This window comes from Bacteroides sp. (genome assembly GCA_036351255.1).
In the GTDB taxonomy this organism is placed as follows: domain Bacteria; phylum Bacteroidota; class Bacteroidia; order Bacteroidales; family UBA7960; genus UBA7960.
The window spans coordinates 1-44,082 of the sequence record JAZBOS010000077.1 but is presented as its reverse complement, the minus strand read 5'-3'; the positions used below and the strand labels follow the sequence as shown (position 1 = coordinate 44,082).

Sequence of the window (44,082 nt, the reverse complement as noted above, 5' to 3'; positions counted from 1 at the left end):
TTTTAGGTTCTGTAGTTTTCATTGATCCGATTTTTACTTGCATAAAATGCCGGGCCTGATGGTTTCAGGATAATTCCTGTAACGATTCCCTGCCACAGGCCCAGACTATAAACTACCGGACCGAAACAGCCGATAAAGGCCGTGCCGGAAGGGTCAGCATCCCAAACGGGACCTGAACCCTATCTCAAATATACTAAATTTTAGCGGAAAACAATTTGGTTACTTCAGATTTAACAGTAGCGAAAGGACGAGTATTTGTTAATGCTCTTTCCTTGATGTTCCTTACTCTGCTTTCAGTCATTTATTTCAGATTTGATTGAAAGGGTCTGGGGAAATCCAAAGCGGGCAGGGTTTGGTGCTCCACCTGAAAAAAATGCGGGTCCCCGATTATTCATCAGAGACCCGAAATCAATTGAAAGACTATTTAAAATTCCTTTTTAAGGCAGTTCTTAGGGCTTACCTCAGGATTACCTTCTCACGGAAAACCCCTTCGTGACTAAAGACCTCCACGAGGTATAAGCCTGCTGGCAAGCCTTCAGTGCTGATCCGCACTGTTTGCCCGGGCTGGGCATCAAGCGCCTGGTCAATCATCTGCCGGCCTGTCAGGTCATAAAGGCGCAGTTGTGCTTTTCCGGAGGCCTGGCCCATCTGCAGCATCAGGTAACCGCTCTGGCTGGGATTGGGAAAAATGCGGAAACCTGGGGTATCCTGATCATCCACAGAAACACTGTAACCCTGGCGCAGGGTAATGATCTCCGAGAAACCACTTCCGCTTATAGAAATACTGGTTTGACGTGGCGTACCCGAGGGATTGGAATCATAATAGAGGTAAATGTTGCGGCTGTAGGAGCCCACGCCAGGGTAAGGATCAACCCAACCCTGGGATGCATTGACACTCCACTGGCTAAGGTTCGACCGAATGGCCACCTTCTGATTGCCGGAATTGTTGCCCACGTCATAGGTGGTCTCCCCGTCAACCATCAGGTAAGACGGTACGTTGACGCTGGCCACGTTGGTAGGAGCCGACACCAGGTCGCCCTCATAAAAGGCCCTCACGTAATAGGTCACTGTGCCGGCTGGGGCTGTCTCATCCAGGTAGGAAAAGATTTCCGGATCAACAACGGTGTCGTGAATCAACCCCTTGCGATACACATGAAACCCAAGCAGTATGGGGTCTCCCTCCCCGGCAGGCGGATCGGGAAGTTCCCAGTTAAGTTCTACGGCATTATCCTCATTTACCAGCGCGATCAGGTTGTTGGGCGGAAACACATCATCGAAGGCAGGCATCAGATCGAAGGAAATGGTTTCCCCGGCTGATGAAATATTAGAAATGTAAATGTCTGCAGGCAGATTGCCTGAGAGAAAAGAAGAGGGGTTGGTATCATCCGAAAATTCTGTCCGTCCGCTTTCCTCGCTGAAATAGGCCTGGAAAATATTGCCGTTGGAGGTGACGCTACCATCGAGACGATAAAGGTAAATTTCATCGGGGGGTCCGCTGGCATTTCCGTTGCCGGCCTCGGGATTGATACGATAAACCAGCAGCCCTTCGCCCGGGATATTGGTTTCGTAATGCCCGCTTCGCTTACGGTACTCCACGATAAAGAATTCGTTATCGGAGTTGATGCTGTTGATACGATAGGCATTGTTTTCCTGCACCAGCAGGGGGTTGAGTGTATAGGTGCCGGGGTCGCTGATGGTGGGAATGTCGCTGATCCATTGCTGTCCGGCATATTTCCATTTCATATAAGCACCCATATGGACAAACCCCGAATGCATCAGATCCCATGGTCCAACCGGGGTAAAGCCATTGTCGCTATAGTGGTAAAGATCGGGGGCGCCCAGGGCATGAAACATTTCGTGACACAAGACATTGACGCTGCTTTGGGTCTGGGGTTGAAAGGTATAATCATACACCCGCTTACCCCTGATGTTAACAACCTGAGACCAAAGCGACCAGCGGTGTGCCCACAGCAGGTCGTTCCATCCGTCCTGCTGGCCCTTAAGGATAAAGGAAACGTTATCTACACGGCCGTCACCATCGCCATCGAGGTTCAGGGTGGTAGGAATCTGTTCCGTCAGGTTCAGCACGGCCGCAACCAGCAATGAATGCTCGCGATAGGTGCGCCCGTTAGGGTTTGAGCCATTTGAGGTAGGAATGTCAGGGTCATAGCCAATGGTGTTGGTTTCGCTGGCAGGCTGATAATACGCACGGGGCTGGGTAGCCTGGTAGGACAGGTTGACCGTCATTTCCGATACGGGAAAATGGTGGCTTTCAATGTCGAGCTGACCATAGGAAACTTCCTGGAAGTAATGCCTGAGGGAGGGCCCTTCAGCCTGGTTGAAATAGTTGTCAAAGGTACTGCGCGGGGTGGTAAACTCTTCTTCATCAGAAAAACGGATATAAATGACCAGGTTCACCATACTGCCAGTGTGGGGCGCCTTGGCAGCCGGATCCACCTGGCTGTAGTAGTCCTCCACTTTCTTGCGGTAAGCATCCGGACTGATGAATAACCTTTTTTGCAAACCCAGGCTGCGCGGATCGTGCTGTCCTACCCTGAGGTCTGAGGCCACGATCTGGTCGTTTACCTTAATGGCATAGTAATAAAAGCCGTCTTTGCCAGAAATAACGGTATAGCCCTGATCATCGTGCAGATAGTTGAAGAACTCGTCGCCACTGGCCAGCAACTCAAGGACAGAGCCATCGGGCTGTACGACCCGCTGAGGAACATTCTCCTGATAGGCTGCAAAGAGCCGGAGAGGCAAAAGAAAAAACAGCAACAAAAGAAGGGCTGCCTGAAAATGCTTTTTACTCATTGTAAGGATGATTGATTTACTGATGTTTAACAAAAATAATGGGTAAATGGTTTAGCAGTGTTTTTTATGTCCTGGTAAATTAGCCGGCCAATTCACATTTATGGTTCCTTAAGAAAGGAAAACCAAGCTTTTGATTAATTTTGCAGCGAAGATAAGAATTTACAGCCTGTTATTCTCAAACAAAATGGAAATTAGAATCGTCAACACCTCTGATAATCCTTTACCGGCCTATGAAACGGCCTTCTCGGCGGGTATGGACCTGCGAGCCTGGCTGAAGGAACCCCTGGTGCTGAAGCCCCTTGCACGTGCCCTGGTGCCTACAGGTTTGTTTATCGAACTGCCGACCGGCCATGAGGCACAGGTGCGTCCACGTAGCGGACTGGCTGCCAAACACGGCATCACGGTGCTTAACACTCCCGGAACCATTGATGCCGATTACAGGGGCGAGATCAAGGTCATTATGGTCAACCTTTCCGGTGAAGATTACACCATCCATCCCGGTGACCGCATTGCCCAAATGATCATTGCGCGCCACGAAAGGGCTGAACTGGTAAGGGTGGAAAAACTCAATGAGACTCTTAGGGGGAGTGGCGGATTCGGGCACACGGGCACCAAATAAATAGTCCCTGACTGCAATCAATGTGGGTGTTCGGCGTTTTATTTCAATAAAACAAGGTCCCCGGCCTGTATACCGGCTTAAACTTACTAATCCAATCTGAATGAAATCATTCCGTTTCCGAAACATAATCCTTTTCGTCATCGTTGGTGTAATTGGGTTTTCTGCCTGTAAAACGGCCAAGGCACCTGTTGAGTCTTCGGGTGCTTATTTGGAGCGGCAGATGATCACGGAAACCGACAAGCTCGAAAGCTCTGCCATTCTGATAGAGGCTACCCGTCAGAAGATTCTGGGCAACTGGCCACAAGCCATTGTGCTTTTTCTGGATGCCATCGAAAAAGACCCTGGCAATGATGCCGCTTATTTTGAACTGGCCAAGGCCCATGCCATGCAGGGAGAATTTGAAGATGCCCTGAAGTTTGCCAAACAGGCAGCAGAGATCGACCCTGATAACCCCTATTACCTTACGGTATTGGCCGATATCTATACCCTTTCAAACCAAGTGGAGGAGTCGCTTGCCATCTACCAGAAACTTACCGATAAATATCCCGAGCGGGTAGATTATCTGATGAGCCTGGCCAATACCTACCTGTATGCCGAACGTCATGATGATGCCATAGCGGTCTATAACCGCATTGAAGAGATTACAGGTTACACCGAGGAGGTATCACTCCAGAAACAAAAGTTGCTTATGGATTTGGGGCGAATGGAGGAAGCCGTTACCGAAGGGGAAAGGCTGGTGGAGCTCTTTCCCGATGAGCCCATGTTTGCCGAGATGCTTAGTGACCTGTATATGCAAACGGGACGGCTGGAGGAAGCTAGGGGCATGTTTGAAGAAATAGTTGCCTCGGACCCGGAAAACCCCATGGGCCACCTGATGATGGCGGACTACTTCCAGGAGAAAGGCGAGCCAGAAAATGCCTTCGAGTCATTGAAAAAGGCTTTCCGCAGCCCCCGTCTTGATACCGAGAACAAGGGCCGTATCATGTATACCTTTTACAACCTCTCGGGAGAAAACCCCGATTACCTGGATCAAGCCCTGGAGTTATGCGAGATCCTCATTGAGCTGCATCCAGAAGAAACTGAGCCATACCTTATTTATGGTGATTTCCTTGCCCGTGAGGAACGCCTGGAAGAAGCCCGCGACAAATTCCTGGAAGGCGCTCTGCGCGACCCTTCCAACCTCAATGTATGGCAGCAAATCATGGTACTCGACAACCAGATGGGCGACTATGAAGCTTTACTTGAACATTCAAACCAAACCCTGGAATACTTTTTTGAACAGCCCCTCCCCTTTTTGTTTAACGGCTTGGCAAATTTGCAGTTGAAAAATTACAAGGATGCTGCCTCATCGCTTGAATATGGCGCCGGCATTGTCCAGAACGATGAAGAATTGAGCATTCAGTTCTATTCCATGCTCGGCGACACGTATTATTACCTAGGGGACTTTGAGCGCAGTGACAGGAGTTATGAGAAAGCGCTGGAGCTGGAACCCAACAACGCCACGGTTCTGAATAATTACGCCTACCATCTCAGCCTTCGCAAGGCCCGCCTTACGGATGCCGAAGCCATGGCTTCTGAGGCCAACCGCCTGCAGCCTGGCACCTCTTCTTATCAGGACACCCTGGGCTGGGTTTTGTATCAGTTGGGGCGCTACCAGGAAGCCGCCGAATGGATAGGCATGGCTGTTCAGGATGCTGAAGAAACCAGTGGCACGGTACTTGAGCATTATGGCGATGTGCTTTTCAGGCTCGGACAAACTGAACAGGCCCTCGAGTACTGGCAAAAAGCCCTGGACGCCGGTGACACCTCGGAGCTGCTTCCAGAGAAAATCAAAGACCTTAAACTCCATGAATAAACGTCTGATTCCAAAGCTCCTGATCCTGGTGCTGCTGCTGGCAGGCATCCATGGCTGCAAGCCGCGGCGCGACATCATCCCTGTTGCTGACGACCTCTTGCGCTCACCCGAAAGGGCTTTAAGAACCCTTCACGCCAACCAGGCTGATTTTGAGTTCTACTCGGCACGCTTTTCGGGAGACGCCCTGTGGGAAGGAAAAAACTACAGCGTTTCCGGAAGCCTCAGAATCCAGAAAGACCAGGCCATCTTTCTTTCGGTGGCTCCTTTCCTGGGTATTGAGTTGGCCAGGGTGCTGATTACCCCCGATACGGTTAAATACATAAACCGCATGCAATCGAATTATTTTATTGGCGATATGCGATTTATCAACAAAATGCTCGGTACCGACCTCGACTTTTATATGCTGCAGGCCATCCTGACAGGAAATGATTTTGAACATTTTTCTGCCGACAACTTCAACGTTACTGACGACAGAAGTATGATCTACCTGCATTCGTCCGGACGCAGGCGGATAAATGAAAGGGACGCACCCCGGATTGAGCATGGCATTTGGATGGAGCCTGTGAATTACAGGGTTCGCAAGTCCATCGTTATTGATCCTGAAACCCAGCGAAGCATTGAGGCAGATTACAACCATTATGAAAATATGGAGGGGCAATGGCTTCCCAACGACTTGGCCATATCGTTTATTGAACCCAAAGGCCAGTCAAAACTTTCCATCCGCCTGAACCGAACGACCCTGAATCAGCCCCAGGAGTTCTCGTTCTCCATTCCCTCCAGGTATACACCCGTAGACTTTTAAAACAGCATATGACGTTACGGTTGAAATACATAATCCCAATCAGGAAGTCCGCAAGCATATTGCTTGCCTTGTGCCTGTTGCTGATACCGGCTATTTCAAAAGGCCAGAACCGGGAAGCCCTGGAACGCGACAAGCAGAACATTGAGCGAGAGATTCGCCTGATCAACGAAATGTTGCAGGAAACAAAAAAAACCGCCGAGGTTAGCATGAACCAACTGGTGATGCTAAACACGCAAATTACCCGGCGTGAAAGCCTTATTCGGGCTATTAACAACGAGATCAGCCAAATCAACCGCCGCATCATCGAACAAAACAATACCATTGAAACCTTAACCCGTGAACTGAAAGAATTGCGCGAGTCGTATGCCAACATGGTGCGTTACGCCTATTTGACCCGCAGTAACTACCAGCGGGTAGCCTTTTTGTTTTCCTCCAGAAACTTCAACCAGGCATACATGCGCCTGCGATACCTGCAGGAATATGCAAAACACCGCCAGCTGCAGGCCGAAAAGATTGTTAAAACCCAGGAAAGCCTGCAGGAGGAAATCGACCGACTGGAAGAACAAAAAAAGGAACAGGAACGCCTGCGTGAAGAGCAACAGAAAACCATGCAGGAACTGAGCCTGGAAAAAAACGAACAGAACCAAACCATCAACCAGCTTCGCCAAAAGGAAAAAGATTTGATGCAGCGCCTGCGTGAACAGGAGCGTGCACGACAGGAGTTGCAACGCAACATTGAACGTATCATTGCCGAGGAACGCCGTCGCTCACAGGAACAGGCAAGGGCGGAAGGTCGTACGGTGACACCCGGAACCTATGCCCTGACCCCTGAAGAGCAGTTGCTTTCGAATAATTTTGCCGGAAACAAGGGCAAATTACCCTGGCCCGTTGAAAGAGGCGTCATCACAAGCACCTTCGGGGAACATCCCCATCCTGTACTCCGGAATATCAAGATCGTGAACAATGGCATCGACATTGCATCAGTTCCCGGAGCCACGGCCAGGGCCATTTTTGAAGGCACGGTTAGCCGGGTAATTACCGTTCCGGGAGCTTTTTATGCCGTGATCATGCGCCATGGGGAATACCTGTCCGTTTATTCCAACCTGAGCCACGTTTCGGTGAAAAGTGGCGATAAGGTGAACATCCGACAGGAGATCGGCACGATAGCTACCGACAGCCGTGAAGGGAAAACCCAGATGCACCTCGAGATCTGGCGCGGTAACGACAAGCTAAACCCTGCCGACTGGATCGCCCGTCAGCGGTAACAGATTATTTTACACATCGGGCAGGGATGCCCGCTTTTTTTATAGATTTGTAAGCAAAAGAAGCAAAAACTTTATCACATGGAAAACTTATTCGTGATTGGCATGCTGGGCACCCAGGAAATATTGCTGATCGTACTGGCAATCGTGCTGATCTTTGGCGGACGCAAGATCCCTGAATTAATGCGCGGACTGGGCAAGGGCATGAAGGAATTTAAGGATGCCCAAAAAGATGAGCCAGAGAAAAACAACAACAAGCCGACTGAATAACCCGAACGGGCTCCCTTGGGATGTTAATCAGGTTCAAACGGGTTAAAACCGCAAGAATCCTGACTGTTTGTTTTTTCATCTTTTGAGCAATTTTTTTTATTATTGCACAGTTTCTTGTATGACCCCCTCCCTTTTTCAGGAGGTGCTCTTTCAAAATTAACCATCATTCCCCAATCAATAAATGACCACAAAATATTTCCTGTTACCTCTGATCTCTCTGTTACTCCCGTTTAGCCTGCAGGCACAGCAAAACGAACCGGAGACTGAAGAACCAGATACGTCTTCGGTTATTGTCATCGCCCCAGATGACCCCATATCTGCCATGCTTGACAGCCTTTCTGCCATCAAGATCTTCCAGAATTTGGAAAACCGGCGCGATACCGGAATGCATCGTCACAATTTCCCGCCGGATTTTATCCCCACTTTTTCCGATTCCATTTACCAGGCGCGGATTAGTCGGATGAACGACAATTCGCCCTTCGAATTCGTTTACAATGCCAGCGTAAAGGCTTATATCGACCTCTATGCCTTGCGCCGTCGTAACCAGACGGAACATATGCTGGGGCTTTCGCAGCTGTATTTTCCCATTTTTGAGGAACAACTCGACCGCTTCAATTTGCCTCTCGAACTCAAGTACCTTGCCGTCATTGAATCGGCATTAAACCCCACCGCCCGCTCGCGTGCAGGCGCCACCGGCCCCTGGCAGTTTATGTATCATACCGGCCGCCTCTATGGACTGCAAGTGAATAACTATGTGGACGAGCGGAGTGATGTGTTGAAGGCCACCATTGCTGCCTGCGAACACTTCCGTGATCTGTATAAAATTTACGAAGACTGGTCGCTGGTGATTGCAGCCTACAATGCAGGCCCCGGCAATGTGAATCGAGCCATCCGCCGCGCCGGCGGGATTAAGGATTTCTGGAAGATAGGCCCTTTTCTGCCGCGCGAAACAAGAAACTATGTGCCGGCATTCATTGCCGTAACCTATGTCATGGAACACGCCGATGAACACAACCTGTATGCCGTGCCCCCGGTTTATTCCTTTCTCGACGTTGACACCATCCACGTGCGCCAGCAATTGAGCCTGCGCACCCTGAGTGAATTGCTCGACATCCCCTTTGAAAACTTGCGTTATCTCAACCCCACATACCGAAAGAACCTGATTCCAAATCAACCCGAAAATCCTTATGTGCTGATTCTTCCGAAGGAGCAGGGCACCCTGTTCCTGGCCAATGAAGAAAGCATATACAACTACCGCTCACCCGAAGAGATCCGCCAGGAAGAACTGGCTGCCCAAATGAAAGAAACCACCTTTCATGTCGTTCGCTCAGGTGAAGTGCTTGGCAGCATTGCGCGACGCTATGGCACCAGCGTAAGGGAAATACAACGCCTCAACAATATGCGGGGCACCCTGATTCGTCCGGGTCAGCGCCTCATCGTACGGGCCCCTGCCGACCGGCCCGTTACCACACCTTCCAGTGCCAATGTTCACGTGGTGAAACGGGGCGAAACCCTTGGCATCATTGCCAGCCGCTACCGCGTGTCGGTCAGCAACCTGATGGAATGGAACAAACTAAACAACAGTAACATTCGGATTGGTCAACAACTTATCGTAAGGCCCCCTGAAGGGAGACGTTCGGCCAGCAACGAAGAAGTCTCCGAAACGGGTTGATGTTATATTCGCAAAATCAAGATTTTGGTATTTTTTTTGCTATTTTTGAAGACCCTCCGCAGGGGTCTTTTGTTTTTTTCACCCTAAACATCCCAATCATGAAGAAACTCCTGTTTTTAACCCTGATCGTACTATTTGCAGCCTGCAGCACCGAACGCCCGCAACAACCCTCAGCTACCGGGAGGGCCGCCGAATTGCTGGTGGTGATGAATAACCGGCAATTTGAAGGACATGCCGGTGAAGCCATTCGGGAAGTTTTTCAGGCACAGGTACCAATGGTCCTTACGGAGGAACACATGTTTGACTTAGTGCAAATACAGGAAGAGAGCTTCGTAAAAATGTTTGAAACACATCGTCACATCTTCATGGCCACCATAAACGATACCATCCCTAAAGCCCGGCTCGAAATTTCAAAAAATGTGTGGTCATACCCACAGGTCGTCATCCGGGTTCAGGCACCCAACGACTCTATCTTCCGAAGGGTTCTTGAAGCCAATGCAAGGACCTTCATCGACCATTATATTGCCGCAGAATACGAGCGTATCGTCAATGCCTTCAACCGCACCCCCAATTATGAAGCAAGAAATGCCGTCCGCGATATGTTCGGTTATGAAATGGCCATTCCCGAGGGATTCTATGTAGCCAAAGAAGGCGAGAACTTCCTTTGGATCCGACGCACCGGTACCCGCGAAGACCTGGATATGGGCCTGCTGATCGCCACCCTGGAATATAAGGACCCTGCCGTTGATTTTGCGCACGAAACCATTCAAATGCGCCGTGACTCGCTGACGTATTTATACATTCCCGGGCAGTTCGAAGGTACCTATATGACCACCTATCCCAAGTTGACGCCGGAATTCAGGGCGGTGAATTTCAACGGTTATTATGCCATGGAGGCCCGCAGCCTCTGGCGCATGGAAAATGACTTTATGGGCGGACCCTTTATCAATTATACCCTGGTCGATGAAGCCAACAACCGCTTGATCATCCTTGATGGTTTTGTGTATGCCCCCGACTTTGAAAAGCGCGACTATCTGCGCCAACTTGAAGCAATGATTTACAGCCTGAAATTCACTGAGAAAGAAGAAAAGGAAGCCCCTGTAGAATCGTAAAACTGCGTCATGCGATTTTATTAATAGGAAAAACCACCTGAACAAAGTGCTATTTGCAGGTGGGTTTTTACGTTTCAGTGACTCCGGAGGGACTCGAACCCCCAACCGACAGAACCGGAATCTGCTATTCTATCCAATTGAACTACGGAGCCCTTTTGCAAATGCAAAGATAAGCAATATTGGTTTATTGCGTTTCAAATTTTGTATGTCCCCGGGGGACGCTTTATAAAATCTCAAAGCAATCCTAAATCCCGGTTTTTCGTTAAGGTTTTTTTGAATGCTTGTTTTGACTTATCTTTACTCATTAAAACAAATCCAGCCATGATCGATTTTACCCAAACGCCTGTCCTTTCAGATGAGGCTATCCAAAGCCAGGTCAACACCATCATGAACAACAACCTGGATCATTATCCTTTAAGAAAAGCTTACGCCTCCATGCTGGGAATGATAGACCTGACCACCCTGGAAGGGGCCGACACCAGCGAGAAGGTGACTCGTCTGTGTGAAAAGGGCCGTTCCTTCGATAGCCTGGGCTATGGTTTGCCTATGGTAGCTGCCATATGCGTCTACCCCACTCTGATCCGGGCAGCACGCAAAGCCCTTGAAGGCTCACGCATCCGGGTGGCGTCGGTGGCTGGCGCTTTCCCCGCCGGGCAATCGCCCCTGCACCTGAAAATTGCTGAGGTGAAATACGCTGTGGAAGAAGGGGCCGATGAGATCGATATGGTCATCTCGCGGGGAAAATTCCTTGAAGGGGAATATACCTTGGTGTTCGATGAGATCGCAGCGATTCGCGAGGCTTGCGGAGATGCTCACCTGAAAGTGATACTGGAAACCGGAGAACTGGTGACCGCCACCAACATACGCCGTGCCAGCGAGATCGCCCTGCAGGCAGGTGCCCACTTTCTGAAGACCTCTACTGGCAAAATGCAACCCGCAGCTACGCCCGAGGCCATGCTGGTAATGCTTGAAGCCATCAGGGACCATTATGATCAGACTGGCAAAATGGTAGGCATTAAACCCGCCGGTGGCATCTCTAATCCCGAAACTGCACTAAAATATTACGCCCTTACCGACCAGATCCTGGGCTCGGAATGGATGAACAAGGACTGGTTCCGGTTTGGTGCCAGCCGGCTTGCAGATTCGCTGGTGGAAGCAGTGAAAAACTTGGATTGAACCAAACAATAAAAAGCGGGCAGGGGTTTTACCAGTCCCTGCCCACTTTTTTCTTTTTAAGTAATCCCAGAATTAGCACTTTCATTTACGCTGTATCAGAGGGTTCTTTTTTCTCTATGCCCCCTGTCTCCAATCGTTTCTGTTTACTTAAGGCTGCAAAGCATCAGCCACAATGCAAATGCCGGCGAACCAGCTTCATGGTTTCCTCACGGTTGCAGCTTATTTTTTCGCGCAGGTTTTCATCCTTAAAGGCTTCGAGACGCTTAGCGGTGCCTTCCAGCAGGCTGGGGGTAAACACCTCATGCCGCAGATAGATATCTGCTTGCTTGCGCAGATACTGGGCAGCCTGCACACAGGAAACCGGAAGCTGGGCCAGTTCATCGGTACGGTGTTTATGTTTATCGTCAAAGATATTGACATCCACATAGGTCTTTTCAGCAAAAGCAAGGGCATCGGGCATTTCAAATCCATGTCGTGCCCCCACACACAAGCCTGCGATCAACAGGTAAATATCGGCAGAGCCATCGGGGCAACGAAATTCGAAGGTCTGTTTGTCGCTGTAATCTCCTGGGTGTTTTGGCTCAAGGGGATTGGCGGTTTTTACCATATCGCTGGCACCCGACCATCCCAGGGGAACCCGGATCAGCGTGGAGCGGTTACGCTCGCCCCAGCAAACATTGGTCGGGGCTTCCTGGTGAGGCACCAGGCGAAAATAAGACGTAGGGATGGTATTGCCAAAAGCCGACAATGAGGGGGCCAGGTCAAGGATGCCTGCAATGACCTTGCGTGCCGCTTCACTGATCTTTCCTTTGTCTAGTGTCACGTTTTTTCCATCCTTCATGGGGCGCATGTGGATGTGCATTCCGCTGCCAGCCTTCCCTGCGGTGATCTTCGGGGCAAAGCTAACCGTGACTCCATAACGGTAAGCAACCTGCCGCAGGATCCACTTGGCGATGATCAACTGATCGGCAGCATCTTCAATATTGGTGGGCAGGAATTCGATCTCATTCTGTTCGTACTCATGCTCATCATCCGAAAAATTGCCTACTTCCGAATGCCCGTATTTGATCTGGGCACCTGTCTGGGCAAGGGCTACCAGGGCATCTGTGCGAAGCTGCTCCCACTTGACAAAGGGTGATGATTCGTGATAACCTTTCTGGTCAGTGGCCTTAAACAAGGGATCGTGCTCGCTGATCACATAATATTCTATCTCGCCCATTACCTCAAGGCTGAAACCGGTCTTTTCAAGCAAGGCTTGATGGGCTTTACGCATAATATTTTCGGGCGCGCTGGCAAGCGGGTTGCCATCCTTGTCAAAATAAGAACACAGGATATCGATGGTTGGAATTTCAGAAAAAGGATTCAGAAATGCGGTCTTAAAACGGGGAACCACATAAAGATCGCTCGAACCGGCTTCCAAAAACGAAAACAAACTGCTGCCATCCACGCGTTCGCCTGCCGACAGGATTCCTTCCAAATGTTGGCGACTCTGAATCACAAAATTCAGCGCCTTCAATCGTCCATCGCCTCCCACATAACGAAAATTTAGCATCTCTATTCCATTATCCACAATATATTGGATGATGTCTTCCTTGGAAAACTCATGGGGAAGTTTACGCAAATGCCTAACCAGGGGATTGGGATTTAAAATATATTGATCTTCGTTCATAAAAATATTGGTTAATGGTATGATGGTTAATATTTTCGGCCAAATTAATGAAAAAAAGGAAGACAGATGGTTGTGCCACCAGCCTTTTTTCGACTCAAATGCCCGATTTTATTATTATTTTTGTTTTAATGAAAGCCACCGGTATATTTTACCCGATAAAAACGCGCTCCGCAAAAACGCAGGGCTTGTTTTTTTTCTTTCTGCTGTTTACTCTCCTGCTTGCCGGCTGCCGCAGCCAGCGTGAGGTAACCCCCGCCTCTGCCATTGAAGCTGACCACGACTTTTACCGGACCTATTCGGAAAAACTGGGTTATTCCCTGGGTGGCTACGAAGACCCTGTGTTAATTCGTGAAGTCAGTTCCTGGCTGGGTACCCCCCACCGCTATGCCGGAACAACCCGCGAAGGTGCCGACTGCTCAGGATTTGTTATGGAAGTGTTTCGCACCGTATACCAAGTCAGTCTCCCCCGCTCCAGCGCCGAAATGGCATCAAAGGCACGCACGGTCAGCAAAGTCAGGTTGCAGGAAGGCGACCTGGTGTTTTTTCGCACCTCTGGAGGGCGCAAAATTTCTCATGTCGGCATTTACCTAAGCACCAACAAATTTATCCACGCCTCCTCATCGCGTGGGGTCATTGTCAGCGACCTCAATGAACCCTATTACCGCCGGACATTTGCCCACGCGGGCCGGGTGAATTAATTTCCATGAAGGAATATCAAAACATGTGACGAAAAGGCACCAGCAACCACTCGAAGAACTGCTGCATAATGGGGCGCCGCATCCAGAAATCATAATTGAAAGGTTCAGAATCTTTCAGTGTCTCATTAAAATGACTCACCATTTGCCGCACCAGGCTTTTATGCTGGCCGGCCAGGCAAATTTCGTGCATATAACGAAAACTTCGGTAATCAAAATTGGAAGAGCCGATCACAAAATTCTCGCGGTCGGCAAGGAATAGCTTGGCATGGAGGTTTTGAGGCAAATAAAAAAAGAACTTCACCCCTTGCTGGGCCAGCTCGCCCAGGTATTTGGAAGTCAACAGGTCAAGGGTTCCTACATCCGATTTTTTAGGGATGATCACGTTGACTTTGATGCCCCGGTTGGCGGCATCCATTAAAGCCTTGCGCAAGCTGCTCCCGGGCAGGAAATAAGGGGTCTCGATGGTGATCTCGCGCCTGGCATTGTTGATAAGTTCCAGGAATTTCTTCTTCACGGGCTGCTGACCCAATGAGGGTACATCACGGATGATCTCAAAATTACCATACTTAATGATCTTGGTAAAGGCTTGCTTATCGTAAAAAAATTTGTTGTAAATCCGGAAACTGTCCTGGATTATTTTTTTGAAACGTGTGGCGATGGGCCCTTTGATGCGAAACATCGACTCGCGCCAGTTGAAAGAATAACCAGTAATGTTGGCCGAGCCAATATAGGTTATGCAGTCGTCGATGACAAGTACCTTGCGGTGATTCCTGCGATGGCCTTTGGTAAAGCCATCCCAGCTCAGGCGCACCTTCTTAAAGAACTTCACCTCGGCCCCTGCATCGATCAACTCCTGAAAGAAAGCCTGGTTTGATGAGGCCGCCCACGAATCGATCAGGATGCGTACCTTAACTCCTTCGCGCCGCTTTTTTAACAGCTTGTCGCGAAACCTAACACCAACAGGGTCACTTCGAAACCGGTAAATCTCAAGCCAGACATACTGAGTAGCTGCCTCTATATCGTTCAGCATGGCAGTAAAATACTGCAGGGGGTCAGCGATCAGTTTGATCTGGATATCATTGGCAGCTGCACTCATACCTTAACACGAAAGAATGGTGCCTCAAATATATCAAATTTGGACCATAAAACGTGTGGAATAGATTATTCGGGGGAGGATTCAGCTTCAAGCTTAGCCGTTGTCTGGTGTTTATGCGAATAAACCCGCTTGAGCCAAGTGGGCAAAATGATTGCACCGATAAAAAGATAGGGATAATAGCTGATGATGCGCCACATAAGGCCCATGGCAGCAATCAGGCCCGACGGGATAAAATCGCCCAGGAAACCACTGAAAACGATTTCAGCCACCCCGCTGCCGCCAGGGGTGGGACTAATCAGCAGGATGACCCACATAATTAGCTGACGACCGTAAATGAGCAACTGATCGCCTTGCCCCACAAAAGCCAGAATAAGCATATTGACCACCAGGAAACGAGCCGTCCAGGAAAAAAGAGTGGCGCCAAAGGCCTTCAGCCAGAAACCGGCTGGTTTGCCCTTCATTTCACGCGAGGTAATGATAATCTCATTGCCCGTCTCACCAGCAGCCGGACGCCAGCGGCGCAGGAAGGGCAGACGGAAAATATACAGCAGCAACCATTTCGTACCCCTGGGATTGATGAAAACTCCGTACAGAATGATGGTGGTCAGCACCAGGATAAACAGATACCCAATGGCAAAAACCCCCTGGGTGCCAAAGCGGGTATTCATGAAAACATATTCCCCACCTGAAGTAAACAAATCCTTCATTCCCACCAACACCATAATGGTGGGAACCATCAGGATGTAAAACAACTCGTCGAGCATGGCGGTCACAAGCACAATGGCCGTGGTGCGGCCCATGCTGACCCCTTCACGGCGAATGATAAACAAGGCGATGGCCGAACCCCCGATAATGGAAGGTGTAACGGCCGAAGCAAACTCCCAGAGCATAATCACTTCAAAACTCTGCCGCCACGACAACTGGCCATCGGTAAGCACCCGGAGCCTGAACATATAAGCTGCATCGCGCACTACCATCATCAGCAGCGCCAGTGCAATATAAGCGTAAGATTGCGGGTTCCAGTTTACTTCCCGGAAGGCTGAAACATCAAAATTGCGCCAAAGCAGATAGCCGGCAACCCCCAAGCCCAGCGCGATCGGAATAAGGATGCGACGGAAATGAAAAAAATCGAGAATTTTTTTATGTTGTTTATCCATTGGGTAGTGGCTGGCGCAATCAGGCAAAGTTAAACAGTAAACCCCGCAAAAGCGCAAAAGTTTAAAGGGGTAATCACAATACACAAAAACGCCATTGTGGCATTCTTTTTTAATTATACTTGTTAACCTGCGCCATTTTGACCGGGTTTTTGCCTGTTTTTCATCAAAAATTGAAACGGAACGGAATTTGAATACGGGAGAAAAACAATTCGTTTTAGAAAAGTATAAACCAAAAATAAGGAGAACCAACCCATGACAATTATCAGATGGAACAACCGCCCCATGTTATCAAACATGTTAGACGAAATGATGGAACGGAATTTTTCAACCGGTTTTGAAAAAAACTGTGGTTGCGTTCCGGCCACCAACATCCTGGAGGACGAAAAGCAGTTTGAAATTCAGCTGGCTGCTCCGGGTATGAAAAAGGAAGATTTCAGGCTAAGCGTTGAAAACAACTTACTTTCGGTCTCTTACGAGCAGAAGGAAGAAGAAAAAGAAGAAGATCATTATCTGCGCCGCGAATTTGGCATGGATAGTTTCACCCGATCCTTTTCCATTCCCAAAACCACCGATGCCGAAAACATCAGCGCGCGCTACGAGCAGGGCATCCTGTATGTCAGCGTTCCCAAGTTAAATCCGGAAAAAGCCAAGCTGAGCCGCAGCATTGAAATTTCCTAAACCCCAAAATATATCTTCATGCGGGGCTGCTTCAAGTGAATGAAGCAGCCCTTTTTTGTAATTCCTTTCCGGAAAAGAAATCGCCCGCCGATAATCTGCAAAAGACCGGGGGCGCGGTTTACTTATCTGCTACATTTCTTTTAAGGAAGGAAAAAGCAAGTCTTTCCAGGGTGTAATTAAGGTTCGCTTAAAGGATACTTTTAGACGTATCATAAACGGGTAATAAACGTTTTAAAACGTTTACGACCCGTTTATGATACGGTTTAAATTTAAAGATAATGTCTTTTCATATAGTTCACGGGGTGTATTAAAAACCCGGCTGACATTCTCTCGGCTTGAAAAGGGATGGTTTACGGCATTTTCAGGGTTTGAGATGAATCCTGACATTCTTATTGCTTTTGCGCATCATTGCAGGGATCAATGCCTGTCCAGTAAAAAGTTTTTGCTAATTTTGGAGCGCTGTCAAAATCAATCCCAAAAACACCATCCTATGCTGAAATCGATTGCTGAATTACACGACATGGCGCGTGCCCATACAAAAAAACGCCTGGTTCTGGCAGCCGCGCACGACGAAAACGCACTGGAGGCCGTGGTTATAGCCGCTCAAAATGGGATCGTCGAAGGCATCCTAGTGGGTGACCAGGCAAAGATCGAATCCATTGTACAAAAAGAAGGCTTTGACCTGGTCGGTTTTCAAATCGTGAATGAAGCCGACAATGAAAAGGCAGCGGCCATTGCGGTGAAAATGGTGCGTGAGAAGCAGGCTGATATCCTGATGAAAGGCAACCTGTCCACAGCAAGTTTGCTGAGGGCTTTACTGAACAAGGAATGGGGGCTCAGGACTGGGGAACACATTTCGCATCTGGCGTTGTTTGAACTGCCCGCCTATCATAAGATTCTTGGCCTCACCGATGCCGCCATGAACATTGCCCCTGACCTGAACGGAAAAATATCGCTGATAAAAAATGCGGTGAATTATATGCGCAAGCTTGGGATCAATCAGCCCAAAGTGGCTGCTCTCAGTGCTGTAGAGACTGTTAATCCTGATATGAAGAGCACCCTGGATGCCAGCATCCTGACAAAGATGGCCGATCGCGGACAAATCAAAAACTGCATCATTGACGGCCCCCTTGCTTTCGATAATGCTATCAGCAAAAAAAGTGCTGCTCACAAGGGCATACAAAGCACTGTGGCGGGCGATGCCGACCTGCTGGTAGCCGACAACATTGATGCCGCCAACGCGCTTTACAAGGCCTTTATTTACTTTGCGGGTGCCCAGTGTGCAGCCGTGATCCTGGGGGCATCTGCACCCATCGTGCTCACCTCAAGAGCTGACTCTGACGAAACAAAACTCAACAGCATTGCCCTGGCTGCGGCTGTTCATTAACACGCATAAATCAACCCAACCATGGACAAAGACCTAATTCTGGCCATTAACCCCGGCTCAACCTCTACCAAAATTGCCGTATTTCGCGGCACAAAGGAGATCTTCCTGAAAAACATCCGCCATGCATGCGATGAGTTGCCAGCTTCAACTGTCATTACCGATCAGTATGAATTCAGGAAAAATATTATCCTGAAGGAACTGGAAGCTGCCGGGATCAAAATTTCCAACATTTCACTGGTCGTGGGGCGCGGAGGGCTTGTGAAACCTATTCCTTCAGGGGTATATGAGACCAATGACGCACTGATCCGCGATTTGAAAGCAGGTGTCCAGGGGCAGCACGCTTCGAACCTGGGCGGACTGATCGCCCATGATATTGCGAAATCACTGCCTTCGGCCAAATCTTATATCGCCGACCCCGTGGTGGTTGACGAGCTGGAACCCATCGCCCGCATTTCCGGGCATCCGCTGCTCGAGAGGGTTTCCGTATTCCATGCCCTGAACCAGAAGGCGATTGCCCGTCAGCATGCCAAATCCATTTCCAAGCATTACGAAGACCTGAACCTGATCATTGCCCACCTGGGTGGAGGGATCAGCGTAGGCGCCCATTACAAGGGCCGTGTGATCGACGTCAACCAAGCCCTGGATGGTGACGGCCCTTTTTCGCCAGAACGCAGCGGCACCCTTCCGGTAGGGGCGCTGGTAAAACTTTGCTTCAGTGGTCAATACACCCTGGAAGAAGTACAAAAGATGATCACCGGCCGGGGGGGATATGTGGCTTACCTGAAAACCAACGATGCCTATGAAGTAGAAAAACGCGCTAAGGCCGGGGATGAAAAAGCCCAGCTGATGCAGGACGCCATGGCCTACCAGGTAGCCAAGGAGATTGGAGCGATGTCAACCGTGCTGAAGGGCGAAGTGGATGCGATTCTGCTTACCGGGGGCATTGCCTATGGGAAACCCTTTGTAGAAAAAGTTTCCGAAAGGGTTAAGCACATTGCCCCGATCTATGTGTATCCGGGTGAGGATGAGATGCGCGCCCTGGCGATGAATGCACTGATGGTCCAAAACGGGGAGATCGAGGCCCGGGTCTACGTCTAAGCCGTCATTCCTTTTTCCATTCCGCTTCTGATTTCCACTGGGTAAAATAGACGATCAGGTCGGCTTCACTCTTCCATTCCGTGAAATAAACGATGATGTCGCCCTCGCTTTTCCATTCGGTATAATACCAGATCCCCGATTTTGGCCGGGCTTCCGATTTCCATTCGGTAATATAGGCCAGCACATTGGCCTCACTTTTCCATTCAGTGACAAAAACCTTATGCGTGGCTTCGCTCTTCCACTCAGTCACATAGACTTTCTGGGCCTTGGCTGCAAGGGAAATGAAGGAAAACATCAACAACAACAGAATATTTTTCATCACAAATCCTCCCGTGATTTATTGCCCGGATCTGTAAACGGGAAGCGTGAAGAAAAAGGTGGTCCCGTTTCCTTCTTCCGAATAAAAGGAGACTTCCCCCTGGTTGTTTTCGATGATGTTTTTCACCATGGAAAGACCCAGACCCATGCCACCGGTCTTGGTGGTAAAATAGGGGCTGAAGATGCTGGGTTTCAGTTCATCGGGAATGCCGCTTCCAAAGTCCCTGACCTCACATTTTACGAAATCTTTTTGTGCCGAGCAAATGATCTGTATCCGTGCCATTTCACCTTTGGGATAGGCTTGTATGGCATTGCGAACCAAGTTGTTGAACACCCGAAGGAGCTGGTTGCGATCCGCCAAAACCACAAGGGGCTCCCCACTTGAGGGTAGTTGGAGATCAATATCTACCTTTTCAAGATCATTGTAAAAGTCGAGCACCTCGGGTACAAAGTCGTGCAGGTTGATGGGCACATTTTTACCGGAAGGGAGCTTGGCAAAATCTGAGAACTCGCCAGCAATGATCGACAAGCTATCAATTTGTTCAACCATGGTTTTGGTAAAGCGTTGCAGGCGCTGATCCCAGTCGGGGACCTTTTCTTTCCAGGCCTTTTCAAGATGCTGAACACTGAGGCGCATGGGTGTCAGCGGATTTTTGATCTCGTGGGCCACCTGTTTGGCCATTTCGCGCCAGGCCGATTCGCGCTCACTGCGGGCCAGCAGCTCGGCGCTGACGGCCAGTTCATCAATCATCCGGTTGTATTCCTTGACCATCTGCCCTATCTCATCGTTGCGGGTCCAGTGGATCTTATGATCGGTCTTGCCCAGTTGCAGTTTCGAAATGCTGTCGCGGATTAGTTGAAGGGGCTGGGTGACATGATTGGAGATAAACAAGGCAAGGAATACGGCAAACAACAGCAGCAACAGGTTAATATTCACAAAGGCCAGCATAAAGTATGAGATCTCATTGCGAAGTTCATTTTGCTTGGCAAAATAGGGCAGGTTAATATAGGCCAGCAACTTGTGCTGGTTATTGCGCAGGGGAACATAAGCGGAAAGGTATTCAAGCTTGCCGATTTTTTCGGTCTGCACAAATTGACTCTTCTGCTGGGTTTGCAAGTGTGCAAAGGCAATGGGATTCATCTGCGAACCCACAAGGCCCTCATCGAACACCCTGGGGCGGCTGGAAGCCAGAAGGGCACCATCGGGACTGTAAACGTTAATGTCGGTAAAAAATACGTTATATAGCCTCAGCAGCATATCAGAGAGGTAATATTCGTACAATTCATTCAGTTCCTCCACGGCAGACAGATCGTGCTCCATTTCTACCAGCACACTGTGTGATTTCTCGTTGATGATGGAAAGGTTTTTATCCTGGTAAATCTTTACCATAAACCAGGTGGAGGCCCCGCCAATGGTAATGACCGACAGGATGACCAGACCTATCATAAACACCTGTACCCTTCGTTTGAAGTTCAGCTGGAACCAGTCAAGCAATTCACGGCGGCTGGCCAGGAGCGAAAATATCAGGATCAGGACAAAAAAGATCAGGAAGAGATAGGAAAAGGGTGCAATGCCCTCAAGGAAACTCTGGCGTGGCCGGCTGATGATGACCTGGGTGCCATCCTCCTTGTTATACACCAGGTGTTGATAATCATCAAAATTGAAAAAAGTGAATTGCCCGGTAAACTCGCCGTAGACCGAGAGGTCGCTGGAGTAAATATAAGGGCCGAACTTGTTGATGAACCTCCCGTCTCTATAATTGGCATAAGAATAATTGGCCAGCTCGCGGTTAATATCGACCTTATCATCGATCAGCAATTCGGGGAAGCCCATATCGCGCGCCACAAACTTTGCATCGAATTCAAGATAAATATGATAGAGGATTTGTGAAGCTCCGGTCTCTGAACCACGAACCGGAATCATGGCAATGTAGCTGTTGCGGCCGGTGTTGTTGTCGAGGTAAATAAAGTTGCTGCTAATCGTAGGTTTCCCAAACGAACGAATGTAATCCTCAAAATACAGGGAACAGACCATATCGAAATTGCCTGGCAAAATGAGGATGACCTCATCAGGCTCGCAAACCGTTACCTGCAAATTATATTTCCCCCAGAAATCATAGAAGTAGTGGTGCTGAAGGTATTGGTAAATCCCCGGGATATTGTATGGATCTTTGATTACCAGGTTTTTGAGCTGGTTGTCGTTATAAAGAGCTTCTTCAATTTCCAGGAAAAGGTATTCGGCTACAGGGTCTTGTTCAGAGGCAAGTTTTAGGGCAAAGGTCTTTCGCTTTTCCTGATCTTTAATGGTATTGAAACGATAAAGGGCAAAGGTAGAAATGATACTGAAAAGGAAGAGGGCAATGACCAGCGGGGTCAACCCAATCCGGGAAAGGGGGTGGCTGCGTTCCAGTTCAAATACAAGAATTCCGGAACCAAAGAGCAGCCAAATCAGGAGATTGAAACCGCCCAGCCAAAGGTCAATGGCCATGAACAAGGAAACGGTAACCAAAAGAACCAGCCTGAAATCTTTTTTTTCCTTCAACAGGTGCGACAACAGGCGATAAAGCACCATCCCAAGGAAAAAGAATGAAAAGAAAATAACGCAAATGATAAGAAAACCAATGAGGCTATAGATGTCAAGGCTGAACATAAAGTTAACATCCAGATTAAGCCTCGAGTCAATGACCAGTCCTTTAATGATTTGAATAGCAAGAAAACAGAGCACCATTATGCCTGCCACCACAAAAAAACCCGCGGCATATGCCAGACTCGTTGACGAAATGGTCTTTTTGAATTCCCGGAGATGTGAAAAAAGAAAATAGGCAATGATGTTGAAAAACAGCAGGTGCAACAACAAATCGCCCAAAGAGGGCATCAGTACAGAAGTGGCGTAGAGAGCCGGTGAGAACAATTCACCCTGGTTAAAAACGCCGGGAAGGCCGGTAATGAAAAGCAGCATCCTGAATAAAATCATCCAGGAAGGGAAAGCAATAACGGCCATTCTGCGGTTTCCCTGGCGGAATTCACGGCTGTAATAGCGGTAAAGCAAATAAACCACAAGTAATATGGCGGCCATTGCAAGTAAAATAGAGGCCACCCAAAGCCAATTCCGGGTTTGATACAGGCCGCTTTCGCGCCTGAGCACCAAAGAAAGCACAAAATCACCCTCCTGATCCACTACGGGAAAACCATCCTCCTGTTTGTCGGAAACAAAGAATATGTTTTCGGCAACCGGAAGATCTGGCTGGAAATCATTGACCAGGAAACGGTTTTCATACTTGTAATTGGATTTGATCTTGGCAAATACTGCAAGTTGAATGTCATCCAGGGCTTGCGTATGATAATAATACCAGCCATTCTGTAACTGAAGCAGACCTTTGGATCCAAGATCGCGCCAGGCACCGTCAATGGGCACGCCATTGTGCGACCAGAACAGCAATGAGTCGGGCTTGTAAATGAAGTAGGCAAGACCTTCGCGCTCGTAGCGGGGCTCAAGCAGGGTTACCAGGGTATTTTCCGAAAAGTCGCTCCATTCTTGTTTCCCAAGCATATAAGCCAACCAGTCGAGGGATGAACCCATCGTCGATTCTTTCTTCAGAAAGGCTTCCTGGAATTCACGGGCTACCTCCGGGGCATCAATCTTTTTTTCACGGTAATGAAAGGCTGCCTCTGAAAGCAAAAAAGCCAGTAGTGCAAATATCAGCAACCTGAAGGCAATGCTGTTGGTGGATTTTTCCATGAAAACGGGTTTTCCGCAGTCAGGGCCTGCGGTTAGTTCCTGCTAATTTACAATTTTTACGCATTGCAACAGGTAATGCATCCATTGACGGCAGGTTTATCCCACAAACAATGTTCCACAATTGCAGGACTGGAAAATTATTTATCGTTTTTGGAAAATGAAGATTTGGCTTGACCAGGGTTTGACATGAATCAGGGCCAGGAGGTTGGACCAAAGGCCAACAAGGGCACCCCGGATAAAGGCAAGCGCATTGCCTTTATAGTATTCGCTGAGGATAGAAACATAAAAGGCGTCGAATGGCATCCCTTTTTTCTTAACCAGCCGGAAACCCTTCTGGCTGGCGGCTTGTTCCAGGGTCTTAGGGCTGAAATGGTTAAGATGCCTTGGTAGGTCATAAGCCGCCCACCATGAGTTATAATGCCCTGCATCGTAGCTCTGGTATTGGGGAACAGCAATAATCAGCCAGCCATTGTCTTTCAGCAATTGATGATACTGTTCGAAGCTTTCCATAAACCTCGATTGATGCTCCATTACATGCCAAAGGGTAATAAAGTCGAAGGAATCCTTAGCATCTTTAAGCATTTCCTCCTGACTATCAAACACTTGGATACCCTTTTCCCTGGTTTTTTCTCGTGCAGCGGGCTGGGGTTCGATTCCAATAGCCTGATAACCATGGTCTTGCATATAATTACCAAAGGCACCAGCACCGCAACCAACGTCAAGCAGAAGCCGCCCTCTCCCTTTTAATTTGCTGATTAAAAGAAACTTACGCTTAAGCATATAGGATTGCACCCGGAAATAGATGCGTTCTCTAAGGCTATTTTGATGTTCAGTATGTGAAACGTATTGTTCGCTTTGATAAAAGGCCGGGAGTTCCTCTTCCCTGGGCCGGGGATTGGTAAACACCAGTCCGCAGCTTCCACATTGAACCATGGAATACTGACCAGAACCCAGCAAATGATCGGGGCAAGTCAGGAAGGGCACCAACCCCTCCCCTGCCCCACATAAAGGACAATGATGCAAGAATTCCGTTTCATCCATGTTTCACGTGGAACATTTAATAATTAAAAAATATTTCAAACAGATTGTTTCACGTGAAACAATCACCGCCCAAGATGAACCAAAAGGACAGAAACATCGGCAGGAGAAATTCCGCTGATCCGACTGGCCTGACCAATATTTTGTGGTTTGATCTTTTCAAGCTTTTGTCTGGCTTCCATGCTAAGGGCTTTAAACTCCATATAGTTGATATCGTCACCAAGCCGGATATCTTCAAGGCGCGTAATTTTCTCGGCAATTTCTTTTTCCTTTTCAAGATAACCGGCATACTTAATTTGAATCTCAACCGATTCAAGGGCTTCTTCAAAAACAGCCTCTCCTGAGAACCGATGGATAAATTCCCCAAACTTTTTGTCTTGATCCATCATTCCTTTCAACGAAACTTGCGGCCTGAGCAAAAGATTAGCCATACGTTGAGGAATTCTGATCGGAGCTGAAGAAACGCGTTCAAGATAAGCATTCACAACATCAGGCGAAGAGTTTTCCTTTTCCATAAATGCAGTAATATCGCCAATAATCTGCTCTTTCTTCTCAAGGCGCTCCAAACGTTCTGGTTCAGCTAATCCCAATTCAATTCCTTTGCGGGTCAAACGCTGATCTGCATTATCCTGCCTAAGCAGGATACGGAATTCGGCCCTGCTGGTAAACATCCGGTAAGGTTCATTCGTGCCCTTCGTAACAAGGTCGTCAATCAATACCCCTATATAAGCTTCAGAACGCTTCAGAACAAAAGGAGCTTTCCCCTTGATTTTATGACGGGCATTAATTCCGGCAATCAACCCCTGCCCTCCCGCTTCTTCATAGCCCGTAGTTCCATTCACCTGCCCGGCGAAAAACAAGTTCTCAACAAAACGCGACTCCAATGAAAATTGTAGTTGGGTTGGTGGGAAGTAGTCATATTCTATGGCATAACCTGGCTTCAGGATACGGGCATGTTCAAATCCGGCAATTTTCTTTAAGGCCTTATATTGCACCTCTTCCGGCAAACTCGAAGAAAATCCATTCACATAATATTCGTTACTTGTCCAGCCTTCGGGCTCAATGAAAAGCTGGTGCCTTTCCTTGTCCGAGAAACGGTCGATTTTATCTTCTATAGAGGGGCAGTAGCGGGGACCAGTTCCCTGAATCCTTCCAGCGAACATCGGCGAAAAATCAAATCCCGTGCGAAGCACATCATGCACTTCATCGCTCGTATAGGTTAAGTAACAGCTCAGTTGTTTTTTTAGGCGAGGTGTTTCAAGGAAAGAAAAACGACCAGGATTTTCATCGCCTTTTTGTTCGGTCATCTTGCTGAAATCAATACTACGCCCGTCCACCCTCACCGGCGTTCCTGTTTTCAGCCTTTCACTCTCTATACCAAAGCGCTTTAAGTTTTCGGTTAAACCCGTGGCATTGGCATCTCCAAGCCTGCCCCCACTGAAGTTTTTTTGCCCAATGTGAATCTTCCCGTTCAGGAAAGTCCCACTGGTAATGATCACCGTTTTGGAAAATATCTCACCTCCAAAACCAGTTTTAACCCCTATCGCTTTGCCGTTTTCAACAATGACCTCGGTAACGGTATCTTGCCAGAAATGCAAATTAGGTATCTGTTCCAGCATCTCCCGCCATTTCTGAGAAAAAAGAATTCGGTCGCTCTGGGCGCGCGGACTCCACATGGCAGGCCCTTTACTACGATTCAGCATCCGAAACTGAACCATGGTATGGTCGGTGACAATGCCGGAATAACCCCCAAGGGCATCGATCTCACGAACAATTTGCCCTTTGGCAATGCCACCCATGGCAGGATTACATGACATCTGTGCAATTCCGCCAAGGTTCATGGTAACAAGAAGAACCCTGGATCCTAAACGGGCACCCGCTGCTGCAGCTTCGCTGCCGGCATGTCCTGCTCCCACCACAATAATATCGTAGTGTTCAAACATTTATAACAAAAAAATTAAGCTTGCAAAGTTAAGTAATAATTCTCTTTCTGGCGCATAAGCATCTCATCGTCCGGGCTTTTATCCTTATACCCCAGCAAATGCAAGACACCATGAATGATTACTCTGTTTAACTCCTCAGAAAAGGAAAGGTTCAATCCTGCAGCATTTTCACGTACCCGCTCAACACTGATAAAAATATCACCGGATATGTTGCCGGTGTCTTCCCCATAATCAAAAGTAATGATATCCGTCAGGGTATCGTGATCCAGAAATTCAAGGTTAAGTTTAAGCAAATAATCATCTTTGCAAAAGACATAAGTAATAGCGCCGGGGGTTCCCCCTTCTTCTGCAATGGTCTTAATAATCCATTCCCGGACCTTCTTTTTGGAAAACCCGGGAATGTTAACCTCCTCAAAAAAAAATTCAATATGACCTTTTCCGCTCAATCAGGCAGGTTTTTTAACGTTGATTTTTTCGAAGTATTCATCCAACAAGCGAATTCTTTCACGTGTCAAATGCTGATTGATGCTGGTGATATAAAATACCATTTCCATCAATTCAGCCTTGGCATCGAAATTCACCTCATCGCTAAGCATCCGGATCATTACCATGCTTCTTTCCGAATCAGAAATTTCTTCCGCTTCCAGGGCTTTTTCCATATCATCCTGAAATAGCGCAGCGATTTCGAGGAAACGGTCGGAAAGGGAAACCTTAAATACCAAGCCATACGGACGTGATTCAAAATACACATCTATATACTTAAGTCTATCTCCTTTTTCACTTACCGCGAATTCAAAAGCTTCTGAAACAGAAAAGAGAATGTTCCCGAAATAAGAGTGATAAATGTTGTACTGGTCGCACACCTTTTCCACAAAGGCTTCCAGTTTATGGATCTCTTCTTTACGGGCTTTCAGCCTGAGGTGTTTTTCAAGTTCTACCATGCTATTGTCATTCAACGTTAAGGAAATAGGTTTCAACAAGCGACCGGTAGTAGGGTTTCAGTCCCGGAGGCAGGCTCCGCAGCATCTCTAACTCACGGTTTCTTATCCTATTATACTCAAAAACGTCAACAGGGTTACTAATTTCATAATTTTTTGCAGTGGTAGCTTCACGGCGCTCTTCCTGCTCGCGCTGAAGCTGGGCTCGCTCGTGTTCAAGCAAGCGTGTAAGAATCCTTTGCTGCCGTTGGACGGTCTGCCTGGTAACGTTCCGGTTTACAATATCCAACTCGGTTCGTTCCATATCTCTCATAAGCTGATCAAGGGCACGCCCGTCTTCTCCGCCGGCCTTCATTTCATCCGCAAGCTCCTTTAGTTGATTTCTTATAGCCTCCTGTTCAGCCGCCAAACGGGCCAGTTGCTCGCTCACTGACATAGGCTTTCCGCTTTCACCTGGCATGGGCTGGTGGCCCTGCTGCAATTGTTCGAGCATCCGATTAAGTTGCTCCTGCATTTGCCTCAAACCTGGAAAATCACACTGGCCTCCCCCGCTGTTTTCAGGATTTCCTGAACTGTTCATCGACATCTGCATCTGCATGTTCTGAAGGCTTTCATTCAGCAAAAGGGCCAGGTTATTAATGTGCGTCATCACAAATTGCTGACGGCTTGCCCCTTGATACCTCCGCCGGTTAACCAGTTCATCCAGACCTCTCGCCAGATTCATATTGATCTCCCCGATCTCCCGGTTCACATAGGCTCCGATCTGCATCTGCCTTTTACTCAAAGCCACCAATGAGTCTTCAATCATTTGAAGGTCTTCCTGGATCTTCTTTTGATCCTGGATCAATTCAACATACTGGGGATCGTTCACATTAATGTTCCTGACTTCCAGCAACAGGTTTTCTTGAGAAAAACTGGATTTCAGCAAGTTTTCAAGTATTACTCTAAGTGCCCGGGCATCTTCGGCCAGCTGATCTTCAAACATGCTTTGTTGCATGCTTTCAAGCCTCATGCTGAGATCATCCATTTTCTTTCGACCACTTTGTTGATTGCCTGACGACTGTGGCCTTTGCCCTTGCTGCATTTGCTCAAGGGCTTTCTGTAAATCTTCCATGATTGACTTCTCCAGCTCACTCGTATTATCTATCGGCTGAGGTCGTTGAAGGTCCTGGTTTTTCTCCCTGAATTCCTCAAGCATTTCAGAAAGATTTTCTAGATCTTCATTAATATTCTCTTGATTTTCAATTATCTGTTCATCTTCCAGGTCCGCAGCACCTGTATTTTCAATCTGTTCATCCTGTTCCTCCTTAATGGCTTCCAGTTTGTCAAGGCTTTGCTGAAGCAAACGTTCAAGTTCAAGTTGCTTAAAAAATTCAAGGGCACGATCCATCTGGTTCTCTAGTTGGCTCATCTCAAACTCCATTTCCTCAAGCATTTGGTAGACTTGTTCGCGATTCAGACTATCCAGTTCCTGCCTGATTTTTTCCATTAACTCTTTAAGTTCATCGGAAACAACTTCCTCATACAAACGGTCCAGTTCCTCCTGCTTTTCTTTAATTCTTTCCGAAGTTTCCATAAATTGCTCATCACGCAATTCGTTTCTTTCTTTTATTTCCTTAAGTTCTTCAAAGTTTTCCTGAATACTATGCTGTTTTTCAAGCAATTGTTCCAATGCTTCCCTTTGATCCCAGTTAAGCCTTTCATTTTCAAGCATTTGTTTCCTTATCTGATCTATTTTACGACGGGAATCCCGCACTTCAGATATTCCGGAATCCAAGTCATCTTTAAACTGCTCATTGCTTTTCCTGGATTGGGCAAGCAATTCTTCTTCACTGGGAACATAAAACGAAAACAGGCGACTTCGGCTTGATTTGGACCCATTCACCCCATCGTTATCAAACACAATGAAATAATACTCAACCGATTCCCCAGGATTGATATAAATTGACTGGAGATCAAAATGATGATAAAAGGTTTGATTAAGCAGCTCAGGATCAAAAACCAATTTTTCGGCAATAAATTCCTTTTCATCCTCAGCACCCAGATCAGGATCTTCCACCAAACGATACCGGAATTCAAGGTCTGTAAAACCAAAATCATCCTGAATCAACCCCCGAAAGAACAAATGTGACAATAAGACCGAATCCTGTTGTTCTTCAATCTGGATCTGTGGCCAGGCATCGGGTTTAACCTGAACAAAATATTGAAGTGAGTCCCCTTTTCCTATGTCATCATTCCACGCAAAAACCTCATAATTAAATGATTTCCCAGCCCTATGATTCACCTGGAAAACCCCGGCCTTCATTTCTTCCACATGTTGCTCCTCCCCTTCCAGGAAAAAAGAAACCGAGCCACTTCCCCTGGTATAGAACTCCCAATGAACCCTGGCTCCTTCAGCTACCATCAAATCACCGATATTACTGAATTCCTCCTTGCCAAGACCAGTATAACCAGGGTTTTCTACTTTTACAGTAAAATGGCTAAAGGCAGGTTTTTGCAAAACCCTTAACTCGAAAGGCCCAAATTCAAACCCCTGCGAGTGAATAAAGAATTGAAAGGTTTCCTGCAGGTTACGCACCTTGTGGGTAAACAAGCCTTTACCATCACCCTGCATCAAATATTCCCCTCCTCCATACCGAATCATAGCATCGGCAGGTAACACAGAACCCGGGCTAAGTGCTTCAATGACAAGGTCTTCTCCCTGAAAACCCTGAAGCTCATTTTCAACCTGAAAGGAAAAAGGAGCAGGTTTTTCAAAATAAACATCATAACGGGCTATTCTGCTGGCTGGCTCAAAAAGAAAGGCCGGCTTCACGGTTACAATGCCAAGAAAAATGACAAATGGAATCAGAAAATAAGGCAGATATTTGGTATTACCTTTAAAATCAATGGCATTCAAAAAAGGCACCTGTAAGGCAAACCCAGACTTTTGATTAATACCTGCCAGGATCAGGTCCTTGCCCTCGGGATTATCTTCCAAATAATCCCGCAATTCAAGGGTGTTGGTAATCTTATCACGGATTTCATCCCTGAAGTGTTCACCCACGATCCTTGCGGCCTCAGGGGCGCTGATGCGTTTCCCTATCCGCATAAACCCCGCCAGGGGTCGCAATACATAACGAACCAGCACAAAGAGATTAAAAGCCAGAAAACCATAAAAAAGAATGGAACGTACCAAACTTCCAAAATACCCGAAATATTCCAGCAGCGAAAAAACCAGGAAAATCAAAAGGAAGCCTGCTCCAAAAAGTAAAGCGCCCTTAATGAGTAAATTAAGGTAATATCGCCGGATGAACTGATCCAATTTATCAAGCAATATTTCAAAATTCGCGGCCATATAAATTCCTTTATTCAATGATTGGTAAGGATAAATTTACAAAAAAACAAGGCCCCATCTCCGCAAAAAAACCTTAAATTGCATACTTAATGATTTATAAGCCCCTGATTTATTAACGTACTGATTTCATAATTGATATGGCAAAAAAGAAAGACACCATTAAAGCTGATTTAAGAGAACCTATCGTAGCCCTTTTCAGCAAAAATCGCGATACGCTTTATAATTACAAACAAGTAGCCAAAGCCTTAGGCCCTCTTGGTCAGGAAAACCGAAAGTTCATTTCCGGTGTCCTGTATGCCCTGGCTAAGGAAAATATTCTGCTGGAAGCCTATAAGGGCAAGTTTAAACTTAACCCCCTCTATGCTGAAAAACAGAAAAAAATAGGACCGTTTATTACCGGGCGCGTAGACATGAAACAAACCGGAAAAGCCTATATAATATCCAGTGAACTGCTTGAAGATGTGCTAATTGCACCCAATAATACGGGCTATGCCCTGCATGATGACAAAGTAAAGGTTCGCTTGTTTCCTAAACGGAAAAATCATAAAACCGAAGGCGAAATTATAGAAATCCTGGAACGCCCCAACAAAACCTGGGTGGGCATCCTGCAGGTGGGCCCCAAGTTTGCCTTCCTGGTGCCCGACAGCAAGACCATGCCGGTCGATATTTTCATACCACTCGAACATCTCAATGGTGCCAGAAACGGCCAGAAAGCCATAGCCGAAATCACTGAATGGGCTCCTCCTTCCAAAAACCCTTATGGAAAAATCACTGAAGTGTTGGGCGAACCCGGCGACAATGAAGTGGAAATGCACGCCATCCTGGCACAGTATGGGCTGCCGGCACGCTTTGAAAAAGAAGTAGAACAAGCCGCTGAAAAAATACCCGGAATCATTACCGAAAGCGAAATTGCTCGTCGCGAAGATTTCAGGGATGTCATCACCTTCACCATCGACCCCTTTGATGCCAAAGACCTCGATGATGCCCTCTCGTTCAGAAAATTAAGTGAAAACCTTTATGAGGTCGGAGTCCATATCGCCGATGTGACCCATTATGTCAAGCAGGGAACCATTGTTGACAAGGAGGCCATTAACCGCGCAACCAGCATTTACCTGGTGGACCGTACCATCCCCATGCTGCCCGAGAACCTCTCAAATAACCTTTGCTCACTGAATCCGAATACCGATAAGCTTTGCTATTCAGTGGTTTTCAATATAACTGAAAAAGCAAAGGTGCTGAAATACAGGATTGTAAAAACCATCATTAATACCGACCGGCGCTTTAGCTATGAGGAGGCTCAGAAAATTATTGAAGAGCGGCAAGGACCTCTCAGCGAAGCCATCCTGACCCTCAACGATTTGGCACAAATTTTTCGCTCTCGCCGCATGAAAGAAGGAGCCATCAGTTTCGACAAAGAAGAATTTAAATTCAAGCTCGATGAGAAAGGTAAACCCCTGGAGGTCTATTTCAAAGTACAAAAGGAAGCCAACAAACTGATCGAGGAATTTATGCTGCTGGCCAACAGGACCGTTGCTGAACATATTGGCAAGCCCAGAGGAAAAGCCAAACCCAAGACTTTTGTGTATCGTATCCACGATGTTCCCAACCTGGAGAAGCTGTCCACTCTCTCGGAATTCGTTTCAAAACTGGGATATAAACTCAGGATCGACACAAGGAAAAACATTTCCTCTTCTTTCAACCAACTCCTGGAAGATGCCCAGGGCAAAGGCGAGGAAAACCTCATTGAAACCCTGGCCATCCGCTCAATGGCTAAGGCCGAATACTCAACCCAGAACATCGGTCACTACGGCCTGGCTTTTGCCTTTTACAGCCACTTCACCTCCCCTATCCGCCGTTATCCCGATATGATGGCCCACCGTCTTTTGTTTGACTATGCCAATGGTAAACCCAGTGCTTCTGAGGAATTTTATGAAGAGCTTTGCGTCCAGTCATCTGATATGGAGAAAAAAGCACAGGATGCTGAACGCGATTCAGTAAAACTCAAACAGGTGGAATTTATGTCCGATAAAATTGGGCAGGAATTTGATGGCCTGATTTCGGGCGTCAGCAAATGGGGCATCTTTGTCGAGATCAAGGAAAACAAGGTTGAAGGCATGGTTCGATTAAGAGACCTGGCCGACGATTATTATTACCTGGATGAGGATAACTACCAGGTAATTGGCAATAACAAACACAAAGTGTATAAACTGGGTAGCCCCGTCAGGGTAAGGATCAAGAGTACCGACCTCCTGAAAAAGGAACTTGACCTGGAAATGGTGGAGTAATCGGCCTTTTTACAATGATAAAAATCCCGCTCAAAGGCGGGATTTTTTTTAAAACTTTGTATTCCTTTCCAAGGATCATGCTCATAGTTAATACGGAGTTAATACGGAGTTTATTCGGTTTAAACCGAATAAACTCCGTATTAACTATGACGATGATCTTTTTTATAAAACATAATACTTTGATTATTAACAATTTAATAATTGAAAAAAAATGAACCATCCAGGGGTAGGGGAGAAAGAAAATTGGGTCGGATGGAACATAAAAAAAGGCGGTCAATTTCAAAATTGACCGCCTTCCGAATATGATTAACAGCGCTTTAAATTAAATTCAGGCGGCTGTAAAGTTCTTTGCGGTAAAGGCCTCCAATGGGCAATACCTTCATTTTCCCTTCAATAACCAGGTCGGGATATTTGATAGAGAAAATCTTGTTGAGGTTCACAATAAAGGAGCGGTGAATACGGACAAAATCCTTAGAGGGCAGGATCCGTACCATTTCCTTCATGGTGGTGTGAGTGGTATAACTGTTATCGGAGGTGTTAATCACCACATAGTCTTTCAATGCTTCCACATAAAAAATATCATCAAAATTGATCTTGTTCAGACGATAGTCGGCGCGGACAAAAATGCTGTCTTTCGACTCCTTGTTTTCGATGATGGAATGATACAGATCACGCTCTTTCTTAATGACTTCATCCTTTTCGTGCTTGAAGATGGCCATCTCAATAGTGGTCTGCAGTTCCTTTTCCTTAAAGGGCTTGATAATGTACCCGTAAGGTTCGGTAATTTTAGCCTTGCTTAACGTATTGTCGTCGGCATAAGCAGTAAGGAAAATGACCGGAACTCCGAATCGCTCCTTAATGACATTGGCAGCATCAATACCGGTCATCTGGCCTTTAAGCATTATATCCATCAGGACCAGGTCAGGGCGATTGTCTTCAATTTCCTCTATGGCTTTTTCTCCACTGTTCACAGTGGTCGGTACCTGGTAACCCAGTTTTTTCAGACTGTTCTGAATATCCTTGGCTACAATACTTTCGTCTTCAACAACCAAAATTTTAATTTTTGCCATTTTTCTTCTTTTAAAAAATTTACACAATGTCACTGCTTAAAACACAATACCTTTAAGCCAGTTTGAACTTGTTTTAAGGTTTAAAAAAACTTGATTATAAAGAATTTCCAAATTTACGACTTTTTTTTAATAATCCAATTCAAGTTGGCGCGCCAGCCCAAACATTCAGCTAAATATAATTTTTCAGACCTATTTGGAGCTTAAAAACTTTTTCTATCAATATTAATAATAATAGTTTTTAAAAAATATTTTATGTGTTTATTATCCTGTTCATAAAGTTGAAAAAATTAGGAAAGAAAACTTGATAACCCATGTTATTAAAACTATTTAACACCTTATGAACAGCAGATTTTGAAAATTGGACTGATAAATCAAGGAATTATGAAGATATTAACAAGTTGTTGGAAACAACTGTTGGTGATAAAAAGTGGGTTATGAACAGGAGTATTTTTCAATAATAATGTTGAAAATATGTGCAAATATTATTATAAAAACCCTTGCTTTGCCTTTGGAAATTTATTGAAATTTTCTAAGCAAAAACGGTTTTGAATTTTGCAAATATTTTTACCAAAATTAACGAGCCTGAGGACCCCATTTTATTAACAGTACAATGTTGAAAACCGGAAAATATTGATAATGAATTGAAAGAGTATTTGTGGTTTTCATAAATACCACCGCCCACTTCTCATAAGTAATTAAAAACTAATTTTGTACAATTTCTTTGTAGCTTTGCTATTAACAGACATGAAAAAACTTTATTAACAATGGTAACAAATGGCTTAAGAGTAGCCCTCGGATGTGATCATGCGGGGTTTTTGCTGAAACAGCGCCTGATTCCTTTTTTGGTTGAAAAGGGCTGTAAGATAAAGGACTACGGGACACACTCGGAAGAGAGCTCGGATTATGCCGATCCCGTGCATCCGCTGGCTTCAGCCATTGAAGCCGGTGAGCACGATTTTGGTATTGTCATTTGCGGCAGCGGGAATGGCGTGAATATGACCGCCAACAAGCACCAGGGGATTCGCTCGGCCCTTTGCTGGAAGGTGGAGATCGGACGGTTGGCGCGCCTGCACAACAATGCAAATGTTTTAGCCATGCCTGCACGCTTTATCTCTGAGGAAACCGCGCTGCAAATTACTGACGTATTCCTTAAAACCGACTTTGAAGGTGGACGCCATTCGCGCCGTATCAATAAAATTGCCTGGAAAGACGAAAATGATGATTTCGACCAGGAGGGGGAAGAAATGGAAGACATGCACGATGATGAGCTTTAAACGACCTCATTAGATGCATTAAATATTTGGTTTTCAATGACCCATATACACGCACAGTTTCTCGTTGATAGTGAAAATAAAGCCTTCGACAAGGTTCATCGGGCCACGCTTGCCCACAACATTGGAAAATACAACGAAGCAGTAGTCCAGGGAAAAAAGCAATACAGCAATCTTGAACTGGCACGCCGCCGGGCTGCCATGCGCCGCTACAGGGCCATCGAAAACATGGAGGACCTGCTGAAAGATTTTGAACACCATTTTAGCCGCCACGGAGGAAAAGTTCTCTGGGCGCAGGATGCTGAAGAAGCTCGGAAAGCTGTGCTGGAGGTACTCGAGAAAAATTATGTGAAGCTGGTGGTCAAGTCTAAATCGATGGTCACCGAAGAAATCGGCCTTACCGAATTCCTGGAAAAGAATGGTATTGAAACCATTGAGACCGATCTGGGTGAATACATCGTTCAGCTTAGCAACGACAGGCCTTATCATATCATCACCCCCATCATGCATCGCTCGGCGGCCGATGTGGCAAAAATCTTTCACGAGAAGTTCGGCCTGTCTGAAACTGCGACCCCTGCAGAGATCACTGCATTTGTGCGCGGCACTTTACGCGAGAAGTTTCAAAAGGCGCAGGCCGGGATTACGGGGGCCAATTTCCTTGTGGCCGGCTCGGGCGCAGTGGCACTTACTGAAAATGAGGGCAATGGGGTGCTGTCCATGAGTATGCCCCCAGTGCATATCGTGGTGACCGGTATTGACAAGATCATCCCTTCGCTGGACGACCTGGATCTTTTCTGGCCCCTGCTGGCTACCCATGGCACAGGGCAGCAGGTGACGGTTTACAATTCGCTGGTAAGCGGGCCCCGCCGAAAAGATGAAAGCGATGGACCCACGCAAATGGTGGTGGTATTGGTTGATAATGGCCGCACCCAGCTGTTGTCGCGCATCCCGCAGCGACGGGCCCTGTCGTGTATTCGCTGCGGAGCTTGCCTGAATGCCTGCCCCATTTACCAAAACATTGGCGGACATGCTTATGGAAATGTGTATTCCGGACCCATAGGGGCCGTGATTATCCCGCATATGCGCGGACTGGCTGAATACAAGCACCTGTCGTATGCTTCGAGCCTTTGCGGCAAATGCACGGAGGTTTGCCCCGTGAATATTGATTTGCACCAGCAGTTGCTCAACAACCGTAACCTTAGCGTTCGCGAGGGCCTGAACAGCAAATGGGAAAAGTGGACCATGCGGGGATTTAGGAAATTCATGGGAAAACGCAAGTGGTTTGATATGCCCAAGGCAGGCATGAAAAACCTGGGGATGCAGATGTTCTTTGGAAAATCGTGGGGTAAACGGCGGACGCTGCCCCGTGTAGCCTCCAAATCCTTTCACGACCTCTGGAAGGAGCAGCAATAAAAAACCCGGTCCATGTAAGGAGCCGGGTGGGGGTGGAGAATATCGGGCTCGAACCGATGACCTCTTGGCTGCCAGCCAAACGCTCTAGCCAACTGAGCTAATTCCCCATTTGCAGTGTGCAAAATTAATAGCTTTTCCTGAAATGACCAAATAAAATTTTTTGTGAAGATGAGACGACTTTTCTGCGCTGTGAAGGTGCCCCTGAACGAAGCCCTGGAAGAGGCGATCGAAGCTTTCAGATTGGAGCTGAATGATGCCCAGGTCAGTTGGGTTTCCACTCAAAACCTGCATCTTACCCTGAAATTCTTTGGCGACACCCCCAACCAGCAGGTGGAAAGCATTATTGAAGCCTTGCATCTGAGTGCAGCCAGTTTCCCTCCATTCATTTTTTCGGTGGAAGGATGCGGCACCTTTGGCAGCAACCGCCAGCCCAACGTGATCTGGCTGGGTATTCGCCAAGGCAAACAACTGGAAGCGCTTTACCACAGCGTGAACCAATTTCTTGCGCCCCTGGGTTATGAGCCTGACCGCAAGCTCTTTATCCCTCATCTTACCATTGGTCGTATTAAATTCATCCGGGATACCGTTGGCCTGAGGGCTCTGGAAAGCGAATTAAAAGGCCAGGAATTCGCTAAAGTGCGCACAGGCTCCTTCTACCTTATGGAAAGCTTTTTGAGGCCTCAGGGGCCCTTATATAAGGTTGTGGAGGAATTTAAACTCGGAGAAGGTCACCGGGCTTAATTTTTACAATGGTCAATTAGTCTCAACCTCAACCTTAAACTTTGAACCCCTAACCTTGACCCCCCCCATGTCCCGCTATATTCACAACCTCATCTCCCAGGGCGAGCACCAACAGCTCGACTTTAAGTTCCAGGTAAACGACAGCCGCAAGATTGCCCGCACGCTGGTAGCTTTTGCCAATACTGACGGGGGAAAACTGCTTATTGGGGTGAAGGACAATGGGGTCATTGCCGGGGTACGCACCGACGAGGAATACCATATGATTGAAGCGGCGGCCAGCATGTATTGCAAGCCGGAGATTGACTTTGCCTTCCGCCCCTGGAACATCGACGGCAAGCAGGTATTGGAAATTGACGTTCCTGCCCTAAAAGTGAAACCCGCTTTTGTGTTGACAGAAGAAGACCGCTGGATGGCTTATGTAAGGGTAGGGGACCAAAACATTCTGGCCACCCCCTTGCAGATCAAACTCTGGAAACGCCAGAACAGCGAGCAGGGCACTGTGATAAAATATTCGGATAACGAACGAATCCTGATGTCTTACCTGAACACACACCCTTTCATAACCCTCAGCAAATTCTCGCGCCTGGCCGATATCCCGCGCTATAAGGCCGAGAACATCCTGGTGAACATGATCAGTGCCGGCCTGGTTGAGATCGGCCAGAATGAACGCTATGTGTGGTTTCGCTTAAGCGAAGCAGGGCAGGAGGAAGAGCCTAGCGCCGGCTGATCTTTTGTGTCGTTACTTCCTTGCCATTGATCAGCTGCACCAAAAGGATACCTCTCGGGAAACCATTCATGTCCAGGGTATTCACCCCCGGTTCAAGGTTGATCTCCGTCAGCTTTTTCCCTGTGATATCGAAAACCTTCAGGGTGCTTGCCTCCGTTGCCCGGATGTTCAGACGATCCTGCACGGGATTGGGATAAAATACCGGCGAAGCATGCTGCTGATCGTCAATGCCTACATAAGGATCAGATTCAACCGAAAATGACCATACCAAGGCATCAGGGGCCTCGGGGCCGTTTTCCTGATCTGCCGTTGGGACGATCTTCCAGTACCAGTCTGACTCATAGGGGAGAAGTTCGCTTCCGTCGGAGAACGCGAAGGTATAGCTGCTCTTTTCTTCAATAAACTCAACCCATCCGATCAGGTCTTCTTCCCCAAGCGCTTCAGTTTGGCCCATATACACGTGGAATCCTACAGGCAATGCAAAAGCAACATCGTGCTCATGCTCCCAGGCAAGGCTGGTCAGTTCGGCTTCCACATCCGTGGCTTCATCTGCAGGCAGCGGGTTAAAGGCCGCCAGGGGATAATCGAAGGTTTCCATTTCGGTTGTAAAAGTCCAGATATCCACAACGGGTTCTTCAGGGACTTCTTCGACGCTGGTCGAGGGGATGACCTTCCAGTAGTAAACCGTTTCAAAATCTAGGATGGGCGTTTCGGGCAGGCTGTAAAAATATGCCTGTTGTCCGGTCACGTAAGGAATCCATGGCTCGAAAAGTTCGACGGGATTTTCAAAAGCAACATCGGTAGCCACCATAAGATGAAATCCTGCAGGCTCTAAAGTATTGGGCTGGTTGATGTATTCCCATCCGAAATGAACCAGGTTGACACCAACCTCTTGCGCCATGTTTTCAGGATAAGGGTTCTGGGGGAGGAGCAAGGTAATTTCGGGCAGTTCTTGTGCACCGATGTCCGGGGTTTCTGTGTCGCGTTCAAAACCATCGATATCAAAATCAACCACGATGGGTTCGGTGATGGGCTGGGCATTTTCGCGCACCACGGTGTTAACCATAGGATCGATATGCAGATCGCCTTCTCCCATAAATGCAACGTTTTCAGTAAAGCTGTTCTGGTCTATGGTAGCGGCGGCCGACTGATATTCTTCAAGGGTTTGAGCTAACACAGGGGACGTTGAGTTGTATCCGTAAAACAAGAGATTGCTTGAACCCCCTCCACCGGCATAATAAAGGTTGTTATCTGAATTCGCATCCAGATTGGTAAAGTTATTGGTACTTTTAAAGAAGGCGGCAATTTGTCCTGTTCCACCCAGCGTAGGATTGGCCAGGTTGACGAAAATATTATTTCGCAGATCAACCATGTCGGAGCTGTTGTTCAGATAGAAAGCGGCCGAATGATGAAGTGTACTCAGGGCGTCATATTCCAGCATGACCGTATTGTGGTAGATATAGGCCGAAGCAAACGATCTGACTTCGATACCCTTGCTGACGGGGGCGGTCGATAGCTCAGAAGACGGTGCTGCCACCCCGCTCACCATATTGTTGTAAATATAGGCATCGATATCGGTGCCGAAAAGCATGATCCCCGTAGCGGTTTTATTGGTTCCGCCTGTGGCAGTGATATTGTGCAGTACATTATTGTAAATGTTGTGAATCGATTTACGAGCGTTGATGTACATTCCAAAAATGCTGGTAAAGCCCGAATGGGCATTCACAATACGGTTGTCGTAAATATTGAAGGGATTGCTCAGAAAGTCGCTGGGTAAGCCACTGGTGGTGGAAATGGCAGCCGGTGCAGTGGTTCCGTCGCCGATGCGTTCCATATTACTGATGGTGGTGCCATGAATGGTACCCCCGTTCTGACTGCGAAAATAGACCCCGCAAAACACAATATCGTCAACAAGGCTCTCGCCTTCTTCTGTGCTTCCCACAATATTGCCGTAGCTCATCAGGGTAACATCGCTGGTGTTTCCTTCGAAATAATAACCAAAAGCTGTGTTGCTGACCACATTGTCAATGAACTGGTTATTGTTCATGGCGCCATCAATGTTTGTGGGAGCAATTGCCGCATTTACCATCACCCCCTGGGTTTGATACGGATTATTCTTATCCAGTGTGATGCGAGTGTTTTGTACAGTGTTGTAATGGCAGCCATTGGTGCCCGAAGCATTTTTAAACAAAATACCGGTTTCAAGCAGTCCGTCGGGGTTTTGAATGTCCAGTCCGGAAAGGGTTATATAGTCACTCCCCGAGAATTCGAGTCCGCTTTCCAGGTTGGCAATCGTTCCCGGGAAATTTAACACCGGGCGCTCTCCAACACCATCCCATTCAAAAACGATGGGCGCATCAGCGGTACCCGTGACGGTGAACTGGATCGTCTCAGTATGGTTGTAAACCGCATCTCCGGCCAGAACGAAGGTTACGCCACCTGTTACGGTACCAAATTGATTCAGTGAGTCGGCAGCAACCGACAGATCAGGATAATTGGCTGAAGGGATGTTTCTGGTCCCGGTGATCTGCCCCATCAGGCTGGTGGAGGTAAGGATCAAGGCAAACAAAAAAGTAAAGGTTCTTTTCATAAAAATAGGTTTTATGACAGAGCAGCCGCAATGTTACTAAGGGTTCTCTTTGAACCCATAAAGGTAAGAAATATATTTTTTATCAAAAGCAAAGGGTATTCGCTGCATTCAGGCGTACTGCCGCAGGATTTGCCTGACGCTGCCCAGGTATCCCCCGCCAAAAAGGTTCACATGCACCATCAGGGGATACAACTTGGCAATCTCAAGGCCATCACGCCAGTTGTCTTGCAGGGGGTATTCTTCTTGGTATGCCTTGTAAAAAGCTGGATCGAAACCGCCGAACAGCTGCGTCATCCCCAGGTCCATATAGCGGTGACCGAAATATACGGCGGGGTCAATAATGACAGCTTCCCCATTGGGGCCGGTCAGGAAGTTTCCGCTCCACAGGTCACCGTGTACCAGGGCAGGGGGCTCCTTCGGAAAAAAAGCATCCAGTCTGACAAAAAACTGTTCAAAAAGCGTATCCAGCTGAGCGTCTGTTTTGCCACTTTGCCGTGATAGGCGCAATTGCGGCTCTATCCTTTGGGTCATGAAGAAGTCTTTCCAGGATTCACTGAAAGCATTGGTTTGGGGCAAACTGCCAATATAATTTTCGTGGTCCAGGCCAAAATGCTGTGCCGTATGATTGTGCAGCCGGGCCAAGCCTCGCCCGAAATGTTCCCAGAAGTGCTTTTCCTGCCGCCCGCTTTCAAGATATTCCAGCACCAGGAAGTCATGCTTTCCAGCGGTTCCGGTACTAATTACTTTGGGTACCCTGATCTCATTGGCATCTTCCAGCATCTTCAGCCCGCGCGTCTCTGCCTCAAACATACCAGGGTAACGGCTGCCATGGTTGTATTTCAGGAAATAAAAACCCTGATCCGTCTTCACCACCCGGGCATCATTGATGCACCCGCCTCCGACAGACCGGATCTCCGACAGGACTGGTGCAAGCCCAATTTGCTGTTGGATGATATAACCAAGTTCTTTTTGAATTTCCGAAGGAAGCATTTAGTGTTGTCGGGTTGTCTTTATTAAGAAATCCGAAGGTTTCGGGTCTTAAGTTTAAGTGTTGTTCCGCTGGCCAGCGGATTGGCAAGTTGTCATTGTTGTCATTGTTAAGATCAAAAATCAAAATCCTTAATCCCTGCCAGCCGGTTTACCCGCCGAAGGAGGTCAGGCTGGGTTATTCTAAAATCAAATCATCTTTCTCAACCTCAACCTTAACCTTAACCTCAACCTCAGCCTTAACATTGAACCAGGAACCCCAAACTCCTAACCTTGAACTTTAAACCTTTAACCTAATACGCCCGCTCGTTTCTTCCCTCAATGTAGTTGATGAAGGATCGGTTGACTACTTTATTTCCCCCGGGGGTCGGGTAATTGCCAGTGAAATACCAGTCACCGGTATGTCCCGGGCAGGCGGTATGCAGGTCTTCAATGGTCTGGAATACGATCTCAATGTTGGCTTTCACCTGCGGGGGATGAAGCATTTGGGCTATCTTGGCAGAGATCTCTTCCGGGCGGAAGGGCTTGTAGATGTCTTTCACGCAGTTGGTGGTTTCCTCCCTGGGCAGCATCTCCTGTTCCTTACAGCGCTTGTACACATCGCTGATTACCCCTGCCTGCCCCGTTTCCTTCAGCAGTTCGATGGCGGCGCGGAAGGCAATGAATTCATTCAGGCGCGCCATATCAATGCCGTAACAATCAGGATACCTGATTTGAGGGGCCGAGGAAACAATGACGATCTTTTTGGGTCCCAGCCGGTCAAGGATCCGGATGATACTTTTTTTCAGGGTGGTTCCACGAACAATGCTGTCGTCAATTACCACCAAATTGTCTTCTCCACGGCGGACCACTCCGTAGGTTACATCATAAACGTGGGCTACCAGGTCATCGCGGGCACTGTCGGCGGTAATGAAGGTACGCAGTTTGGCATCCTTCACTGCTATCTGCTCGATGCGCGGGCGAAGGGCCAGGATATTCTCCAGTTTTTCATCGTCCAACTGGTCGCGTGCTTCAATGATACGATCTTTCTTCACCTGGTCGCAAAACTCGTAGAGCCCTTCCACCATGCCCGAAAACGCCGAAATGGCTGTATTGGGAATGTAGGAGAAAATGGTGTTCTCCAGATCGTGATTGATGGTGTTAAGAATAGCTGGCAGCAGTTGACGTCCCAGCCGCTTGCGTTCCTGGTAAATGTCGGCATCCGTTCCCCTTGAGAAATAGATGCGTTCAAAGCTGCAGGCTGCTTTTTTCTGGGGCTCACGGACGGGCACCTCGGTTGTGGTGCCATCCCGTTTAACAATCAGCGCATGACCCGGTTGCAACTCCTGCACCAGCTCAAGTGGTACATTGAAAGCTGTCTGAATGGCTGGGCGTTCACTGGCAGCCACCAGAAAATCGTCGTTGCGGTAATAAAATGCGGGCCGTATCCCTGCCGGGTCGCGCATCACGAACGAGTCGCCATGTCCGAGCATCCCTGCCACTACATAACCGCCATCCCAGTGCTTGCTGGCGTTCTTCAGCACATTCTGCAAGTCCAGGTGACGTGCAATCATTGGTGAAATAGCTTTTTTCGTATGGCCCTCTGCCTTGAATTTGCGGTACAGATCTTCATTCTCTTCATCGAGGAAGTGTCCCACCTTTTCAAGGATGGTCACCGTATCGCTGGTCTCATTGGGATGCTGCCCGATGTTCACCAGGCTGTCGAACAACTCATCCACATTGGTCAGGTTAAAGTTGCCCGCGATCATCAGGTTTTTCGACATCCAGTTGTTTTCCCTCAGGAAGGGATGTACGGCATCGATGCTGTTGTTGCCAAAGGTGCCATAGCGCAGGTGCCCCAGGTACAGCTCCCCGAAAAAGTCCATGTTGTGCTTCAGCCAGTTCACATCACCCAGGCGCTCGGGGTGATTTTCACCCACTCGTTCAAGGCTGTTGTTGATATGGTCGAAGATAAACTTGATGGGGTTGGGATCATTGCTGCGCATACGGGTCATATAACGTTCCCCGGGAGGCACCCCAAACTTAATGCAGCCCACCCCAGCGCCATCCTGACCCCGGTTGTGCTGCTTTTCCATCAGCAGATACAGCTTGTTTAAACCGTAAAACGCACTGCCATAGTGTGATACATAATACTCCAGGGGCTTCAGTAGCCTTAACAGCACTATGCCACATTCGTGCTTGATCGCATCACTCATCAGAGGGGGTATTAAAATGCAAAGGTAAAAAAGATTGAAGTTATCCCTAGCCCTTTTTGATCAGGAGTTGAGAAAGAGCCAGGTTAAATATTCATAGTTCCTGGTTCAAGGTTTAAAGTTAAGGC

At 47.6% G+C, this 44,082-nt stretch carries 32 protein-coding genes and 2 tRNA genes; 17 read left to right on the top strand and 17 right to left on the bottom strand.

Translation table 11 applies throughout. The features are described from left to right. Positions 1 to 456: 456 nt before the first annotated feature. On the bottom strand, positions 457 to 2,814 hold the full coding sequence (locus tag V2I46_06985; GenBank protein MEE4177238.1) for a M6 family metalloprotease domain-containing protein: 2,358 nt from the start codon (positions 2,812 to 2,814) through the stop codon (positions 457 to 459). Positions 2,815 to 2,998: 184 nt separating this feature from the next. Here V2I46_06985 and dut point away from each other — a divergent pair, with 184 nt between their 5' ends. The 7 genes from dut (at position 2,999) to V2I46_06950 (ending at position 10,406) form a co-directional block, all read left to right on the top strand. Next, positions 2,999 to 3,433, top strand: coding sequence for a dUTP diphosphatase (gene dut, locus V2I46_06980; GenBank protein MEE4177237.1), 435 nt, complete (start codon positions 2,999 to 3,001; stop codon positions 3,431 to 3,433). A 100-nt stretch (positions 3,434 to 3,533) separates the two neighbouring features. Then, a complete protein-coding gene (locus V2I46_06975; GenBank protein ID MEE4177236.1) occupies positions 3,534 to 5,288 on the top strand; it encodes a tetratricopeptide repeat protein in 1,755 nt (584 codons plus the stop codon). After that, entirely contained in the window at positions 5,281 to 6,090 is an 810-nt protein-coding gene (locus V2I46_06970) for a DUF4292 domain-containing protein (protein ID MEE4177235.1), read from the top strand. The genes V2I46_06975 and V2I46_06970 overlap by 8 nt, the downstream gene beginning before the upstream one ends. A gap of 20 nt (positions 6,091 to 6,110) precedes the next feature. Further along, positions 6,111 to 7,355: a peptidoglycan DD-metalloendopeptidase family protein gene (locus tag V2I46_06965; protein MEE4177234.1), complete on the top strand. Its 1,245-nt coding sequence runs from the start codon at positions 6,111 to 6,113 to the stop codon at positions 7,353 to 7,355. A 102-nt stretch (positions 7,356 to 7,457) separates the two neighbouring features. Further along, positions 7,458 to 7,622, top strand: a complete 165-nt coding sequence (locus V2I46_06960) for a twin-arginine translocase TatA/TatE family subunit (protein ID MEE4177233.1) — start codon at positions 7,458 to 7,460, stop codon at positions 7,620 to 7,622. A 181-nt stretch (positions 7,623 to 7,803) separates the two neighbouring features. Further along, positions 7,804 to 9,294 (top strand): LysM peptidoglycan-binding domain-containing protein, encoded by a 1,491-nt coding sequence (locus V2I46_06955; protein MEE4177232.1) that lies wholly within the window; start codon positions 7,804 to 7,806, stop codon positions 9,292 to 9,294. 98 nt (positions 9,295 to 9,392) lie between these two features. Further along, a complete protein-coding gene (locus tag V2I46_06950) occupies positions 9,393 to 10,406 on the top strand; it encodes a DUF4837 family protein (protein MEE4177231.1) in 1,014 nt (337 codons plus the stop codon). A gap of 78 nt (positions 10,407 to 10,484) precedes the next feature. Here V2I46_06950 and V2I46_06945 read toward each other — a convergent pair. Then, positions 10,485 to 10,558: transfer RNA gene (locus V2I46_06945), tRNA-Arg, on the bottom strand. 169 nt (positions 10,559 to 10,727) lie between these two features. Here V2I46_06945 and deoC point away from each other — a divergent pair. Continuing rightward, positions 10,728 to 11,582, top strand: a complete 855-nt coding sequence (deoC, locus tag V2I46_06940) for a deoxyribose-phosphate aldolase (GenBank protein MEE4177230.1) — start codon at positions 10,728 to 10,730, stop codon at positions 11,580 to 11,582. A 163-nt stretch (positions 11,583 to 11,745) separates the two neighbouring features. Here the strand turns inward: deoC and V2I46_06935 are convergent, their stop codons facing one another. Continuing rightward, complete coding sequence (locus V2I46_06935) at positions 11,746 to 13,251, bottom strand: glutamine synthetase family protein (protein ID MEE4177229.1); 1,506 nt, start codon at positions 13,249 to 13,251, stop codon at positions 11,746 to 11,748. A gap of 185 nt (positions 13,252 to 13,436) precedes the next feature. Between V2I46_06935 and V2I46_06930 the strand changes: the two genes are divergently transcribed. Continuing rightward, the gene (locus V2I46_06930; protein ID MEE4177228.1) at positions 13,437 to 13,949 is read left to right on the top strand and encodes an NlpC/P60 family protein; all 513 of its coding nucleotides are present in this window, start codon (positions 13,437 to 13,439) and stop codon (positions 13,947 to 13,949) included. Positions 13,950 to 13,965: 16 nt separating this feature from the next. Here the strand turns inward: V2I46_06930 and V2I46_06925 are convergent, their stop codons facing one another. Together V2I46_06925 and V2I46_06920 are read right to left on the bottom strand one after the other, a co-directional pair. Continuing rightward, positions 13,966 to 15,045, bottom strand: coding sequence for a phospholipase D-like domain-containing protein (locus V2I46_06925; protein MEE4177227.1), 1,080 nt, complete (start codon positions 15,043 to 15,045; stop codon positions 13,966 to 13,968). Between the two features lie 65 nt (positions 15,046 to 15,110). Next, positions 15,111 to 16,202, bottom strand: coding sequence for a lysylphosphatidylglycerol synthase transmembrane domain-containing protein (locus tag V2I46_06920; protein ID MEE4177226.1), 1,092 nt, complete (start codon positions 16,200 to 16,202; stop codon positions 15,111 to 15,113). Positions 16,203 to 16,454: 252 nt separating this feature from the next. On the opposite strand from V2I46_06920, the gene V2I46_06915 reads away from it, so the two are divergent. From V2I46_06915 to buk, 3 genes are all read left to right on the top strand, one after another. Then, positions 16,455 to 16,880, top strand: coding sequence for an Hsp20/alpha crystallin family protein (locus tag V2I46_06915; protein ID MEE4177225.1), 426 nt, complete (start codon positions 16,455 to 16,457; stop codon positions 16,878 to 16,880). 490 nt (positions 16,881 to 17,370) lie between these two features. Beyond that, complete coding sequence (locus tag V2I46_06910; GenBank protein ID MEE4177224.1) at positions 17,371 to 18,267, top strand: bifunctional enoyl-CoA hydratase/phosphate acetyltransferase; 897 nt, start codon at positions 17,371 to 17,373, stop codon at positions 18,265 to 18,267. A gap of 21 nt (positions 18,268 to 18,288) precedes the next feature. Then, entirely contained in the window at positions 18,289 to 19,365 is a 1,077-nt protein-coding gene (buk, locus tag V2I46_06905; protein ID MEE4177223.1) for a butyrate kinase, read from the top strand. Between the two features lie 4 nt (positions 19,366 to 19,369). Here buk and V2I46_06900 read toward each other — a convergent pair whose 3' ends face one another. From V2I46_06900 to V2I46_06870, 7 genes are all read right to left on the bottom strand, one after another. After that, positions 19,370 to 19,684, bottom strand: a complete 315-nt coding sequence (locus V2I46_06900; protein ID MEE4177222.1) for a DUF6150 family protein — start codon at positions 19,682 to 19,684, stop codon at positions 19,370 to 19,372. A gap of 18 nt (positions 19,685 to 19,702) precedes the next feature. Next, a complete protein-coding gene (locus V2I46_06895) occupies positions 19,703 to 23,422 on the bottom strand; it encodes an ATP-binding protein (protein MEE4177221.1) in 3,720 nt (1,239 codons plus the stop codon). Between the two features lie 141 nt (positions 23,423 to 23,563). After that, positions 23,564 to 24,463 carry a class I SAM-dependent methyltransferase gene (locus V2I46_06890; protein MEE4177220.1) on the bottom strand — a complete coding sequence of 300 codons (900 nt, stop codon included), beginning with the start codon at positions 24,461 to 24,463 and terminating at the stop codon, positions 23,564 to 23,566. A gap of 62 nt (positions 24,464 to 24,525) precedes the next feature. Beyond that, the gene (mnmG, locus tag V2I46_06885; GenBank protein ID MEE4177219.1) at positions 24,526 to 26,403 is read right to left on the bottom strand and encodes a tRNA uridine-5-carboxymethylaminomethyl(34) synthesis enzyme MnmG; all 1,878 of its coding nucleotides are present in this window, start codon (positions 26,401 to 26,403) and stop codon (positions 24,526 to 24,528) included. Positions 26,404 to 26,417: 14 nt separating this feature from the next. Next, complete coding sequence (ybeY, locus tag V2I46_06880; GenBank protein MEE4177218.1) at positions 26,418 to 26,849, bottom strand: rRNA maturation RNase YbeY; 432 nt, start codon at positions 26,847 to 26,849, stop codon at positions 26,418 to 26,420. Beyond that, complete coding sequence (locus V2I46_06875) at positions 26,850 to 27,344, bottom strand: hypothetical protein (GenBank protein MEE4177217.1); 495 nt, start codon at positions 27,342 to 27,344, stop codon at positions 26,850 to 26,852. A gap of 7 nt (positions 27,345 to 27,351) precedes the next feature. Continuing rightward, positions 27,352 to 30,678, bottom strand: coding sequence for a hypothetical protein (locus tag V2I46_06870; protein ID MEE4177216.1), 3,327 nt, complete (start codon positions 30,676 to 30,678; stop codon positions 27,352 to 27,354). A 137-nt stretch (positions 30,679 to 30,815) separates the two neighbouring features. On the opposite strand from V2I46_06870, the gene rnr reads away from it, so the two are divergent. After that, on the top strand, positions 30,816 to 32,963 hold the full coding sequence (gene rnr, locus V2I46_06865) for a ribonuclease R (GenBank protein MEE4177215.1): 2,148 nt from the start codon (positions 30,816 to 30,818) through the stop codon (positions 32,961 to 32,963). A gap of 317 nt (positions 32,964 to 33,280) precedes the next feature. Here the strand turns inward: rnr and V2I46_06860 are convergent, their stop codons facing one another. Then, positions 33,281 to 34,033, bottom strand: coding sequence for a response regulator (locus V2I46_06860; protein MEE4177214.1), 753 nt, complete (start codon positions 34,031 to 34,033; stop codon positions 33,281 to 33,283). A 764-nt stretch (positions 34,034 to 34,797) separates the two neighbouring features. Between V2I46_06860 and rpiB the strand changes: the two genes are divergently transcribed. Together rpiB and V2I46_06850 are read left to right on the top strand one after the other, a co-directional pair. Further along, a complete protein-coding gene (gene rpiB / locus V2I46_06855) occupies positions 34,798 to 35,307 on the top strand; it encodes a ribose 5-phosphate isomerase B (GenBank protein MEE4177213.1) in 510 nt (169 codons plus the stop codon). Positions 35,308 to 35,343: 36 nt separating this feature from the next. Further along, entirely contained in the window at positions 35,344 to 36,717 is a 1,374-nt protein-coding gene (locus V2I46_06850; GenBank protein MEE4177212.1) for a lactate utilization protein B, read from the top strand. Between the two features lie 33 nt (positions 36,718 to 36,750). Here V2I46_06850 and V2I46_06845 read toward each other — a convergent pair. Continuing rightward, positions 36,751 to 36,824: transfer RNA gene (locus V2I46_06845), tRNA-Ala, on the bottom strand. Positions 36,825 to 36,885: 61 nt separating this feature from the next. Here V2I46_06845 and thpR point away from each other — a divergent pair. Together thpR and V2I46_06835 are read left to right on the top strand one after the other, a co-directional pair. Continuing rightward, positions 36,886 to 37,458 carry an RNA 2',3'-cyclic phosphodiesterase gene (gene thpR / locus V2I46_06840; protein MEE4177211.1) on the top strand — a complete coding sequence of 191 codons (573 nt, stop codon included), beginning with the start codon at positions 36,886 to 36,888 and terminating at the stop codon, positions 37,456 to 37,458. A gap of 67 nt (positions 37,459 to 37,525) precedes the next feature. Continuing rightward, entirely contained in the window at positions 37,526 to 38,185 is a 660-nt protein-coding gene (locus tag V2I46_06835) for an RNA-binding domain-containing protein (protein MEE4177210.1), read from the top strand. Here V2I46_06835 and V2I46_06830 read toward each other — a convergent pair. The 3 genes from V2I46_06830 to V2I46_06820 all read right to left on the bottom strand — a co-directional run bounded on the left by V2I46_06830 (position 38,172) and on the right by V2I46_06820 (position 43,957). Further along, positions 38,172 to 40,775, bottom strand: coding sequence for a T9SS type A sorting domain-containing protein (locus V2I46_06830; GenBank protein MEE4177209.1), 2,604 nt, complete (start codon positions 40,773 to 40,775; stop codon positions 38,172 to 38,174). The genes V2I46_06835 and V2I46_06830 overlap by 14 nt on opposite strands. Before the next feature lie 108 nt (positions 40,776 to 40,883). Further along, on the bottom strand, positions 40,884 to 41,765 hold the full coding sequence (locus tag V2I46_06825; protein MEE4177208.1) for a fructosamine kinase family protein: 882 nt from the start codon (positions 41,763 to 41,765) through the stop codon (positions 40,884 to 40,886). A 290-nt stretch (positions 41,766 to 42,055) separates the two neighbouring features. Continuing rightward, positions 42,056 to 43,957, bottom strand: a complete 1,902-nt coding sequence (locus V2I46_06820; protein MEE4177207.1) for an amidophosphoribosyltransferase — start codon at positions 43,955 to 43,957, stop codon at positions 42,056 to 42,058. Positions 43,958 to 44,082: the final 125 nt, after the last annotated feature.

What these genes read in the sequence shown, in the direction of transcription:
- V2I46_06970 (MEE4177235.1), top strand. Translation starts at nt 5,281, where the DNA reads ATGAATAAACGTCTGATTCCAAAGCTCCTGATCCTGGTGCTGCTGCTG.
- dut (MEE4177237.1), top strand. Translation starts at nt 2,999, where the DNA reads ATGGAAATTAGAATCGTCAACACCTCTGATAATCCTTTACCGGCCTAT.
- V2I46_06925 (MEE4177227.1), bottom strand. Translation starts at nt 15,045, where the DNA reads ATGAGTGCAGCTGCCAATGATATCCAGATCAAACTGATCGCTGACCCC.
- V2I46_06870 (MEE4177216.1), bottom strand. Translation starts at nt 30,678, where the DNA reads ATGGCCGCGAATTTTGAAATATTGCTTGATAAATTGGATCAGTTCATC.
- mnmG (MEE4177219.1), bottom strand. Translation starts at nt 26,403, where the DNA reads ATGTTTGAACACTACGATATTATTGTGGTGGGAGCAGGACATGCCGGC.
- V2I46_06860 (MEE4177214.1), bottom strand. Translation starts at nt 34,033, where the DNA reads ATGGCAAAAATTAAAATTTTGGTTGTTGAAGACGAAAGTATTGTAGCC.
- rnr (MEE4177215.1), top strand. Translation starts at nt 30,816, where the DNA reads ATGGCAAAAAAGAAAGACACCATTAAAGCTGATTTAAGAGAACCTATC.
- V2I46_06960 (MEE4177233.1), top strand. Translation starts at nt 7,458, where the DNA reads ATGCTGGGCACCCAGGAAATATTGCTGATCGTACTGGCAATCGTGCTG.
- V2I46_06895 (MEE4177221.1), bottom strand. Translation starts at nt 23,422, where the DNA reads ATGGAAAAATCCACCAACAGCATTGCCTTCAGGTTGCTGATATTTGCA.
- V2I46_06985 (MEE4177238.1), bottom strand. Translation starts at nt 2,814, where the DNA reads ATGAGTAAAAAGCATTTTCAGGCAGCCCTTCTTTTGTTGCTGTTTTTT.
- deoC (MEE4177230.1), top strand. Translation starts at nt 10,728, where the DNA reads ATGATCGATTTTACCCAAACGCCTGTCCTTTCAGATGAGGCTATCCAA.
- V2I46_06825 (MEE4177208.1), bottom strand. Translation starts at nt 41,765, where the DNA reads ATGCTTCCTTCGGAAATTCAAAAAGAACTTGGTTATATCATCCAACAG.
- V2I46_06835 (MEE4177210.1), top strand. Translation starts at nt 37,526, where the DNA reads ATGTCCCGCTATATTCACAACCTCATCTCCCAGGGCGAGCACCAACAG.
- V2I46_06900 (MEE4177222.1), bottom strand. Translation starts at nt 19,684, where the DNA reads ATGAAAAATATTCTGTTGTTGTTGATGTTTTCCTTCATTTCCCTTGCA.
- V2I46_06915 (MEE4177225.1), top strand. Translation starts at nt 16,455, where the DNA reads ATGACAATTATCAGATGGAACAACCGCCCCATGTTATCAAACATGTTA.
- rpiB (MEE4177213.1), top strand. Translation starts at nt 34,798, where the DNA reads ATGGTAACAAATGGCTTAAGAGTAGCCCTCGGATGTGATCATGCGGGG.
- V2I46_06920 (MEE4177226.1), bottom strand. Translation starts at nt 16,202, where the DNA reads ATGGATAAACAACATAAAAAAATTCTCGATTTTTTTCATTTCCGTCGC.
- V2I46_06890 (MEE4177220.1), bottom strand. Translation starts at nt 24,463, where the DNA reads ATGGATGAAACGGAATTCTTGCATCATTGTCCTTTATGTGGGGCAGGG.
- V2I46_06830 (MEE4177209.1), bottom strand. Translation starts at nt 40,775, where the DNA reads ATGAAAAGAACCTTTACTTTTTTGTTTGCCTTGATCCTTACCTCCACC.
- thpR (MEE4177211.1), top strand. Translation starts at nt 36,886, where the DNA reads ATGAGACGACTTTTCTGCGCTGTGAAGGTGCCCCTGAACGAAGCCCTG.
- V2I46_06935 (MEE4177229.1), bottom strand. Translation starts at nt 13,251, where the DNA reads ATGAACGAAGATCAATATATTTTAAATCCCAATCCCCTGGTTAGGCAT.
- V2I46_06955 (MEE4177232.1), top strand. Translation starts at nt 7,804, where the DNA reads ATGACCACAAAATATTTCCTGTTACCTCTGATCTCTCTGTTACTCCCG.
- V2I46_06875 (MEE4177217.1), bottom strand. Translation starts at nt 27,344, where the DNA reads ATGGTAGAACTTGAAAAACACCTCAGGCTGAAAGCCCGTAAAGAAGAG.
- V2I46_06850 (MEE4177212.1), top strand. Translation starts at nt 35,344, where the DNA reads ATGACCCATATACACGCACAGTTTCTCGTTGATAGTGAAAATAAAGCC.
- V2I46_06910 (MEE4177224.1), top strand. Translation starts at nt 17,371, where the DNA reads ATGCTGAAATCGATTGCTGAATTACACGACATGGCGCGTGCCCATACA.
- V2I46_06950 (MEE4177231.1), top strand. Translation starts at nt 9,393, where the DNA reads ATGAAGAAACTCCTGTTTTTAACCCTGATCGTACTATTTGCAGCCTGC.
- V2I46_06820 (MEE4177207.1), bottom strand. Translation starts at nt 43,957, where the DNA reads ATGAGTGATGCGATCAAGCACGAATGTGGCATAGTGCTGTTAAGGCTA.
- V2I46_06975 (MEE4177236.1), top strand. Translation starts at nt 3,534, where the DNA reads ATGAAATCATTCCGTTTCCGAAACATAATCCTTTTCGTCATCGTTGGT.
- buk (MEE4177223.1), top strand. Translation starts at nt 18,289, where the DNA reads ATGGACAAAGACCTAATTCTGGCCATTAACCCCGGCTCAACCTCTACC.